The organism is Streptomyces sp. NPDC048650 (assembly GCF_043199095.1).
Lineage (GTDB): Bacteria > Actinomycetota > Actinomycetes > Streptomycetales > Streptomycetaceae > Streptomyces.
Genome location: NZ_JBICVM010000008.1, coordinates 285,759 through 343,245, shown reverse-complemented (window position 1 = coordinate 343,245; position 57,487 = coordinate 285,759). Strand labels below are relative to the sequence as shown.

The following is a 57,487-nucleotide window of genomic DNA, read 5'->3' as shown; positions in this document are numbered from 1 at the left end:
TCGCCCGCCGCCCGATCTGGTCGGAGAGCGATCCGAACAGCACCAGGGCGGACAGCGCGCCGACGGCGAAGGCGGCGAAGACGGCCGAGACTGTCACGGGCGAGAGATCGAGCCGCTGCGCGTACAGCGAGTACATCGGCGTGGGGACGGTGCCGCCGAGCAGCAGGGTGAACACGATGTACGTGACCGTCCAGGCCGCCGCCGCGCGTGGCCCCGGCCCGTCGTGTGCGCGGGGCACCCGGGCGCGCAGGTGGGGTGTCGTCATAGTGGCTTTCCTTAACTGACGCACCGGAGTGACCCGGCGCGAAGAGGTGTCACACCTGCTGGTAGGCATCCCGCATGGTCCGCTTCAGGGCCTTGCCGGTGACGCCGACGTGTTCGTCCGCCGTCTTGCGCACCAGCCGGTCGACGACGGGGAAGCCCGCCCGGGACAGCGCCGCGTTGATCCGGGTGCGCAGCGCGCCCAGGTCGGCGTCCGCGGACGGCAGGTCGACGGTGAGCACGAGGTGCCGTGGCTCCCCGGCGGTGCCCTCGGCGGTGCCCCCGGTGGTGACCAGCGAGCAGTCGAAGACCTCCGGGATCTGCCGGAGGATCAGTTCCTCGAGCTGGCAGCTGTAGATCGTGCCCCGCTCGGTGCTGATGCTGTCCGAGGTGCGGTCGACGTGGTAGAAGCGGCCGTCCTCGTCGCGGTAGGCGAGGTCACCGGTCAGCCAGTAGCCCTGCACCCTGTTCTTCTCGCTCAGCAGCGAGTTGTTCCAGTAACCGGCCGTGACGGTGGGGGACTTGAGTGCCAGCCGGCCCACGGTGCCGTGGGCCGCCGGCTGGTCCGTGTCGTCGAAGACCCGGGCGTCGATCCAGTCGAAGGGCCGGCCTATGCACCGGCCGTAGCGGTTCGTGGCCGCCGAGTGCACCTGCCGGAACATCGCGAAGCCGAACTCCGACGAGCCGAAGTTGTCGATGAACAGCGAGCCCGCGGTCGGCTTTCCGCTCCGGTCGAGGTGGTGGCCCAGCCGGACGAGCCTCCTGATGTGCCGCTCGTGGTTGGCGTCACCGGTGGACATCCAGCGGGAGACCGACCCGAAGTCGTAGCTCTCCAGGTCGAGCCGGCACAGGTCGACGAAGACCTTGGGGAAGGCGGCGACCAGTTCGGGCCGGAACCCCTCGACGGCCTTGGCCAACTGCTCGGGCTCGCGCTCGGTGGCCAGCAGGACCCGGCTGCCGCGGGCCACGCAGGACATCAGCACGGAGATCGCCGAGGCGTGGCTCTGCGGCAGCGCGGAGAGGATGCGCCGGCCGAGGTCCGCGTTGATCTGCTGCCTGATGCCGAAGAAGAAGCCCGCGTGGTTGAACTGGACGGCCTTGGGCACCCCGGTGGTCCCGGAGGTGTGCGCGATCAGCACCGGGTCGTTGTCCGCGTGGGTGAACGCCCGGAAGGGTCCGGTGGCGTACGGGTCGGCGTCGTAGCGGGCGACGTCCAGCGCCTCCTCGACGAGCCGGCCGTCGCAGACCACCGCCACCGCACCGACGTTCGCGATGAACTTGGCCGCGATCTCCGGCGGGAGCGCGCTGTTGAGGAACACCGGAATCGCGCCGATCTTCGTCAGGGCGATGTAGTGGATCAGATAGCGCACGCTCTCGCCGAGGAACAGCGCCACCGGGTCCTTGGGGCCGATGCCGTCGCGGTGGTAACCGGCGGCCACCCGGTCGGTCAGTTCGTCGAGTTCGGAGAGCGTGAACTCCCTGAGCACCCGCCCGTCGGGGTGGTGGTACGCCCTGTCCAGCTCGATGACGCTCGCTTCGGCGGCGCCGCCGGCGGCGGCAGCCGCGGTGCGGAAGAAGTTGCCTGCCCCCACACCGTCGGTGAGCAACGGTTCGTCTGCCATCTCTCGCTCTCGTCCTTCCACTGTCAAGCGGTCGCCGCGTCGGCCGCCGGGGTCAGCCAGCCCTGCATCGCGGAGCGGATGTCGTCAGGGATCGGGATGGGGCGGTGCGACTCGAGTGACATGCACACCAGAACGGCCTTGATCCGCACGCGTACGTCGGCCGGGTCGTCGCCGGTGCAGGAGAACCGCAGGTGGAACGAGCTGGTCCCGACCCGGTCCACCGCGAGGGCGAACCGCACGGTGTCACCCAGTCGGCTCGGCGCCAGGAAGTCGCACTCCAGCCGCACGGTCGGGATGCCGATGCGCCGCTCCTGGAAGAGGCCCGCGTAGTCGGTCCGCAGTCCGGTCTCGAACCACTCCTGGAGTATTTCGTTCATCAGCAGCAGGTACTGCGGATAGAACACGATTCCCGCGGGGTCGCAGTGGTGGAACCAGATGTGCTTGTCCCGCGCGAACATCCGTGTCGCATCGTCGCCAGCTGTGGTCTGCACGGTTTCCGGATCACTTCCGTCGCGTCGGCTGCGGGCTGCCCCTTCGGGGAGCACCTCGTCACGGAGCGTAGGCCGTGCCCGCCGCGTCCTCGCCGTCGAGGCAACAAGCTGCCATGACGGCGTGCGGACGCGGCAGGAAGGTGCCATGGCCCGGGGCACGGCCGCCGTGTCGCGCAGCATGGCTCACCCGTCGGCGCGCACCGACGGGCCCACGGTCGTGGACGACGCGGCGCGGATGCGGGTCAGCTCGGGCACCAGCGGGCGGCCCAGGGCGCCGGGGTGCTGCCGCCGCGACGCACCCGCCGCATCGCGAGGGGGGCGGCGGTGCAGCCCGACGGATCGTCGGCGGCGTCGCCCGGCACCTCGGGGGCCAAGCCCGTGGCGGTACGGGTGCGTTGGCGTGGGACCCCCGGCGTCGCCGCGCGGGCGGGCGGCGCGGGCGGCGCGGACGGCGCGGGCGGCCGGGAGACACCGCCGCGGAGGTCGACGTCGATGAGCCCGAGCGCGGTGGCCTTGACGCCGGCCTCGAAGCGGGACTCCGCGCCCAGGATCTCCATCAGGCCGGCGACGTGCCGGCGGTAGGTGCGGACGGAGATGCCCAGTTGGCGGGCGGCGACCTCGTCCTTGCGCCCCGAGCTGAGCAGCCGCAGGATCTGCGGGGTCTTCTCGTCCAGCATGTTCTGGTGGTGGCGCACGAAGGTCTCCAGGTCGCAGGCGCCCTCCCAGGCGGAGTCGAGCAGCTTGAGCAGTGGCTCGACGATGACGGGGGAGTGCACCAGGAGGCAGCTGCGGCCGTGCTTCGCCCGCCACATGAGGGCGTACCGGCGATCGAAGATCATCATTCCCTGCACGTCCACGGTGCTGATCCGGACCTGCGCGTCGTTCTCCCGGCTGATCCGCGCCAGGAACTCCTGGCGGTCGTGCCCGTCGAGTTCGTCGGGGTGGCAGATCACGGACACCGCGGTCGGCCCGTCACTGAGGGCGGCGACGCTGCCGCGGAACCGGTCGATGTCCTCGCGGGGGAAGCCGTTCATCTGCCCGTTGACGATCAGCACCTCCCTGCGGGCGGTGCGGAACATGCCTTCCGCCAGCTCGAAGTACTCGACGCCGGGGTGGTGGTCCGCCAGGTCTCCCTTGGTGGGCCCGCCGGTGACGCTCGTCAGGCGCGGGCCGATGCGGCGTTCGGCCCTGCGTACCCACTCCTCGACCTGCTGACTGGGGCTGCCTGTCACTGGTTACCTCTCTTCGACGTTGCGCAGATTGACCGTCCGGACCACCCGTCGGGGCCCGCCCTGTCCTTGGTGCGGGCCCCGGCAATCGGGGGAGGTGTCCAGCGGAGGTGGTGGGGGAGCGGGTCGGACCCGCCGGCCATCGCGTCTACGTGCGGGGAGCCAAGGGCCCGGGATCCTCGGGGCTCATCCGGACGGTGCGCCGGTCGGGAAGCGGTCGATGGCGGTCGAACGGCGGTCCCGCAGTCCGGAGTTGCGCTCGGCATGCGTCCACACCTTCCGGTCTGTTGACGGGCGGCTTCGCAGGCTCGCGGGGGGCAAGGACCTGACGACCATGTTTTCTCGGATCCCATCGGGGTCGTGACGTGCGGCAGGGCGAGGAGGAGACAACGGGCTGGGGGCTGCTTCCGGCCGCCTGAGGGCAGGAGGGAGGTATCGGGCACCGTCACGGCGACGGCACGGCAGGAGGCGACGGCAGGCCGCCCACAAGCAACGGAAGGGCACCGCACCGCGGCGTCAACCGTTGTCTGAATTCATTCGAAGTCCCCCGTCGAGTACTGGTGGAAAGCTGCGCCGGAGACCGGCGCCACAATTGCGTCCGCAGAATGGCCGATGGCTGAGAAATCGGGCCGATACGCCGCAGGCCGGCTCTGTGCCGGTCGCTCCCCGTCGGCCGCGAGCTCCACAAGATCATGGGCCTTCGCAACAGCTATGAAGTTATCCGCGGCTCCATAAGGCCGTCAAGATTATTCTGACCAGTCGGATTGTGAGCCGGAACTCCACAGCCCGGGTGTTGCGGCGGCCGACATTCCGCTTTCGGCTCCCGCGGCATCAGCATCGCTGTACAGCCCAGGACGTGCCCCCGTCTCCGTGCGCTCCGCTATCGCCCACGGGGATACCGACGGCGGGCTTCCCCGGGGTGCAGAGAATTGCACGTCGGGGGCATCTGCAAAAAATTGCATACCGGGCCTCGTGGGCAACCATTGCCACTCGGCCCGGTATGCAGAAAATTGCAGGTCAAGCTTCGGGAAACCCCCGATGCGCCCGGCCCGTCGGGTGTGCCGCGTACGCGCCGCACGGCGCCGGACACCAGGGATCCCGCCCGCCCGGGGGTGGGGCGCACCGCGGGCGGGCCAAGGAGAGTAGGACCTTTGTACCTGTTGCGGGGGCCCGTGAGAACGTACGCTTCACGGCGTCATCACGTACTCCGTTCACCACACAAGCGACCGCACTCCGACACCACGCGACGGCCCTGCGAAGCCGCGCTCGACCCTCGGCGAAACGGGCCGTGAAATCTCCGCGGACAATGGACAGATGACGGTCCGAAGGGCCTTCCGTGAATTCCCGCAGAACCGCCGTGTACCCTTTCGCAAAGAATCGGTCGACGTCCACGGCGCATACGAATTCGCCGCGCACCATATCGCCGTCCCGGCGACCCGGGTAAGTCAACGGAACGAAGGAACCGAAGGGGTTGCGGAAAATGAACACCACCGAGGACAACGACCTGTGGGTGCGCCGTTTCCATCCGGCCCCGGAGGCCGTGACCCGGCTGGTCTGCTTACCCCACGCCGGCGGTTCGGCCAGCTACTACTTCCGGGTCGCCGAGGCCCTGGCCCCGGATATCGACGTCCTGGCCGTCCAGTACCCCGGCCGCCAGGACCGCCACAGGGAACCGTGCGTCGAATCCCTCCCCGAGCTGGCCCGACAGGTCGTCCACCGGCTGCTGCCGTGGACCGACCGACCGCTGGCCCTGTTCGGGCACAGCATGGGTGCCTCCCTCGCCTTCGAGGTCGCACGGCTCCTGGAGCACGCGCACGGCGTCACCCCGGCCGCCCTGTTCGCCTCGGGCCGGCGCGCACCCTCCGCACACCGGGACGAGTTCGTCCACCGCACGGGCGACGAACAGCTCATCCGGGAGGTCCAGGAGCTCAGCGGCACCGACGCGCAGCTGCTGGAGAACGCCGAGATGCTGCGCATGGTCCTCCCGGCGATCCGCAGCGACTACAAGGCCGCCGAGACCTACCGCTACGTGCCCGGCCCCGACCTCAGCTGCCCCGTCACCGCACTGATCGGCGACACCGACCCCAGGGTCACCCTCGACGAGGCCCGCTCGTGGGCCGCCCACACCACAGGGACGTTCGACCTCAAGGTCTACGGCGGCGGCCACTTCTATCTCAACCAGCACAGCCGGGCCGTCAACCGGGAGATCTCCGCACAGCTCCTGTCCGTCACCACCGGCGCCTGAGGGCCTACCGCCATGACCCCCTCCCGCACCGGGGACCGCCCGATCCAGGGGACCGGCATGATGGCAGACGTCCTCCCGTCCACCACCATGGCCGTGGAGTGTTTCGAAGACCCGGTCACCGACTTCGAGTTGGCCCCCGAGGAGGAGCGGGTGGTCGGCCGGGCGGTGGGCAGGAGGCGGCGGGAGTTCACCACCGCACGTCTCTGCGCCCGGCGCGCGCTCACCCGCCTCGGACTGCCGCCCACGCCGGTACCGGCCGGCCCGCGCGGAGAGCCGCAGTGGCCGCGCGGCGTGGTCGGCAGCATCACGCACTGCGCGGGCTACCGCGCCGCTGCGGTCGCCCGGCACACGGACCAGGTGGCGATCGGCGTGGACGCCGAGCCCAACGGCCCGCTGCCCGAAGGCGTACTGGAGGTGATCGCCCTCCGCGAGGAGCGCCGACTGCTGACCGAACTGGCGGCCCGCGAGACCCCGGTGCACTGGGACCGAGCGCTGTTCAGCGCCAAGGAGGCCGTCTACAAGGCGTGGTTCCCGCTCGCTCCGCAGCAGCTGGGCTTCAGCGACGCGGCCCTCGCCTTCGACCCGGACCGCGGCACGTTCTCCGCGCGGTTGCTGCGGCCCGGCCCGCTCGTGCACGGCGAGCGGCTCCAGCGGTTGTCCGGACGCTGGCTGGCCCGCGACGGCCTGATCCTCACCGCCGTCACCCTGCACCACCACGCCGCCGCCTCCCCCGGACCGCCCCCACCGGCCGGGGCGTGAGCGGTTCGGGCCGGCCTCATCGACCCGACCCGGACAGGCAACGTGCGAAGACGTGGCCGTGCCCCGTGGTCACAGCCGCCTACGCCGCATGCGTCGCCGCACGCACGGGGTCTTTGGGCTTCGGCCCCGCCGTTGTTCGGCCGAACTCCGACCCCTATCGTCTCCGTATGTGGACGCCGTCCCTGTCCCGAGACGGCGCAGCCACGGTGCGGCCACGGTGCGGCGCGGCAGGCAACGGCACGGCAACGCAACCGGCGTCGTCGGTCGGCACCGAGTGGACGGGCCGTTCGGCCGAGGGGAGGGACCGCGTGGAGGTCGGCTCCGTCCTGCTGCTCGCGGCGGCGGGGGCCGCTTCCGGGCTGGCCGGGTCGATCGCGGGGCTCGCCTCGTTGTTCAGCTACCCGGCGTTGCTGGCCGCCGGTCTCCCGCCGGTGGCCGCCAATGTGACCAACACCGTGGCGCTCTTCGCGAACACGGTGGGCACCGCCGCGGGTTCGCGGGAGGAACTGCGCGGGCAGCGACCTCGGTTGCTGCGTCTCGCGGTGCTCGCGGCGGCAGGCGGCTCGGCCGGGGCGGCGCTGCTGCTGGGAACTCCGTCCGCGGCGTTCGAGAGTGTCGTGCCGTGGCTGGTCGCGCTGGGGTCGGTGCTGATCCTGGTCCGCGAGCCGCTGCGCCGCCTGGTGGCGAAGCGGCGGCCGCGCGCGGCAGGCTCGACCGTTCCGGCCGGACTGCCGCTGGCCTGCTCGGTCCTGCTGGTCGGCCTGTACGGCGGCTACTTCGGGGCCGCCGCGGGTGTGCTGATGCTGGCGGTCCTGTCCGTGTCGGCGAACGAACCACTGCCCGTGACCAACGCCGTGAAGAACATCGCCACGGGCGCGGCCAACATCACCGCGGCCGTCGCCTACGCGTTCCTCGCCCCCGTCGACTGGGCGTCCGCGGTGGCTCTCGGACTCGGCTGCCTGGTCGGGAGCCGGGTGGGGCCGGTCGTGGTGCGCAAGGTCCCCGAGACGCCGTTGCGGATCGCCATCGCCCTGGCGGGCCTAGGGCTCGCCTTCTCCTTGTGGCGCGGGTCCGGCGGCGGCTGAGTCGCCGACACGGGGCGGGCCCGCGCGACGTACCGGGCGGCAGCGCCTCGACGGTCGCCCTGACCTCCCCGCACGCTCGAGGGGGAGTGTCGCCCCGCATCGCCGGCGGGGCCCGGGCAACGCGACGCCCGTACCGACCGCTTCGCCACGGTGGCGCCCCCGCTGCGACATGCCCCGCACGTCATTCCGTCGGTGCAGACCCATTGACCTCGAGTACTCACCTCCTTAGCCTCCGTTCTTGTATATGGATGATGTCTTTATATGAAGACGAGCAGGAGAGAGGTCATGCCGGAGGCCGAGACCGTGCATGTGGCGAGGCGTCTGAGTGAGGGCATGGAGCGGGGCGTGCTGTCCTTCCCGCTGACGAGCTTTCAGGAGCGGGGAAGCCTGGACGTCGGCGCGTATCGCGGGTATCTCGAAGGCCGGATCGCGGCCGGTCCGGGCGCCGTCTTCCCCGTTTGCGGAACGGGCGAGTTCACGGCTCTGGACGAGGACGAGTATCGCGAGGCCGTCACCGCGGCCGTGACGGTGACACGGGGGCGGGTGCCGGTCGTCGCGGGGATCGGCTACGGCTGGGCCCAGGCGCTGCGGTTCGCGCGGATCGCCGAGGACGCGGGCGCCGACGCCGCACTCGTCCTCCCGCACTATCTGATCCAGGCGCCTCAGGACGGCCTGGTGGAGCAGTTGCGCAAGATCGCCGACGGGACGCGGTTGCCGCTGATCGCCTACCAGCGCGACCAGGTCGCCTTCACCGCCGACAGCCTGCGCCGCATCGCCCGCATCCCGACCGTCATCGGCCTGAAGGACGGCCACAGCGACCTCGACCGCCTCCAGCACCTCACCCTCGCCGCACCGGACGACTTCCTCTTCTTCAACGGCGCCGCCACCGCGGAGATCCAGGCCCGCGCCTACGCCGCCGTCGGCGTACCCGCCTACTCGTCAGCCGTGCACGCGTTCGCCCCGGAGATCGCGTGCGCCTTCTTCCACGCCCTCCAACGGGGGGACGCGGACAGGGCGGATGAGCTGCTGCGAGGTTTCTACGTCCCGTTCGTCGAGCTGCGCGACAGGAGGACCGGCTACGCCGTGTCGCTCGTCGAGGCGGCGGCCCGGCTGCGCGGTCTGCCCGTGGGGCCGGTGCGCGCACCGCTCACGCACCCCGCGCCGGACGACCTCGCCGACCTGCAAAAGCTGCTGGACCAGGGTCTGGAACTGGTCGGCGTCGGGCGCTGACCCCCGCCCCGGCGGTGCCCGACGGCCCGCCGCGCGGCACGCCCGTGCACCTGCCCCGTGCTCCGCCGTCATGGGCCGTCCGGCGGCTCGACGGAGCCTGCGGTGGTCCGGCGCACCGTTCATCCGATCGTCCGGCGCACAGTTCGAAGGGGAACCGACTCATGCCACTCGTCGTCGTCGGGATCAGTGTCCTGGCCCTGCTCTTCCTCATGACACGGCTCAAGCTGAACGGCTTCGCCGCCCTCCTGCTCGTCGCCGTCGGTGTCGCCCTGGTGCAGGGCATTCCCCTGGTGAAGATCCCGGACATCCTCGCGGAGGGCATCGGCGGGCAGATCGGCGACACGATGCTCACCATCGGGCTCGGCGCCATGGTCGGCCGGGTGATGGGGGACTCCGGTGCCGCCCAGCGCATAGCCACCAGGCTCCTTGCCCTCTGCGGCCCGGGCGGGGTACAGGTGGCCATGGTGCTGACCGCCATGCTCATCGGCGTCACGATGTTCTACGAGGTGGCCTTCGTCATCATCGTGCCCGTCGCCTTCACCCTGGTCAGGGTCACCCGGAAGAGCCTGCTGTGGGTCGGACTCCCGATGTCCATCGCCCTGTCCACCATGCACAGCTTTCTGCCTCCGCACCCGGGCCCGACCGCGGTCGCCTCGACCTTCCACGCCTCCGCCGGACTGACCCTGTTCTACGGCCTGTTCATCGCCGTCCCCGTCGGTGCGCTCATCGCTCTGGTGTGGCCGCGGCTCCCGTTCATCCGGGCCATGAACCCCTCCGTCCCCAAGGGCCTGGTGAGCGAACGCGTCTTCGAGGACCAGGAGATGCCGGGAACGGCCTGGTCACTGTCGGTCGCTCTGCTGCCCGTGGTGCTCATCGCGGGCGCCGCCGTCACCGACATGGCCACCTCGGCGGACACCCCGCTCGTGCACCTCGTCGAGTTCGTCGGCTCGGCGCCGATCGCGCTGCTGTTGACGCTGGTCGTCGCGATCTGGGCCTTCGGGCCGCGGATCGGCCGGAGCCTGGCGGAGGTCAGCGCCTCGTGCCGGGGAGCGGCGCAGGCGATGGCGATGATCCTGCTGGTGATCGGGGCCGGCGGCGCCTTCAAGCAGGTCCTCGTCGACGGCGGGATCTCGGACTACATCAAGGACGCCACCGACGGCTGGTCCATCTCGCCGATCGTCCTCGCCTGGCTCGTCGCCGTGATCCTCAGGGTGGCGCTGGGCTCGGCGACGGTCGCCGTCGTCACGGCGTCCGGTGTGGTGCTGCCGCTGCTCGCGGGCAGCGGGGTCCACCCCGAGATCATGGTGCTGGCCGTCTCCTGCGGCTCGATCGCCTTCTCGCACGTCAACGACCCGGGTTTCTGGATGTTCAAGGAGTACTTCAATCTGTCGGTCATCGAGGCGATCAAGGCACGTACCACCTATACGACCGTCCTCGCCGTCCTCGGCCTGGGAGGCGTCCTCCTCGTGGAACGCGCCCTGGACGCCCTCAGCCTCTGAGCGGTGCGGGTGCCGCCCACGCACCCACACGTCACCGACACCCACCCGATCACCGATCGTCGAAGGACGCCTCTCATGAGCCAGCCCGTCGTCACCCACTTCTCCGTCTATCCGGTAGCAGGCCGTGACTCCATGGCACTCAACCTCTCCGGCGCACACGCCCCGTACTTCACCCGGAACGTTCTGGTCGTCCAGGACTCCCAGGGCCGGACCGGACTGGGCGAGGTCCCGGGCGGCGAGGGCATCACCCGCACACTGCGCGAAGCGGAATCCCTGGTCGTCGGTGCGCGGGTGGGCGACTACAAGCGTGTCCTGCTCGCCATGGGGGCGCGGTTCGGCGACCGCGACGAGGCAGGGCGCGGCGAGCAGACCTTCGACCTGCGCACCACGGTGCATGCCGTGACGGCCGTCGAATCGGCGCTCCTCGACCTGCTCGGCCAGCACTTGGAGGTGCCCGTGGCCGCCCTGCTCGGGGACGGCAAGCAGCGCGATGCGGTCCGCGTCCTCGGATACCTCTTCTACGTCGGCGACCCCGGCCGGACCGACCTGGAATACGTCCGCGAACCCGACGCCCCCGTGGAGTGGTACCGCATCCGCCGCGAGGAGGCGCTGAGCCCGGAGGCGATCGTCCGACAGGCCGAGGCGACGTACGCGCGTTACGGGTTCCGTGACTTCAAGCTCAAGGGCGGCGTCCTGCCGGGCCCCGAGGAGGTCAAGGCCGTACGGGCCCTGAAGGAGCGCTTCCCGGGAGCGCGGATCACCCTCGACCCGAACGGGGCCTGGTCCCTGCGGGAAGCCGTCGAGCTGTGCCGGCCCCTGGTCGGCACGCTGGCGTACGCCGAGGACCCGTGCGGAGCCGAGGACGGCTACTCGGGCCGGGAGATCCTCGCGGAGTTCCGCCGGGCCACCGGCCTGCCCACCGCCACCAACATGATCGCGACCGACTGGCGCCAGCTCACCCACGCGTTGGCGCTGCAGTCGGTCTCCATCCCGCTCGCGGACCCGCACTTCTGGACCATGCAGGGATCGGTGCGGGTGGCCCAGTTGTGCCATGCGATGGGCCTGACCTGGGGCTGCCACTCCAACAACCACTTCGACATCTCGCTGGCCATGATGGCCCACTGCGGGGCCGCGGCCCCGGGTGACCACAACGCCCTGGACACCCACTGGATCTGGCAGGAGGGCCTGGAGCGGCTGACCGCCGAGCCCCCGCGGATCGCCGGCGGCGAGGTCGCCGTCGACGACACCCCGGGCCTCGGGGTCGAGCTCGACACGGACCGGCTGCTCGCGGCCCACGAGCTCTACCTGGAGAAGAACCTCTCCGGCCGGGACGACGCCGCCGGAATGCGCTACCTGGTGAAGGACTGGGCGTTCGACGGCAAGCGCCCCTGCCTGGTGAGGTGAACGGAGCCGACCGTGGGGCGCCTGCGTCCTCGCGGGCGTGGCGAAGCCCGACGGGCGGCGCCCGACGGGCGCCCCTCCCGTCGAAGGCGTCCTTCCGTGCGCGGTACGCGCGGCACGCGTGGTTCGCCGACACCCGCGGCAGCGCGTCGAGCGCACGCACCCGCGCCGTCGTCGGTCCCTGTCACCCGGAGGTGCCGTCGGGTATCTCCTCCAGGTTGTCCAGGAGCCACGCCTCCGCCGTCAGGAGGCGCCGCTCGACCTGCTCCGTGTCGCTGCCGTGCACGATGACGAAGCACAGGTGCGAGGCGCTGTGGAGCGTCACCGCGTCGGGCGTGAGGGTGGTGTTCACCTCGTAGTGGTGGATCCAGGGGAACGGTGGGCGGGCGGGTGCGCGCACCGGGCGGCCCTGCGGCAGGAGGGAGACCGAACCGTGCAGCCGGGCCGGCGTCGCGGACGGCACCGGGGCGAGGGGGAGGCCGCAGGAGCCGCGCAGTGCGGCGGTGTGCAGGTCCACGCCGTAGGTGGCGCGGGTGAGTGCGGGGATGCGGTCGCCGCCGACGCGTGAGGCGATTTCGCACAGCACCAGTTCGTCGTCGGGGGTGTGGAACACCTCCAGGTGGTAGGCGCCGGCGGCCGGGGTGTCGAAGGCGTCGAGCGTCCGGTCGAGGAATTCCTCGAGGCGGCGGGCGAGCGGGTCCCGGGGGTGCAGCTGGAGGGAGCCGTTGTTGTGGCCGGAGAAGACGCCGAGGCAGCTGCGCAGATAGCGGGAGGAGGCCACGAAGCGGTAGCCGTCCGCCAGCACGGCGTCGACGTGGTACATCGGTCCGTCGATGAACTCTTCGACCATGAGGTCCTCGCGCCAGGGGCGCCGGCTGAAGGCGACCATGTCGTCGTCGTCCCGCAGGACGGTGATGTCGCGGGAACCGCCCTGCTTCACCGGCTTCACCACGACCGGGAAGCCGTGCTCCTGGAGGAAGTCGGTCAGGTCGGTGAACGCCGCGAGGCGGGTGAAGCGCGCGGTGGGAACGGTGCGGCTCGCGACCTCCTTCATGACGGCCTTGTCGCGGAACGAGAGGGCGCTGGCCGGGGACTGGCCGGGGATTCCCAGGTCCTCGCGGATGCGGGCGGCGCGTTCGAGGTCGTATTCGTTGTCGGTGATGACGTGGGCGAACGGCTTCTCGCGGGCGAGCCGGCGGATCATCAGTTCCGCGTACGGTACGGACTCACAGTTCTCGACGTACTCGTAGTGGGCCAGATCCTGGGTGTGGACCAGGTCGTGGTGGCTGAACACGTACAGGTGTCCGGCCAGTTCGGGGAGCATGGCGGCGTAGTCGTGTGCCGGGCCGTAGTTGATCACTGCGACATCGTTCATGGGGTATCGGCCTCGCAATTCGTGGAGGGGCGTTGCCAGGAGGGGACAGGGCGGATGCGGCCGGCGAGGAGGGTGCCGGCCGTGGCGAGGGCGAGCCCGCCGAGGGTGAGCGGTCCGAGCTGCTGTCCGAGCAGCAGGGCGCCGAGCCCCGCCGTGCTCATCGGTACCAGGTGGAACAGGCTGCTGACCTGGCTCGTGCCGTGCCGCTGCAGCAGGCGGTAGAGCAGGCCGACGCCGACGATGGAGTTGATCAGCGCGCTCCACAGCAGCACCGGCCAGTACCCGGCAGTGAAGTGCACGTCCCAGCCCTCGGCGAGGAGTGCGGGGACCAGCGTCACGAGCGAGGCGGTCAGGAGCTGTACGGCACTGCCGCCGATCGGTGACATCGCTCCGCAGAACCGCTTCTGGTAGACGGTGCCGGCCGAGATGCCCAGCAGGCCCAGGACGAGGAAGCCCAGGCCGGGCAGCGAGCCGCCGGCGGGGTGGATCCCCTCGGCCACCGCCAGGGCGACTCCGCCGAGGCCGAGGACGAGGCCGAGGAACTGGCCCGGTGAGACCCGCTCGTGGAGCACCGGCACCGCCAGCAGCGACGCGGTCAGCGGGTAGAGGGCGATGATCAGGGCCGCGAGCCCGGAGGGTACTCCGAGGTCCATGCCCACATAGATGCTGGAGAACTGCACCGCCTGGACGAGCGTTCCGGCGACGGCCACATGTGCCAGCAGGCGCCCTCGGGGCAGCCGCTCGCGGCGGAGCAAGGTGAGGGCCAGCAGGGCCAGCCCGGCGAGGGCGAAGCGCAGGGTGGCGAAGGTGTACGGCGCCGCGTGCCGCAGGCCGAGCGTGCCGGAGAGGAAGCCCGAACTCCAGACCAGGACCAGCGCCGCACGACCGGGCAGGCCGGCGGTGCGGCGGCCTGCCGTGAGCCGTAAGGCGCCTTCGGCGGGTGCGGGGGGACTCTTCATCGTGGCTCCCTGTGCGATGGCGTTCGGTGTCTAGTGTTCAGTAAATTGCACACTAGAACAAAATATCGTCCATGGTGAGATGTGGCAGGGACCGGGGCCGGACGGCGAAAGGCCCCACGGACGCGTGTCCGTGGGGCGGCTGGGGGGAGAAGCGAAGGGGGCGGCGGGCTCAGTAGAGACTGGAGAAGAGGACCACGACCATCTGGGCCGGCTCGTCGGTGTCGTTGCGGAAGCTGTGCGGATGGCCGGCCGACCACTGGATGCAGTCACCGGCGCCCAGCCGGTGGTCCACGCCGTTGTAGCGGGCCACCAAGGAGCCCCGGGTGACGGTGACGAGGTCGGAGCCCTCGTGCTGGAGGTCCTCGGTGAGGCCGCTGTGCGGAGCGAAGTCCCCCGTGACCATCTGGTAGCCGAACTCCGGGGATCGCAGTACCCGGTAGACGACACCCGGGGCGCGGTTCAGGATCTCCTGCTGCTCCCGGGGGAAGACGGAGGGGGTGGCCCGCCCCCGGGAGAATCCCAGGAACGAGCCGACATCGTGGTCGAAGACCTTGGCGAGGCGACCGAGCCGCTCCAGGGCGATATCGGTCTCACCACGCTCCAAAGAGGCCAGGAAGGAAACCGACAGCCCGCACTCGGCGGCCACTTGGCGCAACGACATCCCCTTGTGCGTACGGAGCCGGTGCAGCACCTCGCCGGGCGGCGGGAAACCGAGTTCCGGATCCCGTGGGGCGCGAGGGGAGGGGTCCGGGGCAGCCATGCCTCGATCCTAGAGGAGCGCCGTCCGGCAGGAGCGCCGGCCGACGCCCCGGCCCCCTCGCGCCCGCCGTTGCGCCCCCGCCCCGTGCGGCCGCCTCAGTACCGGCCCTGTGTCAGCGCGACCGAGTCGGGCACTTCGACCTCCTCGGGTGCGCTCAGCGGCATCAGGCCGCGGATCTGCTGGACGACGTACTGCGCCGACATCATGGCGCCCTCCTGCCAGCCGGGCAGTGGGGAGATCTGGTCACCGGTGACGTAGAACGCGTCGGAGCCCTCCGGCGCGAGCAGGCGCTTGTAGGCCGCCTTGTGGGCGTCGACCTTCGGTTTCCACGCCGCCCAGCCGCCCAGCTGATAGGGCACCTTGTGCCAGGCGATGGTGACGCCCTTGTCGTCGGGGACGAGCTTTCGGTCCCCGAACTCGGGGTGCAGCTCGGCGGCGCCCTCGCGGGCCAGCTCCAGGCGTTCGTCGGGTGGCAGGTCCCCGAGGGCGCCCGCTTCGTCCTTGAAGTTGTAGGCGCCGGTCAGGGTTCCCTTGTCGGAGAAGTAGTCGTTCGACGGGTACCACAGCTGGGTGATGTTGTGGCCGGTCCAGCTGATCCCGCCGTAGATCCCCTCGGTCTCGTAGGTGCGGTCGAGGTCGCCCTCCCAGAAGCGGCGATTGGCCTGCCAGCCGACCTTGCAGGTCTTCTCGAAGGGCACGGCGGTGATGGCCTTGTGGAACGCCTCCGAGAAGTTGTTGCGCCGGATGCCGAGGAGCACCGGGAAGGGAATGTTGCTGACGCAGTACCGCGCGTCGGCGTGGAACTCCGCGCCGCCCTTGCGGTAGTCGACACCGACCCCGGTGCCGTCCCCCTCGGCGATCTCGATGCGGAAGACCTCGGCGCCGAGCACGAAGGTCGCGCCGGCCCGCTTGGCCTCCCGGGCCAGCGCCTTGACGATGTGGTCCATGCCGCCGACCGGCTGGAACATCGTGTCCTGCCAGAGGTGGTCGACCGGCTGGTAGAAACGGGCCTTCCAGAAGCCCGAGTTCACCAGGTCCTCGAAGGACAGCGGCGGAGCCGGCACGGGCCACTCCGCGATCTCGGGCAGGCTGAGATAGCCCGAGCGGGTGGAGCCGCGGTACTTGCCGTTCTCGTCCAGGTCGCCGAACGCGCCCAGCAGCTCGCGCAGTTCACCCGTGAAGGCGTCGAGGCCGATGAGGTTCTCGGCGAGCTGTTGCGCCAGGTGGCCCCGGGTGTCGTTCGCCACCCGGCGGTTGGGCCAGGCGGTGGGCGCGTGGGGCGGGCGGACCCGGTTCGCCGTGGTCTCCATGACGTACGGCTCCAGCTCCACGCCGAAGTCCCGGCAGTACTTGAGCACCCTGCGGTGGTGGTACGGGATCCGGCCGGGGCCCAGGTTGAGGTACAGGTCGTCGTCGAAGGCGCAGGTGTGCATGAGCGCGGGGCGGCCGTCGGCGTCCAGCTCGTAGAGCTCGTCGCCCGTGCGCGCGGTGCGGTTGCGGCCGCCGACGCGGTGCTGTGCCTCCAGCACGGTGACCCGGTAGCCGCGCACACTGAGCTCGTACGCGGCGGTCAGGCCCGCGACGCCGGCGCCCAGGATCAGCACCTCGGGTCCACCGCCCGGGCTCTCGCCGGGCTGTTCGGCGGTGCCGGTCCAGCCGTTCGTCTGAGGTCCGGCCAGGCCGCTCATGGCGTGCCGCAGAGCCTTGGCCGAGTCGCCGGCGGGGGCGTGCACCGGCGCCGGACGGGGTCTGTCGGGGGTCATCCCACGTTCCCTTCGGAAGAGGTTCCGGCGGACGGCGGACAGTTCTCGGCGATCTTGTACTTGAGCGCCTCGGGATAGTCGTGCCGCGCGAACTCCACGCGTACGACGAGGGGGCCCTGGTTGACGGCGTGGGTGGGGTCGGCGATCTGCCGGAGCAGGATGGCGAGATCGTCGTGGGTGCCCACGGCAGCGCCGCTCATCGGGTGCTTGGCGGAGCCGAAGACCGCCGCGAGCTCCTCGTACTTCCACGGAAGCAGCTCGTTGTAGAAGTCGGCGCCGTCGTCCTCGGGCTTCCCGTCCTTGTAGTAGCAGGGGTGGACGAGCATCTGCTCGATGCCGTAGAAGCCCTTGTTGTCCAGGACGAACACCACCGGGCGCAGATCGTTCCGCACCTGCGTGGACATCTCCTGGCACGTCTCCTGGAACGACCCGTCACCGACGAAGACCAGGGGGCGTTTGCGGGTGCCGCTGCGGGCCAGCGCCACCCCGGTGGCCGCGCCCACCGAGTAGCCGATGGACAGCCAGCTGTTCTGCGCCACGTACGAGGCGCGCTCGGTCATCCGCAGATTCATCGAGCCGATCAGCGCGAACGCGGCGTCACTGACCACGGTGAAGGGGGTGGTGCGTCCGCCGGGCCCTTCGGTGGCGCACTCCTGGAGGAAGGCGTTGATGTGCCGGAAGAAGCTGTCGTACGTCACGCTCTTCGGGTAGGGGCCGCCCGTCAGCGTCGCCAGATAGGCGGCGGTGTCGGCAGGGACGTCGAGGCCGTCCCGGCGGGCGTCCGCGTAGTAGTCGGCGGCGAAGCGGCCGGCCCCGAACTCCGCGACGAAGGCGTCACGCAGCGCGGGGACGAATCGGTCCAGCCGGACGCCGGGGAAGTAGGCGGCGCCGACGTGCACCCCCTCGTGGGCCGCCACCGCCCAGTCCTCGCCGATCGACCGCATCCCGCCGAGGTTCTTCGAGGTCGCCCAGGAGCCCAGCCCGATGCGGCAGCCGGCGTTCTGGAAGACCTCGGCCACGTCCGGATTGCTGGCCTTGCCGTTGTAGACACCGCAGAAGCCCTTGGTGTCCTCGGAGATGACGGACTTGGCGCCGACGGTGGTGCAGTAGGGGATGCCCGTCGCCCGGACCAGTTCCGCGAACTCGTCGGCCAGGTTGAGGCGGCCGATCTCCTCGCCGGCCCACAGGATCGGGCGCAGGCCGTGATCCTGCACCAGCTGCACGCACGCCGCGACGGCCGCGTCCAGCATGCGCGCGTTCCGTTCGGTGAGCGGCCGCTCGCGGCGCGCGAGACGGCCGCGCGGCGCGGGGCACCGTGCCGTCCACACGTCTTCCATGACCTCCAGATAGACCGGCCGGCGGTGGGTCAGGCAGGCGGTGAGGGCGCCGTCGATCTGGCCGGGGGCGAGAGCGGGGTCGGAGAGGGCCTGGGCGTCGACCGTCACCTGGCGGTAGACCTCGAGATTGCTCTCCGGGCGCTGCGACATGTGCGAGGTGAGCAGGCCGATCGCCCGCTGGTTGAGCCATTCCTCGTAGGTGGGGGCCGCGTTGATCGCGATCAGCGGGATGTACTCGGTGTAGCCGCCGCCGATCGCGTTGAGGAGGTTGAACGCGCCCACGCCGTAGGTGACCGCGACGGCGCCGATGCCCTGCTCGCCGAGCGCGATCTGCGCGTCGGCGACCTTCGCCCGGGTGTAGCCGTCCGCGGCCTGGCCCGCACCGCCCTCGGTCGGGGTGCCCACCCACCGCACCCGGGTCTTGTCGTGCAGGGTCGACAGGAACGGCCCGAGGTGGTTGCCCGGGACGCCGAACAGATGGGTGATGCCGAGCTGTTCCAGCCGGACGGCCAGGTACTCGGCAACCGTGCAGGTCTGTGTGGTGGTCATGTGGCCAACACGCCCTCTCGCGGCTCGTCCGACGGTGCCCCCGCGCCGCGGCGCTCGCGCGGTGCCTCGGCCGGGAGGTCGACGGCGCCCCGACCCGTCAGGGGGGCCTCGTTGACGGCGATGGCGGCGCGTACGGCCGTCTCCACCGCGCCCTCGATCCAGGCGTGCTTGAGGGAGACGTGCTCACCGGCGAAGTGCACCGGCCCTTCCGCCCGGACCACGTCGAGGTGGAAGCTGGTCATCTGGTGCGGGGTGTAGACCGCCGCCTCGCCGCAGGCGTAGGGGTCGCGCAGCCAGCTCTGGGTCCGGCCCGCCCCGGTGTAGAAGACCTCGATCCGGCGGCCGTGCACCGACTGCATGTTGCGCAGCGCGTAGCCGTAGCGCTCGTGGTCCGGCATGGAGTCCCAGCGCGCGGCGTCGTCCGACCAGGAGTAGGCGGCGAGCACCACGCCTCCCGGGCTGCCGGACACGGCGTGCGAGGGGTAGTACATGAAGCGGTTGGGATTGTCGGTGGTGGAGCCGCCGCCGTAGGCGTGGGTGGCCGGCCGCACACCGCCGCACAGCGAGGAGTTGCGGAAGTAGTCCACCTGCTCCTGGCTGATGGCTGTCTCGTCCACGCTCGGGTGGGCGCCGAGCAGCCCGGTGGGCAGGTCGCGCACGCCCTGCGGAACGGCCATGGCGGCCTCGGCCTGGTCCTCTCCCCAGCGCTGGTAGAAGTCGTAGAGGCCGGGGTCGATGGCGTCCAGCTCCTCCTTCCACTGCTTCTCGGTGAACTCCCACCAGCGGCGCGAGAACTCCAGGAGCACCTTCGTCGCCTGGTCGTAGTGCGTCTCGATGACCGCGCGGCGCTTCTTGTACGAGAACGGCGGGGTCACCGCGGTGAAGCGCAGGCTGGAGAAGGGGATGGTGACGATCGCCAGATCGCCGGTCCACGTCCGCGGCTCGCTGTACGGCTCCAGCTCCGGCACGGTCTGGATCGCGACCGCGGGCCCGTGCGGCCCGGTGTCCGTGCCGTGGGCGCCGTCCCGGCCCGGGTCGTAGTACTCCAGCCGGACCATCCGGTGACCCATCACGATCTGGTCGCGCAGCTCCTTGGCCAGGGCCTCCGGAAGCATCCGGCTGCCGCCCTCGATCTCCCAGTACGTGGCCGTCGGATCGATGTCGCTGCGGCCCAGGAAGCTGTGGAAGAACGCAAGGTGCAGCCGCGACGTCATGTTCTCGATCGTCCCGGCCGCCTCGACGGCCTCGTCGCTGAACCCGGCGTACTCGCGCAGGAATCGGCCCATCGAGTAGCCGTCGAAGTCACGGATGACGTCGGCCCAGCCGTCGAGCCACTCCTGGAAGGGCTTGTTGACCCGCTTGCCGTCGTCGAGGAGTTCGGAGTAGTAGTCGCGCACCGGCTCCAGCGCCTGGTTGACCATGTCCGAGACGGTCAGCCGCGACTCGCAGCCGGTGAGGTGGAAGCCCTCGTTGATCCCGGAGGGATCCGCGGCGTAGCGGGCCCGCCGGGTCTGTTCGCGGTTGGTGCGGATCCAGGTCTGGTTGCGCTTGTCCGGCTCCCGGAAATCGGGGCTGGCCTCGCCGTTCTTCCAGACCTTGCCGTCCTTGAACGAGCGGTAGACCACGGGAGGGACGCGGGCTTCCTGGTTGCCGGTCGACGGATCGATGTCGACGTTGAAGAACAGCCGCCGCTTCAGGCCCAGCTTGTCGACCAGCGCCAGCGTCAGGGGGTGGAAGCTGGGCAGCCGCATGGCCCCCGCCTCCGCGTACTGCGCGGGGTCCCGGAACGGCGGCTTCTCGCCCTTCTTGGCGTAGAAGGTCTTGATGCGGCCGCCGACCCGGTTGGTGTTGGCCTCCAGGATCGTCACATCGTGCCCGGCGCGGGTCAGCAGCGTGCCGGCGACCAGGCCGGCGATGCCCGCGCCGACGATCAGCACGCGTTTGCGCTCGGCGGGCGGAGCCAGCCCCTTGTCGATGAGGACGTCCAGATAGCGCAGCCTGAGGTCCTCGTTGGCCGGCTCGGGGCCGATCAGCAGCAGTTCACGCGCCAGCTGCTGATAGGTCTTGGTGTGGGCACGCTCGGCACCGGTGGTGTCCCTGCGGGTGGTGTTGTCCATGGCGCGCTCAGCCCTTCTCGTGCCGGGAGGGGTGTGCGGCCGGCCGCCGCGGGGCGGTGGGCGGGGGGATCACCGCATCCGTCGCGTCGGCCTCGGTGGTGCCGTTGATCTGCTCGACGTCCGGCACCGCGGCCGGACGCACTGAGGTAGTGGTCACTGCTCTCCTTCGCAGGGGCTTCGCGCAGGGGCGCGGGGCGTGCGCGCAGGCGGAATGACGCCTTCCGGTGGGGGGACGGCGTAAGAGGCGCAAGGCACACCGAGGTCGGCCGGTGCACGGCTTGCGGTGTCAGCCGAGCATCGAATCGACCGGCCCGCAGAAGGAGCGGCGCCAACTGGAGCACCGGGCCTACCCGATCCGGTGAGCCGCCCCGGGACGCGGGGGCGGCTCACCGGGCTCGCTGCACCGCGGCGACCACCGCGGTCAGGGCTTCCGCACCGTCAGCCGACGGGCGGGACACGGCCGGTTCGCCGTGTTCCCGGCCCGCTCGTGCCGTGCGGGGCAAGGGACGCACGGCTCCCTTCGTGGCGGCCGGCGATGCCGGGACCGCCCCCGGTTCACGGAATCAGCTGCTCCGTCCACAGGGTCTTGCTGCCCGAGCTGGTGTAGCGGGTGCCCCAGCGGTGGGCCATGGCGCCGACGAGCTGGAGTCCGCGGCCGCTCTCGTCCATCAGGGCCGCATGGCGTACCCGTGGGGCGGACTGGCTGCCGTCGTAGACCTCGCAGGTCAGGGTGGTGCCGCGGATCAGGCGCAGGCCGACGGGGCCGGTGGCGTGCCGGACGGTGTTGCCGATCAGTTCGCTGACGATGAGCTCGGTGGGCATGATCAGGTCCGGCAGCCCCCACGCGGTCAGCTGACCACGGATCAGTTTGCGGGCGGTGCCCGCGGAGGACGGCTCGAAGGGCAGGTCCCAGGAGGCGATGTCGCCGGCGGGCAGCCGGTGGACCCGCGCGGCCAGGATGGCCGCGTCGTCCGAAGGGTGCCCGGCGGGCCGGGGCAGCGCCTGGGTCACCGTGTCGCAGAGGTTCTGCAGCCACTCCGCGTCGTCACCGGGGCCCCGCGCGCCGGCACCGTGCTGCCCCGGGGCGGCGGTCGCGAGGACGCCGGCGAGTCCGGCCAGCCCGCCCCCGGGGTCCGAGCCGGCCAAGCACACCAGGCCGTCGGTGTACAGCACGAGCAGGCTGCCCTCCGGCAACGTGATCTGGGTGCTCCGGTAGGGCATCTGGGCGGTGCCCAGCGGCGGTCCCACCTCGAGGTCGACGAAGTACGGCCGCCCGCCGGGAGGGACGACCGCCGGCGGCGGATGGCCCGCGCTGGCGAGCGTGCATACGCCGGTGGTGGGGTCGTAGACCGCGTACAGGCAGGTCACGTACTGGTCGTCGCCGAGTTCGCCCGCGATGTCGTTGAGGTGGGCGAGCATCTCCTCGGGCGGATGGTCCAGGGTGGAGAGCGTCGAGACGGCGGTGCGCAGGCGGCTCATGGTGATGGCCTCGCGCAGCCCGTGCCCCATCACATCGCCGATCACCAGGGCGACCCGCTCCGCGGACAGCGGGATGGTGTCGTACCAGTCGCCGCCCACCTCGCAGTGGTCACCGGCCGGGCGGTACCGGGCCGCGGCACTCAGCGCCGGCAGCTCGGGCAGCAGGGACGGCAGGAGGTGCTGCTGGAGCTGCCGGGCGCGGTTGTGCTCGCTGTCGTACAGCCGGGCCCGCTCCAGGGCCTGGGCGACCAGGCCGCTCAGCGCGATCAGCAGACCGCCGTTGTCGTTGCTGAAGGGCTGCGGGCGGTCGAAGGCGAGCAGGCAGCTGCCGACGTGCCGGCCGCTGGCGACCAGCGGCAGCATCGCCCAGGTGAGGGCGCCGTCGGCGTCCGCCAGCCCGGCCAGGGCCGGATAGCGGTGGACGAGTTCCGCCGCAGAGGAGAGGAAGCGCGGCGCACGGTCGGCGAGCAGCGCGCCGGCGTCCTGGTGGCGCAGTCGCTCCAGGAGGTCCGGTGGATAACCGACGGCGCCCACCAACCGCAGCCGGTCGTCGGTCATGGCGTGCACCAGTACGCCGTTGGCCCCGAACGGCGGCAGGATCTGCGCCGCCACCGCGTCGACCACGTCCTGGGTCGTCAGCGCCTGCGCCAGCGCGTCCGTCAAGGCGCTGATGCGGCGGGCCCGTTCGGCCGCGGCCCGCTCGGCGTCCACCTCCGCGGTCACGTCCGCCACATAGACCACCAGATAGGGCTCCACCACCACCAGCCGCAGCCGCTGCCAGGTCTCCCCGACCTGGACGACCGCCGTCAGCGGGCGGTCGCTGCGCACCGCCTCCTCGAAGTGCGCCTTGAGCTCCCCCTCCTCGAGGCCGGCCACCGCCTCCCAGGGGGCCCGCCCCACCAGCGCCACCGGTTCCGAACCGAGCAACTGTGCCTGGGAGTTGGCGTACAGCACCCGCCAGTCCGCGGGATCGACGATCAGGAAGGCGTCCGGCATATGGCCGAGGACCCGGGTGACCACCTGCTCGGTCATCCGGGTGGCGGTGGTGTCCCAGCCGGTGCCGGTCATCCGCAGCGGCGTGCCGTCCGGGGCGTACGTGGTGTGGCCGCGGAGTTCGACCCAGCCCACCCGGCCGTCGAGCGCGCGCACCCGGTACTCGACCGAGTACACCTCGTGTGCGGCGATCGCATGCTTGATCGCCGACAACACCCCCGCCAGGTCGTCGGGGTGCACCCGCTGCATCCACGTCTCGACCCGGCTGTCCCACTCGTACAGTCCGGCGACTCCGGCGATGGTCTCCAACGCGGCGTCGTCCAGGAGGAGTTCGCCGGTGACCAGATCCCATTCCCAGGTGGCGACCCGGACTCCCGCCATGGCCTCCCGCAGCCGCGAGCCGGAGCCCGTCCACCACGGGAGCAGCCCGCCGGCGGGGGTGTCCGCCTTCGTGAGGGCCTCCCCGGTCACCTCGGCCAGCCGCGTGAGGAACCGCAGCCGGTCCGCGTCCGGGGCCTCGGCGGTGAGCAGCGCCAGGGTGCCCGCCGGGCCGTTCGCGCCCGGCAGCGGCAGTGCCAGCGCGCCCGCCGCCCCGACCCCCGCGAGCACCTCGGGGGCGCCGTCGGCCGAGGGTGTGTCGTCCGGCCGTCGCGACGCGACCCAGACCGGGCGCCTCTCCCGCGCCGCGCGGGCCGGCGCGGCGGGCCCGTCCAGCTCCAGGGCCTCCCACGGCCGCGCCACGCTCTGCGGCAGACCGCCCAGCGCCGCGAGTTGCAGCTTCCCCGTCGCCGGCCCGCCCAGATGCGCCACGCCGCCCAGCGCCCCGGCCGCTGCCACCGCCTGCTCCAGCGCCAGCCGCAGCAGTTCCACCTCGTCCAGGTCGCCCGCCGTGCAGGCCGAGTCGAGCAGAGTGAGCCGTGCGCCGTCCGTCCCGGAAAAACGCGATTCCTGATGACGGCTCTGATCCATCGCTTCGCCTCTCAGCGGACGGTTCTGCACAGCACGTATCCATCCATCAACCCATACTTCCGCAACTGCACCACTGATCGCCGCGGACCCGCAGGGATTTGAGGAGGATAAACGCGCGCCGGGGGCCGTGGCCAACGCTTGACGAGAGGCGTGTGGCCGCTTCTTGACGTCGTGGCGAGAATTCGTCGGTGGGTGCTGACCAGCCGACTTACTTCCCCTGCCGAGAAGCGGATTCCGGCACTCGGGAACCTCCGGGCGCGAGACGGCGGCGCACGGCTTCCGGAGTGCGCCCGGGCGCACGGCGGACCCCGGGCGGACGGGTCAGGTGCGGGCCGATGTCGATCCACCGCAGGGCCGCGACGAGAGGCCGGTCGCGGTTCTCGGGGAGCCGGCGAGCGCCGCGGTCCACGGCCGCGGATCGGTGACCTCGGCGTAGCGGACACCGGGCCGTGGCGAGTGCGGGCCGGCCGCCTGCGGCGGGAACCGGACGCGGATGCCCTCGCCCGGCGCGACGACGGGCAGGGCGGATTCGTCGTCGGTGACGCGGTGCGAGGTGCAGCGGACGGGGGAGCCGTCCGGGCGCGGGTCGGCGGACCAGAAGTCCCGCCGGACCCTGGGGATTTCGAGGGACCGGCCGATGTGCGGCCGGACAGCGGGATCGGCGAGGGTGAGCGCCCCGATCGGGGAGAACGCCGCCTGCGACAGGGCAACACGCTGCGCGGAACAGCGGAGGTGCAGCTCCTCGGCGAGGGTGCGGAAGGGGTGCAACTGATGTGCGCTCGGGACGCCTTGACGTCCGGCGGCCGATGTCTGTTCCGTCTGGTCGGTCAGGGAAAACCCCACCGAGCGGGCTCCCTGCCGCGCTCCGGCGGCGCTCTGTGCCCGCCTGGCCGGGCGGGGCTCCGGGCCACGTACCTGCCGGTCCATGAGGGCGAGGAGGGCGAGGAGGGCGAGGAGGGCGTGTGCGCGTTCCGCGGGGTGCACCGGCACGCCGGGACGTTCACGCCATCCCGGCCATCCAGCCGTACACCGTCCGCGGCCCGCCCCCGGGCGGCCCGGCACCGGCGTCCGCCATGCCGTGCTCGGCCACCCGCATCAGCTTCGAGCCCAGGTCGTGCATCGCGCGGCCGGCCGCCAGCTCGTCGCCGACCACCGGTACGTCCTCGTCCTGGGGACTGCACCGGGCCGTGCCGTGCCCGGTGAGCGCGATGGTGCCGGTGTCCAGCTCCACCCGCGCCCTGGTCGTGCCGTCCTCTTCGGAGAGGTACAGCCGCACGTCCCACTCCGCCGTCGTCGCCATGGTCCGCCTCCGCGTTCTCCCTGCCGGCCGGTCACTCGTGCGGCACCACCGCCACCGCACACGGTGCGTGGTGGACGACCGCCTGCACCACATGCCCGATCCGCGGTGCCAGCCGGCGCTTGCGCCGCCGACCGACGATCAGCAGTCCGGCGTCGGTGGCGTCCCGCAGCAGTGCCGGTGCCGGGCTCTCCAGCTCCACGCGCGCGTCCACCACCACATCGGGGAACTTCTCGCGCCACGGCCGCAGCGCCTCGGCGAGCTCCTGGCGCGCATCCTGCGCCGCCGTCTTCGCGGCATACGGCTCCACGCCGCCGCCGCGGTTGTACGCATGCGCCGGAAGGTGCTGTCCGTGGACGGCGCGCAGCGTGACGCCGCGGCGTGCGGCACTGTGGAAGGCGAAGGCGAGCAGCGCCTCACAGGGCCCGTGCAGACTCAGCCCGACCACCACATCGTCGGGGCGCTCCGCCCCTTCCTGCCGCGCCCGGACGAGAACGACGGGCGTCTCGGTGTGCGCCACCAGATGCAGACCGGTCTCGCCCAGCACATACCGGGAGAGGGCGCCCAGGGCACGGGAGCCGAGAACCAGCAGGTCCGACTGGGCGGCGGCCTCCTTCAGGGCCTCCAGCGGGTCGTGGTTCACCAGCGTCTCGTCCAGCGGCAGGTCCGGCTCCCGCGCCCGTACGGCCTCCCGCGCCTCGTTCATGAGCCGGTGCGGCCAGTAGTTCTGGTCCCGTTCGTCAGGGGCGGGCGAGGACGGCTCCTGCGCCAGCATCACCCAGGCGTGCAGCAGCCGCAGCCGGGCGGCGCGCAGCCGCGCCTCCCGCGCAGCCCACCGTGCCGCGGACAGTGACTCGGGCGTACCGTCCAGGCCGACGGTGATGACGTCCTTCATGGCTTCGCTCCGTTCCACATCTCCACCTTCCTCCGCGGCCGCGGAGCGGGCCACTCCGCCCTGTCGCCGGCGGCCGGCGGCCGGCGCCGGCGGGTGTCGGGTGTCGGGCACCGGCCGCGCGATCCGCACGGGGCCTCGCACGCGCCCTCCCCGCGCACCGCCGACAAGGGGGCCGCGGCGTGGCGCCGCGGCCCCCTTGTCGGCGTGGTGTGCCCTGCGTCAGGCGCCCGGCGGCACCCGCGACGGACGGCCGGAGCCGCGGGTCAGGGAGTAGCCCCCGATGCCGGCCAGGGCCGCGAGCAGGCCGCCGACCGCCGTCCAGACCCAGCGGTCGGACCACCAGCCGGCGGACCAGCCGCCGTCCGGTTCGGCCAGGGCCGCCGGCCGATCCGGCGACCCGCTCGCGTCGCCCCGTGGTGTCGCGTCGCCCTGTGGTGTGGCGTCGTCCTGCGGTGTGGCGGCGCCCGCGCCCGGCACGAGCGGCGCGGTGAGTGCGCCGTCGACGGCCGCCGCACCACCCGCATCGGCCGTGTCGGCGCGGACCTCGGCGTGCACGGGCAGGCCCAGGTCCGTCTGCGGCAGATCCACGACCGTCAGCCGCACGTAGTAGCTCCCCGGGAGCGGATCGTTCGCCCACGGCTCCGCCCAGCCGCGGACCGTCCGCAGGGCGCAGGACAGCTCGACGGAGTCCGCGTCCTGCGCCGCGGCCCGGGTCTGCGCCCCGTACCGGCAGGACTGGCGGCGCCGCAGCCCGTCGTACACATCGAGCTGCCAGGTCGCCCTCCCGTGCCGGGCGGCCTTGGGCAGCTTCACCGTGGCCTTGACCGTGGCCCGCTGTCCCTGGTCCAGCGGGACCACCCAGTAGAGGTAGTCACCGGTGGACGCGTCGGCCGTCGCCCGCTGACCGGGAGAGAGCGCGGTCGCGGTGCGGAACGACGTACCGGCCTCGGTCGGCGCCTCGGCGCCGCCGTCCGGACCGGAGGCACCGGACGTCGGTGTGGGGCTCTCCGCGGCGGCGACGCCCGCGGCCCCGAGGAGCGCGGCGCCGGCCATCACGAGGGAGGCCAGCACACGCCCGGTGAGCACAGAGCCGTTCGGCACACGGCCGGGCAGCACACGTAGGGCAGTCATCAGTTGGTCCTCCAGACGGCGACGCGCCAGCGCGAGATCCAGCCCCACAGCAGACCGGCGGCCAGGCCGGTCAGTACCAGCACACCGAGCAGCCACCAGCCGCGCCCCAGGCCGAAGGCGGCCGGGTCCGCCGCGTCGTGCGGGGCGTCCACCACGTCGACGGCGAGCTCGACGGGCAGGCCCGGCTCGGTCTTGACCGAGGCCGGCGCCGAGAAGGAGTTGCTGACCTGCAGGCACACCGTCTCCGCCGCGGGCTCGTCGTCCCCGTCGGCGGCGTCGGCCGGCGGCTTGGGGTAGCGCAGCCCGGACGAGATCACATCCGTCCGGCCGCTGCCCGCCTCCGAGCCCCGCACGATTTCCCGGCCGTGGACCGTCGAGGCCCGGAGCAGCACCCCGTAGTCGTTGTTGACCGCGCGGTCCGCGGCGACGCTCACCGACGCCCGCAGCTCCTGCCCCGGCCGGACGTCCACCCGGTACCAGCGGTGCTCGGCGAACTTCTCCCGGTCGTTGTAGAGCCCGGACGTGAGCCTGGGCGCGCCCGCACACTCCTGGCCGCCCTTGGTCGCCACGGGCGTGACGACCGGACGGGCGGCGCGGTCCACCAACTGGTGCACCCGGTCGCGGAGTTCACCGGTGTGCTGCACCGAGGTGTACGTACCGCCGGTGGCCTCGGCGATGCAGCTGAGCTGACGACGGGTCTTGGCGTCGGGCAGCAGGCCGAGCGTGTCGACGGTGAGATGGATCCCCTGGGCCGCGATGTCACGCGCCACCTCGCAGGGGTCGAGCGGGGCGCAGGTGTCCTCGCCGTCCGTGATCAGGACGATCCGGCGGGCCGCGTCGCCGCCCTTGAGGTCGTCGGCCGCTCCCAGCAGGGCCGGCCCGATCGGGGTCCAGCCGGTGGGCGCGAGGGTCGCCACCGCGGTCTTGGCGTCGGTCCGGTCGAGCGGGCCCACCGGGTAGAGCTGCTTGGTGTCCTTGCAGCCGCGCTTGCGGTCCTCGCCCGGGTAGTTGGCGCCGAGGGTGCGGATGCCGAGCTGCACCTCGTGGGGCACCGCGTCCAGCACCTCGTTGAACGCCTGCTTCGCCGCGGACATCCGCGACTGCCCGTCGATGTCACGTGCCCGCATCGAGCCGCTGACGTCGAGCACCAGCTCGACCTTGGGGGAGGGCTTCGCATCGGGCTCGTCCGCGACGGCGGACGCCGCGGGGAGCCCGACGGCCAGGGCGGCGAGCAGGCCGCACACCCCGGCCGCCAGCCGTTTTCTTATGATCATCGCCGGATCGTATTGAGGATTCGCTCCGGCGCCAAAACGTCCTGCCCGCGGGCCTTTTGCCCGTGGTCCCGCTCCCTCCGGTGGGCGGTGCGGGCCGCATCCGCAGAGTCCTCCAGCGCCTTCCGGAAAGGGCGGTGGGCGGCGTCGAAGGCGGGACCCCCGTCGTGCTCGCCGTCGAGATCCGCCCGGACGGCCTCGTGGAACGGCCCGGTCGCCTTCTGCAGGACGTGGGCCGCACCGGCCGCACGGGCCGGTCCTTCCCATTCGACGACGCGTGCGCAGCGGCGGATCCTCGCGTACTCGGCGATCTCACGGTCGTGCAACGCCCGGAGCGCGGTGCCACGGGCCGCGGAGTCGGGCAGGCGGAGCGCCGTCGACATCACCCAGAACAACTCGCCCATGAGGTGGGCATGTTCGATCAGATTTGGAGAGGCCGCACGACGGCTCTCGCGCAGTCGCTCGGCGCGCTGCGCACGCTCGTCACCCGCGGCAGCCGCGCTGTGCCGCGCAGCGGGACCCACCGGGCGCGGGGCGGCGGCTCGTTGACAGCCGCAGATCGGTGATCTGTAATGACCGGCGTGGCGCCCGACGTCGACCACAAAGCAGTGGGCCGGTCGGTGGTGGGGCGACCACCTTCAGCAAGGGGCCGCGCCAGAGTTCATGCTCCGCACCCGGTATCTGAGCATCTGCATCCGCGTACCGGCATCCGCGTACTTGCATCCGACGTGAGCGCGTCCGCGCGCCGTCCCTCTCCCTCCCCGGTGTCCGGCCTCGACCGCTGCGCGGCGCGGCGTCCGTACCCTCGGGCCCCGGGTACACCTCACCGAAAGGCCGTATCGCCTCATGCGAGTCAAAGACTTCGACCACCTGGTGCTCAACGTTCAGGACGTCGAGCGCGCGCTGGAGTTCTACTGCGGGCCGCTCGGCCTCGCGCCCGTCCGGGTGGAGGAGTGGCGGGCCGGCAACGCCCCGTTCCCTTCCGTGCGGATCAGCCCGACCACGATCATCGATCTGGTCGACGGGCCCGGCGGCGGGTCCAATGTGGACCACATCTGCCTGGTCGTGGAGCCGCTGGACTGGCAGGAGGTCATCGACTCCGGCCGCTTCACGGTGCTGGAAGGCCCGGTCGGCCGCTACGGCGCCCGCGGCGAAGCGCAGTCGATCTACGTGGCGGATCCCGACGGCAACACCGTCGAGCTGCGCTGGTACCCGGAGGACGTCTCCCGCGGGCGGTAGACCGCAGCACCCCGCCCGGTGCACGCCTCCGGGCGGACGACGGGAACGCGACGGCACCCCTCAACGTGACGTCCGAATACCGCCGGACCTGCGGTCGGCGGGCGTGCAGACTCGGCTGGGTCATGGACAGATTCACGGGGGACGCGGCCTACACGCTCATCGGGCGTGACGGCCGCCCCTACGTGAGCGCCGCACCCGGCTTCCTGGGCGGCTACCGGCCGGGGAAGCTGTACGGGCGGCTCGACTGCCCCTCCGCGCTGCGCGCCATCGCCCGCGGGCACTACGTACGCCACCGGGTCTTCTTCGCGGACGAAGCCACCGCCGTCGCGGCGGGGTACCGGCCGTGCGCGGTGTGCCTGCCCCGGCGGTACGCCCGATGGAAGGCCGGGGACGGCGCGTCGTGAGGGCGCCCGGTCGGGGCGGCCCCGGAAAGAGAGTGAGCGCGTGACCAGGACAACCGGCAGCGAGACGACCGCACGTCCGGCGGAGGGGGAAGCCCTCGTGGGGGAGGACGGGCTCGGACGGTGCCTGTGGGCCGTGACGCACCCGCTCAACAGGGAGTACCACGACACCGAATGGGGGTTGCCGGTCCGCGGTGAGCAGGCGCTGTTCGAGCGGATCACGCTCGAGGCCTTTCAGTCCGGGCTGAGCTGGCTGACGATTCTCGCCAAACGGCCGGCCTTCCGCGCGGCGTTCGACGGCTTCGCCCCGGAAGCCGTCGCGGCGTTCACCGACGAGGATGTCGAACGGCTCATGGGCGACGCCGGGATCGTCCGCAACCGCATGAAGATCGAGGCGGCGCGCACCAACGCCCGAGCCGTCCTGGGGCTGCGCGAGCACGGTGGGCTCGACCGGCTGATCTGGTCCCACAAGCCCACCCGCACCCCGGTGCCCCGCACGGTGTCCGAGGTGCCCACCCAGACCGCCGGGTCGAAGGCGCTCGCCGCCGAACTGCGTTCGTACGGCTTCCGGTTCGTCGGCCCCACCACGAGTTATGCGCTCATGGAGGCCATCGGGCTGGTCGACACCCACCTGGTCGGGTGCCATCGGCGCGGATCCTCCGGCGAGCACGGCACCTCTGGATGAGGGAGTACGGAGTCCCGCCCGCCCCGCGGCGTCCCGTGGCTTCGGTCATGCCGCAACGTTCTCCCGGGCACGACCGGCTGGCCAGAACCCTGGTCATCCGCCGGACCGGCAGTCCTGGTACTGCCAGGGCCACGCATACTTGAGCGCATGAACGGGGTGGAGCGCATCGAACGTGCCAACGGCGTGGGCAGCCGCGCCGGGAACGGCGGCGAGGGCAGCGACGGGACCGATCGCGCCGACCGGGGCGGCGGCGACACCGCGATCGCAACAACGCCCGATACCTCTTTCTCGACCCTGCCTCCCGGGACGTCCACCCCGAGTGGCAGGACCGGGCCGCAGAGGCCGTGGGGCAGCTTCGGGTCGCCGCGGGACGGTACCCCGACGAGCCGGAACTGACCGCGCTGATCACCGAACTGTCCGCGCGCAGCGCCGAGTTCCGCCGGATCTGGGCCACCGGCGAGGTCGTGATGTGCGCGGCTGGACGCAAGCGGCTGCGGCACCCGACGGCCGGGCTGCTCACCCTGGACTTCGAGACGCTGCACGTGCCGGCCGCGCCCGGTGAGCCGGGCCTGGTGGTGCACGTGTTCAGCGCCGTGGAGGGCAGCCGGGAGGCCGTCACCCTCGCCCGGCTGGCCACGCGGTAACGCCGAGCCGTCCGTGACGGCATCCCCGCGGCCACGCGGTCGACCAGCCGCGTACCGTGTCCGTGCCGTCCGGCGGCCAGGGTCGCACCTGGGGTCGGCCACTGCCGCAGACCAGCAGCGCGACCGGCATGAAGATCGCGATCTTCCACCGGATTGCGCGATGAGCCGGTCGGACGGCCGCCGTCAGGGGTACGAGCCGGAGAGGGAAATTCCGATTCCGCCGGAACGGGCATCGCTTTGCGCCGGTTCTGTCACAACCTCTTGCCGGTTGGCAAACACTGTGTACGGATATCCTTGATTGTCTTGAAATCCTGTGGCTCGCGTCTCATTATCGCGGTGACTCCCTTTTGGGTCCGGTGCATTGAGTTCCCGTGCCCGGCGTGGGGGAGGGAGTCCAGGATCCGGGGGGAGATCTGCTCATTGGCGCTCCACGCGCTTTCTCTGTCGGCGACGCGCCAAGTGGCCGCGACGGTCGCACCTTCGGCCCTGGGGGCGCACGCGCCCATCGTCCGCTGCCGCTTTGTACGCGGCACAGGATTCCCGCCGTACGGGGATCGATGAGGTCCGGGGCAATTCACTCAGGAAGGGCTCGACAACACTCATGACGAACGAACACGAGGGTCAGGTACAGGGCGGGGGGCCCAGGAGGCGTACGCCCGAGAATGCTCCTGCGCCGGAGTTTTCCGCGACGACGGTCAGAGCGGCCGATCCGCGTTACGGAGATCTGGTTCGTGGAATGAACCAGCGCTGGGTGGGACGACCGGAATCGGTGCGGATGGTGGACTCCGCCCAGCAGGTCCAGGCGGTTGTGCAGGAGGCGGTACGGGAAGGCAAGAAGCTGACGGTCCGCGGCGGCGGGCACTGCTACGAGAACTTCGTCTTCAACGCCGAGACCCAGATCGTGATCGACATGTCGGAGATGACCTCGGTCACCTACGACGACCGGTTCTCCGCATTCGCGGTGGAAGCCGGTGCGACGCTGCTCGATGTCTATGAGCGGCTGTACAAGGTGTGGGGCGTCACCATCCCCGGCGGTATGTGCTATTCGGTGGGTGTGGGCGGCCATGTCAGCGGCGGCGGATGGGGCATGCTCGCCCGCCGGAACGGCCTGGTCATCGACCACCTCTATGCGGTCGAGGTCGTCGTGGTCGACGCCCATGGCAAAGCCCGTACGGTGGTTGCCACCCGCGAGGAGTCCGACCCCAACCGGGACCTGTGGTGGGCCCACACCGGTACCGGCGGCGGCAACTTCGGTGTCGTCACCCGCTATTGGTTCCGCTCCCCCCAGGCCACTGGCCACCGGCCCGAGCAGGCGCTCGTCAAGCCGCCCGGCGAGGTGCTGATCAGCGCCCTCGCCTGGTCCTGGGAGGACATGACCAAGGAGGCGTTCACCCGGCTCGTGCGGAATTACACCGCATGGCATGTGGCGGACGAGAACTCCGCGCCCGGTAACGCCTACTGCGGACTGATGAGTTCCCTGCTGCTCAACCACAAGGCCAATGGCCAGATCGGTCTGGTCTCGCAGTTCGACGCCACCACCCCGCATGCGGAGAAGCTGCTCGAGGCATATGTCACCACGGTGACCGAGGGCGTCGATATCGAACACGGCCCCGTCATGAATTCCATGGGCGAGCACAAGCCGATGCCCGAGTACCACCAGCCGCAGCGGTTGCCGTGGCTGCAGGCCACCCGGTACTTCGGTACCACCACCACCATGCTGGTCGATCCGACGCTGCGCGCGGACTACAAATCGGCCTACAACAAGGGGGACGTGACCGACGACCAGATCGACGCGATGTATGAGCACCTGGCGCATACGGACCTCGGAAACCCCCGGGCCATGGTGCAGTTCAGTTCCTTCGGTGGCGCGGTGAACAGCGTGAAGCCGGGGGACACCGCGAGCGTCCACCGCGATTCCCGATTCAAACTGCTCTACCAGACCTACTGGAACAACCCGGCCGAGGACGACGCGAACATCGCGTGGCTGCGGACCTTCTACGAGGACGTGTACCGCAAAACCGGTGGGGTGCCGGTCCTCGACGAAACCACCGACGGCTGCTACATCAACTACGCCGACATCGACCTCAACGATCCGCAGCGCAATACATCCGGAGTACCGTGGCACACCCTGTATTTCGGGGCCAACTATCCCCGCATGCAGCGGGCCAAGGCGAAATGGGACCCGTGCAACCACTTCAACCACGGGCAGTCCGTACGCCTGCCGTAGGCAGATCGTCCGCACCGCGACGATGAGCGGGTGACGCCGTCCCGCCCGGAGCCGGTTGGGCCCCGGGCGGAACGGCAGCCGCACCGTGGTGCGGCGGTCAGGCGCCGAAGCCGCCGTCGATGTCCAGGCTCGCGCCGGTGACGAACGCGGACTCGGGGCCGGCGAGGTAGGAGACCATCGCCGCGATCTCCTCGGACCTGCCGAACCGGTCCAGCGCCATCCAGCCGAGCATGTGGCCGGACATGGGACCGTCCGCCGGGTTGGCGTCCGTGTCGGTCGGGCCGGGCTGGACGTTGTTGACGGTGATGCCCCGCGGGCCCAACTCACGGGCGAGACCGCGGGTCAGACCGGCCACCGCCGCCTTGGTCATGCCGTAGACGGAACCCCCGGGGAAGGGGATGCGGTCGGCGTTGATACTGCCGATCGTGATGATGCGGCCCCCGTCCGGGAGGTGCCGCAGCGCTTCCCGGATCCCGATGACCACGCCTCGGATGTTCACGTCGATCATGGTGTCGATGACGTCCAGAGGCAGATCCTGCACCGGGGCGAAGGTGCCGCCGCCGGCGTTGTTCACAAGGATGTCCAGGCCGCCCAGGACCCGGACTGTCTCGTCGACGGCCGCGGCGATGTCCTCGTCCTTGGCGCTGTCGGCCTGAATGGCATGGGCGCGCCCGCCCGCGGAGCGGATGTCGGCGACGACCTTCTCGGCTCGGTCCTTGGAGTGCGAGTAGGTGAGTGCCACAGCGGCGCCGTCGGCCGCCAGGCGCTGAGCGATCGCCGCCCCGATCCCGCGGGATGCCCCGGTGACCAGTGCTGCTTTGCCATTGAGCGTGTCGTTCACGTGGTGCGTCCTCTCACAGGTGGTGCGCATTACAGGTGGTGCGCATTGCAGGTGGTGCGATTGCGGTGCGACTTTGGTGCGTCTTCGGTGCGTTTTCTTGGGTGATGGCTTGAGGAGCGGGCCGTGACCGGGTGACCGGGTCAGGCGTCCGCAGGGGCGCTCTCGCGCTCGGCACCCGGTAGGAACAGGGCGACGACGGCGCCCGCCACGCAGATGCCCAGCGTCCACCAGAAGGCCGCGCCGAACGCCTCGGTGATCGGACCCGCCAGGTGCGGCGAGGAGGCGACCGAAGCGGCGGCGCCGGACGGGCCCAGACGGTCGGTCAGCTGCTGCTGCACGACGACGGCGAGCAGGGCCGTGCCGACGGAACCGCCGAGCTGGATGGAGGCGATCAGGGCACTGCTGGCCCGGCCGGTGTTCTCCGGGGCGATGCTGGTGAAGCCCGTGGACAGCGCCGGGGCGAGAGTGGTGCCCAGACCGACGCCGCGGATCAGCAGGGCGAAGACGAGCAGGCCGGTGTCGTCGGCCGGATCGAACTGGGTGTAGGCGAGGGTGCTGACCGCCGCGAGGGCCATGCCGGAGAGCACGACGGCACGGGGGCCGAACCGGGCGACGAGACGTCCCACAACCGGCAGGATCAAGACCGTGCCGACGCCCTGCGGGGCGAGCAGCAGGCCGGAGGTCCAGGCATCGAAGCCGCCGCCCTGCTGGAAGAACAGCGGCAGCAGGAACATCACGCCGTAGACCGAGGCGCCGAACAGGAATGAACCCAGGGCGGCGGCGGTGAACCGGCCGGTGGCGAACAGCCGCACATCGATGAGGGGGACACCCCGCATCCGGAGCGCGTGCACCACGTAGGCGATCAGCAGCACGCCACCGACGCCGAAGGAGACCAGGACGACCGGGGCTCCGATGCCGCCGCCGCCGGCCAGCTGGGAGAAGCCGAGCAGCAGTCCGGCCAGGGCGGCGGGCAGCATGGCCAGGCCCTTCACGTCGAGCCGGGAGGCTCCCCGCTCCTCCCGGGGCGGGTCGGCGGGCAGGATGCGCTGGGCCAGCAGCGCACACAGCAGGCCGAGCGGGACGTTGAACCAGAACAGCCAGCGCCAGTCCAGGTTGTCCATGAGCACGCCGCCGACCATCGGGCCGAAGACCGGGGCGAGCGTGATCGGGATCTGGACCATGCTCAGCACGGTGGTGGCACGCTTCGGGCCGGCCGCGCGGGCCAGCATCGTGAGCATGATCGGCTCGAACATCGCCCCACCGATGCCCTGGACGACGCGGGCGCCGATCAGGGTGCCGACGGTCGAGGCGATGGCTGCCAGCACACAGCCGACGAGGTAGACGACGAGGGACGCCTGCCAGAGGGCCTTCTCCCCGAAGCGGTCCATCGCCCAGCCGGCGATCGGGATGGCGACGGCGAGCGCCAGCAGATAGGCGGTGCTCACCCACTGCACGGTGGACAGGGGCACCGAGAACACCTCGGCGAGGCGGCCCATACCCACCGACACGATCGTGGTGCTGAGCAGGGCGATGACCGCGCCCAGGGACAGCGTCGAGCCGATGGGCAGCAGGCGCTTCTCGCCCTGCTGACTTCCCTCGGAGGGCGCCTCGGCGCGCGGGGCGTTGTCGACTTCCGGCGGGACTGCCGCCGCGGTCTCTTCCATCGATACCTTCCGTGCTGTCTTTGCGTCCGTACCGCGCTCCTCGCGAGTGCGCGGCCGGCGGGTGTGGGGATGGGATACGGCCGTGGGGCCAAGGAGGCCGCCGGGTCGGCCGGCAGGTCAGCCGGCGGGTTCCTCTCCCGGCTCCCAGCCGTGGCGGGCACCGATCTCCGCGACATGCGGGAAATGCTCCGCGGGCCAGGGCTGGGGCTGCACCCCGGGCTGGGCGGGGTCGCCGGCTTCGAGGAAGAACCGGTCGAATCCGGCGGGGGTGAACAGGAAGACCATCTTGGCCACGTGCAGGCCGGTGTTCTTGAACCGGTGGGTCACGCCGCGCGGTATGAAGACGAAGTCGCCCTGGCGGGCGGTGAACGTACGACCCGCGTCGAGCACCTCGAGCTCACCTGAGAGCAGGTAGTACGCCTCGTCCTCGCGGCGGTGCACATGGGCGCCGGGGCCGCAGCCGGGAGGCACGGACGCCTCCATGAAGGCCAGGCGGCCGCCGGTGTTCTCATGGCTCGCCTTGACGGTGTAGGTGTCGCCGTCGACCCAGACGGTCGGGCCCTCCCCGGCGGGCACATGGAGTACGCGCTGGGGGCGCTCCGGGTGGTCGTCCTCCTTGCCCTTGGTCATCGTTGCCTCGGTCATGGGGCCTCCAGCTCGGGTGAATACGGAAGGGGAGTCGGTGCGACGCGGAGCGTCCGGTTCAGTGGCACGCACAGGGGAAACACCGCCGGTTCCGGAACGGTTGCATCCCGGGCCGGTGAGCGGCCCGGGATGCGTTTTCGGGTTCAGAGGGCGAGGGAGCCGTCGCGGCCGAGAAGCCTGACGACGGCACGGTCGGCGACCTGGCGTCGGGTCGCGCCGGCGGTGAGGCCGCGCCGGTCGGCCAGCGGATCGAGCCGCCCCAGCAGCCGCAGCGCCCCGCCGGCCGGGTCGACCTCGACGAGGTCACGGGTGCACAGCCAGCCGCCCGGATCGCGCCCGCCGTCCGCGAGGAACCGCGCCGGCGGCTCCTCCGGCGCGAGATACGGCGATCCGGGAAGCCGTACCTGCAACTCCCCGGAGACCAGCCGGACCCGGACGCCCGGCGCCGGTACGCCGACCGTCCCCGGCCCGTGCGCCCCGGCCGCGTCGACCGCGATGATGCCGGTCTCGGTCGTGCCGTAGGCCTGGCCGATCCGCACCCCGAAGCGCTCGGCGAAGCGGGCGGGCACCTGCCGGTCCAGCACGTCACCGGCGGATATCGCCACCCGCAGCCGGGGCGGCGGCGGTACCTCGTCGTGGTCCGCCAGGGCCGCAAAGTGGCCGGGCGCCCCGAGGACGGCGCCGACGTCGTGGGCCCGGCAGGCGTCGAGCACCGCGCGGGGTCCGGTGTCCGGGGCGAAGACCGGGACCGCACCGGCGTTCATCGCGTGCAGGAGTCCGCCGATGAGCCCGAAGGAGTGCTCCGGGGGCGCCAGCAGCAGTGCCCTCTCCCCGCCCCGCGGCATCCCCCCGATCGCGCGGAAGCGCCCGAGTTCCGTGGTGAGGGACTCGGGCGTGCGGCCGATGGCCTTGGCGATTCCGGTGCTGCCGGAGGTGAACTGGACCAGGCAGTGCGGGGTCTCGGCGGGGCGGCCTCCGATCAGACGGCGTACGAGGACCTCGCACTCGTCGTGGAAGGTTCCGGCGGCCCACCCGGGGGCGTCGAAGGAGAGGTGGTACTGGGGCCGGCAGCGGTCCAGGAGCGTGTCCAGCTCGCGGCCGCGCAGTGCGGGCCCCATCAGCATCACCTGGGCGCCGCACGACCACAGCGCGAGCAGCGCCCACATCTGGGTGAAGCTGCGGGCGCCCTGGAGGGCGACGGTGTTGCCCGCCCCGATGCCGTACGACCTGAGCGTATGACGCAGCGCGTCCACCTGGGCGCGCAGTTGGCCGTAGGTGACCGTGTTGTGGGCGATCGCCCACGGGGCGTCGGGCGGCTGTCGCTCCAGCAGCCCGGCGCCCCACCAGCCGGTTTCCCGACGGGAGGTGAGGGACACGGTGGCTCAGCCCTCCCGCTCGCGCCGCAGCTCCAGGCGCTCGTAGCCCTCGTGCCAGGGGCGGCGGCGCTCCACGGCGGCGCATGCGGCGACGACCTGCGGCTCGTGGAAACGCCGGGCGGCGACCTGCAGGCCGATCGGGAGTCCGGCCGGTGTGAAGCCGGCGGGCACCGTGGCGGCGGGGCTGCCGATGAAGTTGTACAGACCCGTCAGGCACCAGCCGACCAGCGGATGGACGCTCTGGCCCGCGACCTCGGAGGGGCCCACGGTGGTGCGGTCGGCGGCGTTGGGTATCCGTGCCACCGACGTCACCGGGCTGACGATGAGGTCGTACTCGTCGAAGACGTCCTCCAGGCAGTCGAGGAGTTCGGTGCGCAGGACGTCCTCGAGGCGGTAGTCGACGGCGCTGGGCTGCGCACCCATCTCCAGCAGCTCCAGGTAGGTGGGCGCTATGCGGTCGCGGTGGGCGAGGACGTCCACCCCGGCCCGCCGCAGCCGGGTGATGAACTCCACCTGGCGGACGGCCTGCATGCGCCGCCACAGTGCCGTGAACTCCTGGTGCGGGCGCGGCAGTTTGATGTCGACCTCGACCACCTCGGCGCCGTCGTCGATGAGCGCCCCGAGCGACTCCCGCACCACCGCCGCCACATCGGGTTCGACCGGGAAGCCGCCCAGGTCGGGGGAGTAGGCGACGCGCAGCCCGGTGAGCGGACGGTGCAGGGCCTCAACGAGGCGCTCGGGCGCGGCGGGCAGCGAGTACGGGTCGCGGGAGTGCGGGCCGGCCATCACCTCGAACATCAGCACCCCGTCCTCGACGGTGCGGGTGACGGGGCCGTAGCACACCATCGGGTTGAGCAGCCCGAACGCGTTGGAGCGCACCACGTTGGGCACCCGGCCGAAGGTGCCCATCAGGGCGAACACCCCGCACAGGGAGCCGGGGACGCGCAGCGAGCCGCCGGCGTCGGACCCCTGGGCGATGGGCACCAGGCCCTCGGCGACGGCGGCGGCGGCGCCACCGGAGGAACCGCCCGCGTTGGCACTCAGGTCGAAGGGCGTACTGGTGGGCCCGAACAGGAAGTTGTCGGTGATGGCCTTGTGGCCGAATTCCGGGGCGTTGGTCTTGCCGATGACGATGGCGCCGGCCCGCTGGAGCCGTTCGGCGCTCACACAGTTCGCCTTGGGCACTGCGTTCTCGAAGGCGAACGACGCCTCGGTGGTGCGGATTCCGGCCACCGGGTCGAGGTCCTTGATGCCCACCGGCAGACCGTGCAGCGGCGGCAGCGGGTTGCCGGTGAGCACCTCCCGCTCCGCGCGCCGGGCGGCGTCCAGCGCCTCGTCGGCGCAGACGGTGACGAAGGCGTTGACGGCCGGGTTCCGGCGCTCGATGCGGTCGAGGCAGGACCGGACCAGTTCGACCGGGGACAGCTCACGACGGCGGATCATCCCGGCGAGGCAGGCGGCCGGCTGATAGGCGAGTTCATCCATGGTGCGACTTCCCTCCACTTCGCGCGCTGCCGGCCCGGGCGCCCCGTACGGGTCCCTGGGAGACGAATCCGTACCGTGGGCGCCCGAGCCGACGCACTGGTCTACTTCTCGACGCAGAACTCGCCGACCGGCCAGCCCACGTGGCGCTGGTCGGTGGCGAGGTAGCCCATGAGCTTCTCGCCCTTCTTGAGCTCGGTGACGTTGCGCACCGCGTCCCCGGGGCCGAGGACCCGCACATGCCAGTCGTCCTGGACGGCGAGGCTCACCAGGGTGCCGTCCTCGGCGCGGGTCTTGATGGTCAGCAGCGGACGCGATTCGAGCTTGACGCGGCCGACCACGACGCGGCGGGTGCGCCCGGTGGTGCTGACGGCCAGGACGGTGTCGCCGGCGCCCAGTTCGCTGAGGTAGTTGGTGCGGTTGTCGGTGCCCAGGACGTACGACTGCAGGGCGCCGGCGTTGACGCGGAACGGCCTGGTCGGCATGTAGGGCAGCGGGTGGGTCTCGCTGGAGCACAGGATGAACCCGTGGGAGTACGAGCCGACCAGGATGCCCTCGTCCTTGTGCAGGTAGCTGCAGGTGTCGACGCACACCCGGTCGCCGAGCCCGCTGTGCTCGATGGACTCCACGGTCAGCTCGGTGAGCTGCAGCGGCGGGGTGTCGGTCTGGAGGAGCTCGGCGAGTTCCAGGACCTCGGCGACGGACGTCGGGGCGAGGAGGATGCCCTCCGACCCCTTCTCCAGCACATCGAGGATGATCTTCGCTTCCTCCAGGGTCTCCGCCCGGCAGATCAACTGCCCCGGGGCCTTGTCGGCCGCGGCGATCACGATCTCCAGCGGGATCTTGGTCGGGTCCTTGAAGGTGACCGCCGTGTAGGGCAGGGCCCGTGCGGCCGAGCACGCCAGGGTGAGCGAGGCGTCGTTGTGGACCGGCACATGGGCCGCCACGGAGTCCTGGCCCGCAAGGGCCCGGCCCTGCAGCGCGGCGAGGCCGTTGTCGTCCGTGACGTCGGTGAGCAGCACGTCGTAGCCGTCCCAGTCCGCGGCGGCCCCGTCGCCGGGACCCTTGGCGACCAGCACCTTGCGGACGGTCGGGGGGAGGGTGGCCAGGATCTCCGGTCCGTCGTCGACGATGCCGTCGATGCGGGCGTGCACGGCCGCTTCTACGAGCGCCTCGCGCTGATCGGCGGAAACGGAACGAATGTCAATCCAGGCGAACTTCACATCGCACCTGCCAGTTCGGGTAGGGAGGTTGGATTCGGGGCGGTTTGCGGTCGTGGTGCGTGGACGGCGGCGGCCAGAGTGCGGACCGCCGCCGCCGGGTCGGGGCTGTGGAACACCCGGCGGCCGACGGCGAGTCCGCGGCAGCCGGCGTCCATCGCGAAGTGCGCGAAGTCGGTGAGATCACGGCTGTCGGCCGCGCCGCCGGCCACCACGACGGGGACCGGCGTCTTGGCGACGATGCCGGCCATGTCCTCCGCCGTGCCCGCCGCGACGGTCTTCACGAGGTCGGCGCCGAGGTCGACGGCGATGCTCACCACATGCGCGAGGAGTGCGGGGTCGCGGGGGTCCTGGATGCGCGGCCCCCGTGCGTACATCATCGCCAGCAGCGGCATGCCCCAGCGTTCGCAGCTCGCCGCGACCGCACCGAGGTCGGCGAGCTGGCGTTTCTCGGTGTCCGAGCCGATGTTGATGTGCACGCTGACGGCGTCCGCCCCGGCACGCACCGCTTCCTCGACGCCGCCGACGAGGACCTTGGCGTCGCTGTCGGGTGCGTGCGGTGTGCTGGCGCTGAGGTGGACGATCAGGGCGGCGCCGTTGAGCAGGTCCGGTTCGATGGTGCGGGCGCGCCCCTTGTGCACGACGACGGCGTCGGCGCCGGCCGTCACCACATCACCGACGATCCGGCTGAATCCGGCGGCGTCGGTGATGGGGCCGTCGGCCACGGAATGGTCCATGGGTACGATCAGGAATTTTCCGTCGCCGGGCCTTGAGAGTCGGGTAAGGCGCAGCGATTTTCCGCTGAGAGGTAGTAGGGGCACAGCACCCTCCGTAAGCACGGGTGATACGGGAACCGTCAGTCGCAACTGCGGATTGATAAATACCCGGAGAATGATGAACTCTTCGGAAACGGGCCGGCGTACGCCGGAGCGAAGAACTTTTCAGGCGCTCCGGCCCCAGCCCGTGTACGTTCCCGCCGGACACAGATTCTTATGGCCCGGCGGCGCCCTGGGCAACATCCTTGGGGCTTCGGCGCCGAATGGAGAAGAAGTTGGCGGCTACAGCGGTACTTCGCCGTCCGGGGGAGGTCGATTTCCTCGGGAACGCAACTGAGTTGGGCACTTCGGTGTTCTGCGGGTGACTGTGTCCGAAGGGGCACCGCGCTTGTGGAGGAGGGGCCGATGAGGAAGGACGCGTCGCCGCGTATCGCTGTGGTCGGAGGAGGACTGGCGGGTCTGACGCTCGCACTCGCACTGCACCGGGCCGGGTCGGAGTGCCAGGTGTACGAGCAGGCGCCCCGGTTGGCGGAGGTGGGCGCGGGGGTGCAACTCTCGCCGAGCGCCACCCGGCTGCTGCACCGGCTCGGCCTGGAGCCCGCGCTGCGGGCGTCGGCCGTGGTGCCCGAGGCCATGGAGTTCCGGCGCTGGGCGGACAGTTCGGTGATCAGCCGCGGGCTGCTGGGGAAGCACAGCGAGGAGCGGTACGGCGCGCCGTATTACGCGTTGCACCGCGCCGACCTGCACCGGCTGCTGGTCGAAGCGCTGCCGCCGGGCGTGGTCCGGCTGGGCGCGCGGTGCACCGGGGCCGAGGAGGGGCCGGACGGGGTGGTGCTGCGATTCGCGGACGGCTCGCACGCCGAGGCACATGCCGTGGTGGGTGCCGACGGAATCCACTCCGTGCTGCGGCGGGCCCTGGTGGCCGACCGGCCGCGGTTCTCCGGCCAGTCCGTGTACCGCGGGCTGGTCGACAGCCGCCGGATACCCGACCTGGTGGCGGAGCCCCGGGTGCAGCTGTGGCTGGGGCCGGGGCGGCACTTCGTCTGCTATCCGGTGTCGGGTGGGCGGCTGGTCAACTTCGTGGCGACGGTGCCCACCAGCGGCTCCGGTGACGAGTCGTGGTCGCGCCGCGGCCGGGTCGAGGACGTGGCCGCGGCCTACGAGGGGTGGTGCGCGGATGTCACCTCGCTCATCGGCGCGGCGGACGACGTGAGCCTGTGGGCACTGCACGACCGGGATCCGATCGAGCGGTGGAGCACCGGCCGGGTCACGCTGCTGGGCGACTCGGCCCATCCCATGCTGCCGTTCCTGGGTCAGGGCGCCAACCAGGCCATCGAGGACGCCGTGGCGCTCGCGGCCTGTCTGCGGGAGGCCGCTGCCGGTCAGCTGCCCGCGGCCCTGGAACGGTACGAATCGCTGCGCCGGCCGCGGACCACGCTGGTGCAGGAGCGCTCCCGGGGCAACAGTACGGCGTTCCACCTGCCGGACGGCGAGGCCCAGCGGGAGCGTGACGCGGCGATGGGCGTCCCCGCACCGGAGCGTCAGGACTGGCTCCACGGCCACGACGTCGAAAGCGCCCTGGCGAGCCATCAGCCGGCCTGAATTCCCGGCCGATCCCCGCCTGATCTTTCGTCCCGCGCTCTCCTGGCGCTCCGCCGGCGCGGTCTCCCGGTGTGAACTCCGGCCCCCTGGAAGGCTCTCGGCCTCCAGGGGGCCATTTTTACCTGTCGTGCGGTCGGTTTCCCCGCGACCCTCTCGGCGGAATCTGGCCGGAATCATCGCGCGTCACCGAGGGGTGTCGCTCTCCCGCGGAAAGCGAGATCAGGGGTGTTTCCTGAGGTGGGATCCGGAGTGCCGCCCCGTCGATCTCTGTCGTCAATTCTCTGCCCTACACCTCTGGAACACCGTGACGCCCCAGAAGGTTGCGGAGGATCCGCCTCAGGAACGGAATTCGAGTCAAACCGACCGGCGCGATCTTTTCCCCGCTACCGGTGGATCTCGGCCCGATGGGCCACTGCCAGTGCCCCTACCAGCGGGTATGTTCCTTCGCCGGCCCCTCGAGGATCTTCCTTCATGACTTACGCTTTAACTTCCATTTGCCTATCTTTTAATTGCCGTGACTTCAAGGTGTGAGGTTCGCTGGGGTTGGTCCGAAAAGGGTGCGGGGGGCACCCTTCGGGCGATCAAGAACAAACTGACCGATTGGTTTGTTTAGGTCGCCGTCCGGGCCGTTCGACGTAGCGGGGGGGTTCACAACGGACCGAGCCGAAGTGGCCGGACTTCGGGTGGCTGTATTTGCATGCCAGTGGATACCGGAAGGCGTCTGTCCGTTTTCTCGCTGCAATCAGAGTGTTATTCACCCCACCTGGAATCAGCACGTACCGCGCCAGAGCAGACGTGCGGCCCCCGTGGCCGTGCGCTCGACGGAGGAGCTCTAGTGATCGTTACCGAGTGCGCCACCAGACCGGCGAATGCAGTGTTACCAACCGTCATACCGACCCCGGAATCCGTCCGAAAAGCCATGCCCGCACAGGCGGCCGCGGTGCCCGCGCCGGACCCGCTGCCCCCAGGCGCCGACCGGGAGGCGCCCGCCGCCGGGCAGCAGGGCCCCCACAGGGACGACAGTCGACTGAACGCGGTCCTCGCCGAGCTGGGGACGCGGATCGGACCGCTCTTCGCCCGCCCCGAACCGCGGGCGCAGGCGATGCAGTACGCCCTGGGCCTGCTCGCCGACGGCCGGCGCAGCAACACCTGGCAGCTCGCACAGCGGGTGGGGGACTCGTCGCCCTGGCGGATGCAGCGCCTGCTCACCCGAGCCCGCTGGGATGCCGAAGCGGTCCAGGGCACCGTCCGCGGCTACCTCTCGGAAAACCTCGGTCATCCGGGGGCGATGCTGGTCCTCGGCCAGACCGACGCCCTGAAGAAGGGCGCCAAGACCGTCGCCGCGGCACGCCAGTACACCGAGCTCACCAGCCGCGTCGAGAACTGCCAGACCGCGGTCATGACCGCCTACATCTCCCCGCACGGGCACGCCCTGATGGACCGTGAGCTGCTGTTGCCGGAGTCCTGGACCGACGACCCGCAGCGCTGCGTCAAGGCCGGGGTTCCCGAAGGGCGCCTCGGGTACCGGACCAAACCCGAGCTGGCGCGGACGATGATCGAGCGCGCCATCGACTCGTCCGTACCCTTCCAATGGGTGTGCGGGGGGCAGGACTACGGCCAGGACGACGCGCTGCGCGGCTGGCTGGAGGAGAACGGCATCGCCTATGTCTTCGCCGTGCCGGCCAGACGGCTCGGCGCCGCCTCGGCCGTCGTCGCCATTCCCCAGCAGCGCTGGTGGCCGTCCCCCACCGGCGAAGGGCCCGGAACCATACCCGGCAGATGGGCCCGGCTGACCGTGCCGAACGCCTCGCACTGGAGCTCCACGGCGCTGCTCTGCGACGGTTTCACGCGTTCGCTGCTGCTGCACCGCCGGCCGGACGCGCCGCGGACCGAGTGCTATCTGGTGCACGCGCCGCGCGGCACCAACGGTCACGCCATGGTGGCCGCGGCCGTCGCCCGCTGCCAGGCGCGGCGCCATCTGGACGCCGCACGCCTGCACACCGGGCTCGACCGGCACGAGATCCGTACCTGGACGGCCTGGTACCGGCACATCACGCTCTCCCTGCTGGCGATGGCCGCCCACACGGTGGCCCTGGGCCGGGCCGGCTGACCGCGGCCGTCCCGTCCCTCCGTACACCGGCGAATTCACCTGCCGGTCATCCCGGTTCGGCGCCCCGTGGCGCCGAACCGGGATGACGCCTGCCCGGGTTCCGGACCGCCCTCAATTCCTTTGTGGCGAACCGGCCGCTGGATTGCCCGTGAGCGGGTGATGAACTGTCAGGGGCGTGTACACAACCTGTGGGAAGTTCCGCAAAAACCCGCTCGCAGCGCTTCATGAAATCTCCAAGTACCGCAGTAGGACCGCACTCCGAAGGGGTTCCTTGCCCGGCCCCCGGGGCGGATGGTGTCCTGAGGATGAGAACGACCCGCTTCGCCCCCATGGGCAATGGACACCCAGCGGCCGTCAATTCGGAAATTCATTCCGGAGGAGTGTGCACACACTGCCATGAGTATTTCCGCCAACTCCCTGACCAACGGGAATACAGAATTCCGGGACGAGGAATTCACCGCGCTCGATCTCGACGCGTCTCCCGGACTGCGTCTCGCGCTCGCCTCGTTGCAGACCCAGGCGCAGGAGCTGAACCGGCTGGTGACCGCCACCGTCGACGCCATGGCCCGGCCCCGCGAGAGCCTGTCCCCGCACTCCGCGGTCTTCGCCGAGATCGCCGCACGGACGATCCCGCGCTGGCACTTCGCGATGCTCAACGACACCGAACGCAACGACGCCCTCATCGTGGCGCTGGAGCGCCGTATCCCGGCCGGCGCCCACGTCCTGGACATCGGCACCGGCACCGGCCTGCTGGCCATGGCCGCCGCCCGAGCGGGCGCCGGACGGGTCGTCACCTGTGAGGAGAACCCGCTGCTCGCCGAGATCGCCCGGCAGATCATCGCCGAGCACGGGATGTCCGATGTCATCACCGTCGTCAACAAGCGCTCCACCCATCTGGACATGGGCAGCGATCTGGAGCGCCCGGTCGACGTCCTCATCTCCGAGATCGTCGACTGCGGACTGATCGGCGAAGGGCTGCTGCCCACGATGCGCCACGCCCGTACCCACCTCCTCGCCCCCGGCGGCGTCCTGATCCCGGGTGCCGCGCGGGTGTACGGCCAGCTCATCCGCAGCGAGGTGGCGAACGGCCTCAACCGGGTCGGCAACGCCGGCGGATTCGACGTGTCACTGATGAACGCGGCATCGACCCGGGGGCACTTCCCCGTACGGCTGCACACCTGGCCGCACGAGGTCCTCTCCGATCCCGTCGAGCTGCTGGACTTCGATCTGCTCACCGACCCGCTGGAGGCCGGCAGCCGGGTCGTCCGGGTGCCCGCCACCGCCGCCGGGCACGCCACCGCGCTGGTCGCCTGGTTCGAACTCGACCTCGGCTCCGGCGTCGTACTGCGCAACTCGCCCGACAACGTCGGGTCCCACTGGATGCAGGCGCTGATCCCGTTCGAGAAGCCGGCCCCGGTCAGCTCCGGAGACCTGCTGGACGTGGAACTGCACTGGACGGACTACAGCCTCTCCGCAACCTGAGCATCCGCACCCACCTCACAGGAAGGCCGACCTGAACCGATGAGCCACACTCCGTTCCCCTACGAACCGTTCGAGCTGCACGGCCAGGAACTGCGCGACGCGGTTGTCCGTTATGCCAGCAACCCCATCTACCTCGACAACGAGGAGTGGCAGAACAGCGACAACCCCTACCGGCGCCAGCTGCGGCCACAGGTGCTCCAGCACCTGGACCTCGACCGGACCCCGGGCCGCGACGAGATACTCGACTACAGCAGCCTGGCCGTGCAGCGCCTGCTCACCAGCATCTACGAGGCCGACCTGGTCTTCCTGCCCAAGGGCGGGCTGGGCGGCGAGGGCAAGTGGGAGGACTTCAAGAGCTTCTACAGCTCGACCAACCGCGTGCTCGGTGAGGTGATCCGGCCCGCGCTGGAGCGGTACGCCTTCGGCTTCCTCGACAAGGAGGTCGAGACGTCCGGAAAGTGGACCGCCGAGAGCCTGGAGACCTACCTCGAATCTCTCAACGCCCATGAGCCGACCGGCCCTTCCCTCTCCGAGAAGGCCATCGCCGACTCCACCGACCGCGAGCGCGCCGCCCGTATGTGGCTCATCCAGTTCGCCCCGGACTTCCTCTCCGAGGCCTCGCCGATGATCCGCAATGTGCTCGGCTACTACGGCGCCGCCCAGTCCGAGTGGTTCAAGATCGTCATCGACGAGTACGGCTACGGCGTCCACGACACCAAGCACAGCCAGCTCTTCGAGCGCACCCTGGAGTCGGTCGGACTCGAGACCGACATCCACCGGTACTGGCAGTACTACCTCAACAGCAGCCTGCTGATGAACAACTACTTCCACTACCTGGGCAAGAACCACGAACTGTTCTTCCGCTACGTGGGCGCGCTCTACTACACCGAGGCCACCCTGGTGGACTTCTGCCGGCGGGCCACCGCTCTGCTCAAGGACGTCTTCGGCGACCGCGCCGACACCCAGTACTTCACCGAGCACGTGCACATCGACCAGCACCACGGCCGGATGGCCCTCGAGAAGCTGATCCGCCCGCTGGTCGCGCAGCACGGCGAGCAGATCATCCCGGAGATCGTCCGCGGCATCGAGGAGTACCGCCGCATCCAGGAGCTCGCCGACGAGGACTTCGCCACCCAGATCGCCTGGATGGACAACGGCCCCGAGTTCAAGAAGCTGCACGCGCCGGTGTGGGACGCCCTCTCCAGCGGCCGTGTCACCGCCCCTGTCGCCGACATCGTCGAGCCGTACGGTGAACTGTCCAACACCCACTGCCACGACGGCGACGAGCTGTGCCACATCGTCTCCGGAACGATGAAGTTCGTCTCCGGCTTCGACTCGCACCAGATCCTCGAAGCCGGCGAGGGCACCGTCATCCAGCGCAACCGGCTGCACGGCGCGATCATCGAGTCCGAGGAGTGCGTCTATCAGATCCACTCGGTGGGGGACTACAAGACGTGCATGTAGTGACGTTCTCCGTGGCCGGCCGGGACAACTGCGCGGTGGTGGCCGGCGAACCGTATGTGTATGCGCGGACCGACGAGGGCTCCTTCGTGATGCGGGCCCGCTGCCCGCATCGCGGCGGCCCGCTGCATCTGGCCGAGCTGGCGCCCGAGGGCAACCGACTGGTGTGCCCGTGGCACGAGCGCAAGACGTCGCTGACCCGGCTGCGGCAGGAGATCCCCGCCGTACGCAGCGGCGACACCGTCACCGCGGTCTTCCCCGGCCTGCCCGAGGCCGGGATCGGCTTCGGGCACCGGCCGCTGTCGGCGGACCTGGCGGGCTGACCGTGCGGTGCGGCCGGGGCCCTCGTGGCCCCGGCCGCGGCCGCCGACCGCCCCGAACCTCGAGCCCTGACCCCACCGAGCGGACAAGGAACAGCAGCTGTGTCTCCGTATCCTTCCGGCAGCCCTGCCGTGATCGTCGATCCGTTCTCCTCCGGCGGCCTGTACGCCCCGGCCTTCCGCGCGGCCGGCGTGCCGTCGGTGGCCGTCGTCTCGTATCCGGAGATCCCGCCGGCCTACGCCGGCTCCTTCCGCTCCGAGGACTTCGACACGATCCTGACCTGGGACGGCGACGAGGACGCGCTCGTGGACCGGCTCTGTGCGCTGCGTCCGCGCTGCGTCCTGCCGGGCGCCGAGATCGGCGTGGAACTCGCCGACCGGCTGGCCGCCCGGGTCGTGCCCGAGGTGGCGAACGTCCCCGGCCTGACAGCGGCACGACGCCATAAGTACGCGATGGCACAGGCGGTCTCCGCCTCCGGACTGCCGGTGCTGCGGCAACTGTGCAGCGACGATCCGGACGAGGTCGCCGCCTGGCTCGACAAGGAGGGCCTGGCCGGCAGTGACCTGGTGGTCAAGCCGCCCAAGAGCGCCAGCACCGACGGCGTCACCCGGATCGTCGGCGGGCACGGCTGGCGTCAGGAGTTCGAGGCCCAGCTCGGACAGCTCAACCAGTGGCAGATCCGCAACGAGCAGATGCTGGTGCAGGAGTACGCGACCGGCACCGAGTACGTCGTGGACGTCTTCAGCCACGCCGGCCACCACACCGTCACGGACGTGTGCCGCTACCGCAAGGTCGACAGCGGCGGGCAGATGGCGGTGTACGAGTCCATGGACTGGGTCCCCGAGGACCGCCCCGAAGTACCGGAACTGATCCGCTACACCCGGGGTGTCCTGGACGCGATCGGCTTCCGGTGGGGCGCCGCGCACGTCGAGGTGATGATGACCGCCGACGGGCCGCGGCTGATCGAGGTCAACGCCCGCCCGCACGGCGGTGGCCACCCCCGCTTCTGCCGCGTCGCGACCGGCGACAGCCAGGTCGACCGAGCGGTGGCGTACTTCACCGGGAGACGCTCCCTGCCCTCCGGATACCGGCTGCACCGTCGGGTGCGTGTGGTGTTCCTGATCAGCCGTTCGTACGGTGTGGTCCGCAACGCCGAAGTCCTGGACGCGGTCAGAAATGTGGCGAGCCATCATGTCTCGGCCGTGCCGGTCCGCAACGGCGACCTGATCGCTCCCACCAAGGACCTGCTGGGCACCCTGTCGCTCGGCTTCGTCGTACTCGCCCACGAGGACCCGGCACAGCTCGACGCCGACCACGGCGAGGTCCGGCGGATCGAATCGCTGCTGACGGTGGATCCGGCGGCGGACGCGGCATGAGCCAGGCGCCCCCGGTGGCCGGCACGCCGGAGCGCCGCGGAGGCCGGCCGTGATCAGCGGGTGGTTCCTGGGCAGCGCCCTGCTGGTGATTCTGACTCCGGGGCCGGACGCGGCGCTCGTCACCCAGCTGGTGCTGCGCACCGGTCGGCGCGCCCCCGCGCTGGCCGCCGCGGCCGGCATGCTGACGGCGGGCGCCGCCCACGCGACGCTCGCCATCAGCGGCGTCTCTCTCGTACTGGCCGGCCGGCCCGAGCTGTTCACCGCAGTCCGCTGGTGCGGGGCCGCCGTCATGCTGCTGTGGGGCCTTCGGGCCCTGCGGTCCGCGCTGCGCCGCCCACCCGCAGCGGACCGGCCGGGCCCCGACGCCGACCGCCCGCCTCCGCCGTCCCTGCGCCGCTGCTGGCTGCAGGGACTGCTGTGCACCGGCGCCAACCCCAAGGTCGGACTGTTCCTGCTGGCGTTTCTGCCGCAGTTCGTGCCGCCCGGGGAGCCCCCGGCGCGCACGATGGCGGTATTGGCGGCCGTCCATCTGTCGCTGGCGGCGCTCTGGCTGGCCGTGCTGAGCGGCGGGGTGTTCCTGCTACGCCGCTGGGCGGCGGCGCGCCGACCGGACGCGGGCGCCGGTGCGGCCCGGGTGGTCGAGGCACTGGTGGGAGCGGTGTTCATCGCGTTCGCCGTACGACTGGGGGTCGGTGGGTGAACTGCCGCATCGCCCGCTCAGCCCCGACATTCCAGGTCGAGCAGGAAGCGCTTGGCCTGGACGCCGCCCGCATATCCCGTCGGCCGGCCTGAGGCACCGACGACCCGATGGCAGGGCAGCACCACACACAACGGATTCGCCCCCAGCGCCTTGCCCACCGCCCGCGCCGAACCGGGCCGGTGCACCGCGGCGGCCAGCTCCCCATAGGTCGCCGTCCCGCCGTACGGCACCTGCGCGGCGACCGCCAGCACGACCTCCTTGCTGAACGGTGTGGCCAGACTCGGATCCAGCGGTACGGAGAACGCGCGCCGCTTGCCCGCGAGGAAGTCGTCCAGCTGTGCACGGGTCTGCCGCAGCACCGCCAGCTGCTCAGGACCGGCTTCCGTCTCGTCCCCGCACTCCCGGGCGCCCACCGTGAGGCGCTGGCGAACCGCATCCACCGGATAGAAGCCGCAGTAGAGCAGGGCCTCATCGGTGGCGGCCAGCGCCAGGCGACCGATCGGTGTGTGGTGCTCCCCGACGACCACGGTGCCCACCACCTCGCTCGCCGCGCTGCGGCTCATGGCATGCATGACGTCTTCCTCCCCGCTGGATGACTTGACTGGCGGTCCCGTACCCCGCGGCGCTCGGCACGCGGCTGTTTCCCGCCCGGCGCGCGGGACCGCACGCCGAGACCGGCCTCACTTCCGCGGCGGACCCCACTCCGCCGCGCGCCTCACGCCGCTATCGGGCGGCAGCTCTTGCAGGCGCGGTAGCCCGCCTCGCGGGCAGCCCGTGCCGAGCGGAACGGCACCTGATGGGGCCGGGTGATCCGGCGTGCGTGGGCGCAGGTGGGATGGCAGTAGATCCGTGTGGTGTCGCTGCCGAGGAACGCCGTCCCCGAACGGGACAGTCCCACCAGTTCGTCGTCGATCCCTTCGGCGTCCCGCAGCGCCGCGCCCACGGTGGGCCCGTACCGCAGATCGCAGGGTCCGCCGTCGTCGAACGTGACCCGGTGGCAGGGGATCAGCAACGGCACCGGATTGACCACCAGTGCCTCGGTGACAGCGGCGGCGCCGGCGAGCGCGGCCTCCCGCGCGACCCAGGCCAGCGGCCGCAACTGCCCGCGTGGAATGGTGCGCACCGCGTCGAGCGCGGCCCGCTCCGCCTCGGTGAGCTCCGGAAGATCGATCCGCAGATTCTTGGTCCGCCCGGTGCGCAGCGCGGTCCGCAACCCCGGCAGGGGCCGTGTCGTGGGAATCGCGCTCCGTCCCGTGCGGACGAGGTGCGCCTCTTCGAATGCCCGGGGGCCGGGCAGTGTTCCGCCCAGCGCGGATCCGGTCACGGCCTGCGCCCCGTATGCGACATACAGCCCGCCGGCGGGCGCGTCGAGGTGCAGGTACGTGTCGTACCGGTCCCTCGGGATTCCCACCCGTTGCAGCACCCGGGCCGCGAAGTCCCCAGGAGCGGGACCCGCGAGCCCCGCCAGTGCGGTCTCCACCCGGCCCTCCGGCTGCGAGGTCCATTCCCCACCTCGGTTCACATCGTCACCTCCCTCAGCAACGCGACTTCTGGTTCCAGTAATTCACGCAGGGTGCCGAGCCCTCTCGACACCTGAGCCTTGACCGTACCGACCGGGCATCCCTGCACCTCGGCCACCTCGGCGTAGCTCATCCCGACCACATGGCGAAGGACCACCGCCACTCTGGCCCGCTCGGGTAATCGAGCGAGCGCCGCGACCAGCAAGGCCCGGTCGGCGGCAGTGTCCGCCCGCTCCTGCGGCCCCGGCGCCGCGGTCGGCCAGCTCTCGCAGGAATCCTCCACGCGGGTGCTGGCGACGGGCCTGCGGACGCAGGTGCGCACATGGTTGCGCCACACGTTCGCGGCGATCGTCATCAGCCACGCACGGGGACGCAGCGCACGGCGCCGGTCCGTGGAGTACCCCTGCAGCGCCGTGTAGGCGCGCAGGAATGCCTCCTGGCCCAGGTCGTCAGCCTCCGCGGCGTTTCCCGTCACCCGGAGCAAGAAGGCATGGACCGCTGAGGCGTGGACCCGGACCAGTTCCGTGAAACCGTCGTCCAGATCCGTCGCCAGGCGTTCGCAGAGTGGCTCGGCTGTCTCGTCCATCACTCACCAAAACACCGACGGGCTTCCGATGGTTGCACGGGTTGTGCGGAGCCGCCGTGCGATGGCGAGAGCCGCCGCGGCGCCGGCCGGGCGCCGCGGCGGCCCCCGACCTCGTCGCAAGAGCGGATGAACGGCCACACAGAAACGCGACGCCCGATCCGCCGAGGGTGTCGGCACAGGTCAGGGGCCATGGTGCAGGATGGGACCGCGAGGCGGTGCCGCGTGTGTCGCGTCCGTCGAACTTTGTATGTTTATCGCTAGAATTCACGCGATGCAGATACCGCAGACAGCCAGCGACCCACTGAGTGAGGTGATTCGGTGACCGGCCCCGATGCCACCGACGAGCAGTGGGAAGGGCTCGCCGAGGTCGTCCCGCTCCGCAGCAGCAGTGAGTGGCCGTCATGGCCCGACCACCGCGCGCTCCCCGACGACGAACCGGCCGAGGAGAAGCGGCGGTTCATGGTCATCCGTGTCCAGACGTTCGCGGACGCGCGTGAGGTCGCCGAGTACCTCATGGCGCAGATCCCGGTCCTGCTGGACCTCAGCAGCGCCGACGCCGACGTCGCCAAGCGCATCCTGGACTTCTCCAGCGGAGTCGTCTTCGGCATCGGCAGCGGGATGCACCGCGTCGACACCAACGTCTTCCTGCTCGCACCGGTCGGTACCGAGGTGGCCGAACCGCGCGCCGGAGCCGTCCCTCATTCGTAGGAAGAGCTGTTGGGCGTAACGGTTCTCCGTCCCGTCCGTTGCATAGCGTCCCCCTATGAATACCGACAGTGTGCGACCGGCGGTCACCGAGTTACGGCTCTCCGCCTTCAGGACCCACCGCGGCGTCACCTTGCCGATCGGCCCGCTGACCCTGCTGACCGGCGAGAGCGGCAGCGGCAAGTCCAGTGCGCTGCAGGCGTACGAAATCCTCTCCCGGCTCGGCAGCGGAGAGCCCCTGGAGCGCGCGGTGGCGGCGGTCGCGGGCGGCGCGGCCGCGTGCGTCCCGGCGGGCGCCCGCCCCGACGACCAGGGGCGGCGCGGCTTCCGTATCGGGTGCACGGTCGACGGCCCGGCCGGCCCGGTCGATCTGGACCTCGCCGTACAGGCCGAACCTGAACTCCGCATCGTCGGTGAGCGCCTGACCGGTGGCGGCGAGACGCTGCTCACCACGGCGCTCACCGACCCGGCCCGCCGTGCCGTGCAGGCGGCATGGCACACGGCCGGCGCGACTCCGGTGACCCGCGCACCGCTGCCCGACGACCGGCTGGGCACGTCCCTGCTGCCGCTGCGGGTGGCGGGCAAGACGGCCGGACAGCGGCTGGTCCTGGCCGCGGCGGAGCAGGTCGTCGTCGCGCTGCGGTCGGCCTTCATGTGTGATCCGAGGCCGGAGAGCATGCGGGAGGCGGGGAGCGGAGTGGTTCCGGCTCCCGTTCCGGCCGGGGCGGCGCCGGGCCTGAGGGGCGGGGTGCCCGGTGCTCGGCGGCGCCCCGGGGGCCGGGCCGGCGCGGCCGGCGGCTGGGGCCGGAGCGGGGACGGTGAGCCGGACGAGGGACGGCTGCGGTCCTCCTGCGAGAACCTCCCGGCGGTGCTGGACCGGACGAGCCGGGAGTGCACGCGCCGGCATGCGCTCCTGGTGGCGGCAGTGCGGGATGCCTGTGCGGGGCCCGTGGACGGGCTGCACGCGGTCCACCGGGAACCGGACGGGGGCGTGCCGGTCGGCGGCGTGGCGGCCGGTGAGCGACCGGGCGGGCGTCCGGCGGCGTCGGGCCCGCACGGCGCGCGTCCGGGCGCCGTGTCGTCGGGGTCCGCGCAGCCCCCTGGCCCGGCGCTGCGGCCCGCGGCAGCCGCCGGGATGCGGGCGCTGGTCGACCGGGGGCCGCTGGGCATGATGCCCGTCGAGCAGCTCAGCGACGGTGAGCTGCGGTTTCTCGCCCTGGCACTGGTGCTGCTCACCGGGCCCGGGGTCCTGGAAATGGATCCCGTGGGGGAGATTCCGTCGGCCCACCAGCAGCTGACGGTGATGGCGGACGGGTTGGACCGCTGCATGGACCGGCGGCAGGCGAGGGAGCTGCTGTCGCTGGCCGTGCGGATGGCCGAGCGCGGACACGTCCGGCTGCTGGGAGCGGTGCGGGACGCCTCCGTCGCCGAGGGGCTGCCCGGCGTGCAGGTGCTACATCTAGGGGCATGAGCGACGATCTTCATACGCTGCAGAGGCGGCTGGCCGAGTTCGCGGCCGCCCGCGACTGGCAGCAGTACCACAACCCCAAGAACCTGGCCGCGGCGCTCAGCGTCGAGGCCGCCGAACTCGTGGAGATCTTCCAGTGGTTGACACCGGAGGAGTCGGCGAACGTGATGGCCGAACCCACGGCGGCGGGTCGCGTCGAGGACGAGGTCGCGGATGTGCTGGCGTATCTTCTGCAGTTCTGTGAGGCGCTGGGGATCGACGCGCTGACGGCGCTCGCCGCGAAGATCGAGCGCAATGAGTCGCGCTTCCCGCCGGTCCGTCCGGCGCGACGGGACGGAATCCGTCCGACGCGTGACGGCGGGGGGCGGGAAGAGGGGGAGTAAGGACGCATTTCTCCTCCCTCCCGCCGCTCGCGCGCCGCGAAGGCATCAGCGAGGATCACGTCGATCGGTGTGAAAGGAGTGTCGTCGAAGTTTCAAGTGCCTCGTGATGGCAGTGTGGTTGGTGGGGGCGGCGAGGCCCTAGGGGGAGGAGCGGGGCCAGGCGCACCCTCCGTCACTCTCCGGAGTCATCGATCTTTCCACAGCGCCTTGGTTGTCCACAGATTTGCGAAATCCTCTGGCGTTTTCGGGTGCGAGACCTCACTCTGGGTAATGGAAAGAGTGCGGGGCGAAGGCGAGCGAGGGTGAAAGGAGGGGACGCGGATGGACGCGGTGCGGATCATCGCGGCCAGTCGGCGCGGCCTGTCGCAGGCGAGCACGGTTCAGGACGTGGTTGTCGAGGCGTGGCAGGCGCAGGCGTTGGCGGAAGCGATAGGCGGCCATCTCGCGATAGTGGGGCCGTACGAGGTGCGTTCCAGAGCCCGGGGGCTGGGTGACGCGGGCGGGCGGTTCAGCGGGGGACTGCTGTGCCCGGCGCCGGCCACCGGCGGGCTGCGGGCGGCCCAGCTGTCCGAAGTGCGTGATGTCAAGGCCGCGTTGACCAGCCTGTGTCTGCTGCTGCAAGAGGTGTGCGAGGCGCTGGTGAGTGTGGTGTGCTCAGCAGACGAGGAGGGGATGTACTGGACCTGCGTCGAGGCCATGGACACGGCCGACGAATCGCGGGATCACGTGTCCGGAATACTCGAGAAGCTGGAGGCGCGTGAGCGGAACCTCGCCTGACCCGGGGCGAGTCCATCGAGATCACGCCGGTGCGGGGCGCCTTACGGTGGCGGCGCACCGACCGCTGCCTCACGTCTGCCCCACCGCCTCGGCGGCCATCGCCCCGCCGCCCATCGCTCCCGCGCCCCGAGGCGGCAGCGCCCACCTCCGCCGGTGCCACCGCGGCCCGGAGGTGGCCGCATCCCGCGGGCGGCCGCTTCCCGCCCCTCGCGCCACCGCAGTCACGGCCCTCGCGTCCTCGGGTCCTCGGGTCCTCGCAGGGCACCGTCATCGTCACCGCAGATGGCCGGCCCACTCCGGCCGGGGGATGACCGACCCAGTGATCAAAACGACCGGACGGTTGGCCTGCCGCCGAACGTGCAGGATGGAGGTATGGATCTACGAATCTTCACGGAGCCCCAGCAGGGCGCTTCCTACGACACTCTTCTCACGGTCGCCAAGGCCACCGAAGCTCTCGGCTTCGACGCCTTCTTCCGGTCCGACCACTATCTGCGGATGGGCAACGCCGACGGGCTGCCCGGCCCGACGGACGCCTGGATCACACTGGCCGGTCTGGCTCGCGAGACCCAGCGCATCCGCCTCGGCACCCTCATGACGGCCGGCACCTTCCGCCTGCCCGGTGTGCTGGCCATCCAGGTGGCGCAGGTGGACCAGATGTCCGGCGGTCGCGTCGAGCTCGGTCTGGGGGCCGGGTGGTTCGAGGAGGAGCACAAGGCCTATGGCATTCCGTTCCCCCAAGCGAAGTTCGCCCGGCTGGAAGAGCAGTTGGCGATCGTCACCGGCCTGTGGGCCACCGAGGAAGGAAAGGAGTTCTCCTACGACGGCAAGCACTACCAGCTGAAGAACTCGCCGGCCCTGCCCAAGCCCGCCCAGCACAAGGTGCCGGTGCTGGTCGGAGGGCACGGCACGACGCGTACACCGCTCCTGGCGGCGCAGTACGCCGACGAGTTCAACATTCCCTTCGCCTCGCTCGACGACACGGAGCGCCAGTTCGCACGGGTGCGGGCGGCCGCCGAGGCCACCGGGCGGAAGGGTGACGACCTGGTGTACTCCAACGCCCTTGTGGCCTGCGTCGGCAA

50 protein-coding genes and 1 pseudogene (2 of these 51 only partly in view) are annotated in these 57,487 nt (G+C 71.2%); 23 read left to right on the top strand and 28 right to left on the bottom strand.

Annotated features, from left to right (window positions below; genetic code table 11):
• The 4 genes from ACGFML_RS24325 to ACGFML_RS24310 all read right to left on the bottom strand — a co-directional run.
• Positions 1-265 carry the start of an MFS transporter gene (locus ACGFML_RS24325; RefSeq protein ID WP_393546936.1) on the bottom strand. The gene continues 956 nt to the left of window position 1, outside the view, so only the first 265 of its 1,221 coding nucleotides appear in the window; its start codon is at positions 263-265; its stop codon lies beyond the left edge, outside the window.
• 49 nt (positions 266-314) lie between these two features.
• Positions 315-1,883, bottom strand: coding sequence for a class I adenylate-forming enzyme family protein (locus ACGFML_RS24320; RefSeq protein WP_393546935.1), 1,569 nt, complete (start codon positions 1,881-1,883; stop codon positions 315-317).
• Positions 1,884-1,906: 23 nt separating this feature from the next.
• A complete protein-coding gene (locus ACGFML_RS24315) occupies positions 1,907-2,374 on the bottom strand; it encodes an acyl-CoA thioesterase (RefSeq protein ID WP_393546933.1) in 468 nt (155 codons plus the stop codon).
• A 242-nt stretch (positions 2,375-2,616) separates the two neighbouring features.
• A complete protein-coding gene (locus ACGFML_RS24310; RefSeq protein WP_393546931.1) occupies positions 2,617-3,606 on the bottom strand; it encodes a hypothetical protein in 990 nt (329 codons plus the stop codon).
• Between the two features lie 1,477 nt (positions 3,607-5,083).
• Between ACGFML_RS24310 and ACGFML_RS24305 the strand changes: the two genes are divergently transcribed.
• From ACGFML_RS24305 to ACGFML_RS24280, 6 genes are all read left to right on the top strand, one after another.
• The gene (locus ACGFML_RS24305) at positions 5,084-5,848 is read left to right on the top strand and encodes a thioesterase II family protein (RefSeq protein WP_393546929.1); all 765 of its coding nucleotides are present in this window, start codon (positions 5,084-5,086) and stop codon (positions 5,846-5,848) included.
• 12 nt (positions 5,849-5,860) lie between these two features.
• Complete coding sequence (locus ACGFML_RS24300) at positions 5,861-6,607, top strand: 4'-phosphopantetheinyl transferase (protein WP_393546927.1); 747 nt, start codon at positions 5,861-5,863, stop codon at positions 6,605-6,607.
• 308 nt (positions 6,608-6,915) lie between these two features.
• Positions 6,916-7,692 carry a sulfite exporter TauE/SafE family protein gene (locus tag ACGFML_RS24295; RefSeq protein WP_393546926.1) on the top strand — a complete coding sequence of 259 codons (777 nt, stop codon included), beginning with the start codon at positions 6,916-6,918 and terminating at the stop codon, positions 7,690-7,692.
• A gap of 285 nt (positions 7,693-7,977) precedes the next feature.
• On the top strand, positions 7,978-8,922 hold the full coding sequence (locus ACGFML_RS24290; RefSeq protein ID WP_393546924.1) for a 5-dehydro-4-deoxyglucarate dehydratase: 945 nt from the start codon (positions 7,978-7,980) through the stop codon (positions 8,920-8,922).
• A gap of 161 nt (positions 8,923-9,083) precedes the next feature.
• Entirely contained in the window at positions 9,084-10,421 is a 1,338-nt protein-coding gene (locus ACGFML_RS24285; protein WP_393546922.1) for a gluconate:H+ symporter, read from the top strand.
• Positions 10,422-10,496: 75 nt separating this feature from the next.
• Positions 10,497-11,825 (top strand): enolase C-terminal domain-like protein, encoded by a 1,329-nt coding sequence (locus ACGFML_RS24280; RefSeq protein WP_393546921.1) that lies wholly within the window; start codon positions 10,497-10,499, stop codon positions 11,823-11,825.
• 181 nt (positions 11,826-12,006) lie between these two features.
• On the opposite strand, the gene ACGFML_RS24275 is transcribed toward ACGFML_RS24280, so the two are convergent.
• The 14 genes from ACGFML_RS24275 to ACGFML_RS24210 all read right to left on the bottom strand — a co-directional run bounded on the left by ACGFML_RS24275 (position 12,007) and on the right by ACGFML_RS24210 (position 29,121).
• Entirely contained in the window at positions 12,007-13,197 is a 1,191-nt protein-coding gene (locus tag ACGFML_RS24275) for an acetyl-CoA carboxylase biotin carboxylase subunit family protein (protein ID WP_393546919.1), read from the bottom strand.
• Positions 13,194-14,156 (bottom strand): DMT family transporter, encoded by a 963-nt coding sequence (locus ACGFML_RS24270; RefSeq protein ID WP_393546917.1) that lies wholly within the window; start codon positions 14,154-14,156, stop codon positions 13,194-13,196. The genes ACGFML_RS24275 and ACGFML_RS24270 overlap by 4 nt, the downstream gene beginning before the upstream one ends.
• Positions 14,157-14,325: 169 nt before the next feature.
• Positions 14,326-14,916 (bottom strand): cupin domain-containing protein, encoded by a 591-nt coding sequence (locus ACGFML_RS24265; protein WP_393546915.1) that lies wholly within the window; start codon positions 14,914-14,916, stop codon positions 14,326-14,328.
• A gap of 95 nt (positions 14,917-15,011) precedes the next feature.
• The gene (locus ACGFML_RS24260) at positions 15,012-16,679 is read right to left on the bottom strand and encodes a flavin monoamine oxidase family protein (RefSeq protein WP_393546913.1); all 1,668 of its coding nucleotides are present in this window, start codon (positions 16,677-16,679) and stop codon (positions 15,012-15,014) included.
• On the bottom strand, positions 16,676-18,565 hold the full coding sequence (locus tag ACGFML_RS24255) for an alpha-keto acid decarboxylase family protein (protein WP_393546911.1): 1,890 nt from the start codon (positions 18,563-18,565) through the stop codon (positions 16,676-16,678). Before ACGFML_RS24255 ends, ACGFML_RS24260 begins: the two co-directional genes overlap by 4 nt.
• Positions 18,562-20,682 carry a flavin monoamine oxidase family protein gene (locus ACGFML_RS24250; protein WP_393546909.1) on the bottom strand — a complete coding sequence of 707 codons (2,121 nt, stop codon included), beginning with the start codon at positions 20,680-20,682 and terminating at the stop codon, positions 18,562-18,564. Before ACGFML_RS24250 ends, ACGFML_RS24255 begins: the two co-directional genes overlap by 4 nt.
• A 7-nt stretch (positions 20,683-20,689) precedes the next feature.
• A complete protein-coding gene (locus tag ACGFML_RS24245; protein ID WP_393546907.1) occupies positions 20,690-20,839 on the bottom strand; it encodes a hypothetical protein in 150 nt (49 codons plus the stop codon).
• Positions 20,840-21,237: 398 nt separating this feature from the next.
• Complete coding sequence (locus ACGFML_RS24240) at positions 21,238-24,123, bottom strand: SpoIIE family protein phosphatase (protein ID WP_393546905.1); 2,886 nt, start codon at positions 24,121-24,123, stop codon at positions 21,238-21,240.
• A 321-nt stretch (positions 24,124-24,444) separates the two neighbouring features.
• Positions 24,445-25,113, bottom strand: coding sequence for a hypothetical protein (locus ACGFML_RS24235; RefSeq protein ID WP_393546903.1), 669 nt, complete (start codon positions 25,111-25,113; stop codon positions 24,445-24,447).
• 10 nt (positions 25,114-25,123) lie between these two features.
• A complete protein-coding gene (locus tag ACGFML_RS24230; protein WP_393546901.1) occupies positions 25,124-25,423 on the bottom strand; it encodes a dsRBD fold-containing protein in 300 nt (99 codons plus the stop codon).
• A gap of 31 nt (positions 25,424-25,454) precedes the next feature.
• A complete protein-coding gene (locus tag ACGFML_RS24225) occupies positions 25,455-26,333 on the bottom strand; it encodes a universal stress protein (protein ID WP_393546899.1) in 879 nt (292 codons plus the stop codon).
• Between the two features lie 201 nt (positions 26,334-26,534).
• On the bottom strand, positions 26,535-27,446 hold the full coding sequence (locus ACGFML_RS24220; protein WP_393546897.1) for a hypothetical protein: 912 nt from the start codon (positions 27,444-27,446) through the stop codon (positions 26,535-26,537).
• Positions 27,446-28,720 carry a VWA domain-containing protein gene (locus tag ACGFML_RS24215; RefSeq protein ID WP_393546895.1) on the bottom strand — a complete coding sequence of 425 codons (1,275 nt, stop codon included), beginning with the start codon at positions 28,718-28,720 and terminating at the stop codon, positions 27,446-27,448. The genes ACGFML_RS24220 and ACGFML_RS24215 overlap by 1 nt, the downstream gene beginning before the upstream one ends.
• Entirely contained in the window at positions 28,717-29,121 is a 405-nt protein-coding gene (locus tag ACGFML_RS24210; RefSeq protein ID WP_393546893.1) for a hypothetical protein, read from the bottom strand. Before ACGFML_RS24210 ends, ACGFML_RS24215 begins: the two co-directional genes overlap by 4 nt.
• 442 nt (positions 29,122-29,563) lie before the next feature.
• On the opposite strand from ACGFML_RS24210, the gene ACGFML_RS24205 reads away from it, so the two are divergent.
• From ACGFML_RS24205 to ACGFML_RS24185, 5 genes and pseudogenes are all read left to right on the top strand, one after another.
• Positions 29,564-29,956 carry a VOC family protein gene (locus tag ACGFML_RS24205; protein WP_393546891.1) on the top strand — a complete coding sequence of 131 codons (393 nt, stop codon included), beginning with the start codon at positions 29,564-29,566 and terminating at the stop codon, positions 29,954-29,956.
• Positions 29,957-30,078: 122 nt separating this feature from the next.
• Complete coding sequence (locus ACGFML_RS24200) at positions 30,079-30,360, top strand: Ada metal-binding domain-containing protein (RefSeq protein WP_393546890.1); 282 nt, start codon at positions 30,079-30,081, stop codon at positions 30,358-30,360.
• A 40-nt stretch (positions 30,361-30,400) separates the two neighbouring features.
• On the top strand, positions 30,401-31,042 hold the full coding sequence (locus ACGFML_RS24195) for a DNA-3-methyladenine glycosylase I (RefSeq protein WP_393546889.1): 642 nt from the start codon (positions 30,401-30,403) through the stop codon (positions 31,040-31,042).
• A 257-nt stretch (positions 31,043-31,299) separates the two neighbouring features.
• Positions 31,300-31,686: pseudogene (locus ACGFML_RS24190) on the top strand (XRE family transcriptional regulator); the annotation flags it as partial.
• Positions 31,687-32,422: 736 nt separating this feature from the next.
• The gene (locus ACGFML_RS24185) at positions 32,423-33,913 is read left to right on the top strand and encodes an FAD-binding oxidoreductase (protein ID WP_393546887.1); all 1,491 of its coding nucleotides are present in this window, start codon (positions 32,423-32,425) and stop codon (positions 33,911-33,913) included.
• 97 nt (positions 33,914-34,010) lie between these two features.
• Here the strand turns inward: ACGFML_RS24185 and ACGFML_RS24180 are convergent, their stop codons facing one another.
• The 7 genes from ACGFML_RS24180 to ACGFML_RS24150 form a co-directional block, all read right to left on the bottom strand.
• Positions 34,011-34,754, bottom strand: a complete 744-nt coding sequence (locus ACGFML_RS24180; protein WP_393546885.1) for an SDR family oxidoreductase — start codon at positions 34,752-34,754, stop codon at positions 34,011-34,013.
• A gap of 140 nt (positions 34,755-34,894) precedes the next feature.
• The gene (locus tag ACGFML_RS24175; protein ID WP_393546883.1) at positions 34,895-36,418 is read right to left on the bottom strand and encodes an MDR family MFS transporter; all 1,524 of its coding nucleotides are present in this window, start codon (positions 36,416-36,418) and stop codon (positions 34,895-34,897) included.
• A gap of 117 nt (positions 36,419-36,535) precedes the next feature.
• Entirely contained in the window at positions 36,536-37,063 is a 528-nt protein-coding gene (locus ACGFML_RS24170; RefSeq protein ID WP_393546881.1) for a cupin domain-containing protein, read from the bottom strand.
• A gap of 143 nt (positions 37,064-37,206) precedes the next feature.
• Entirely contained in the window at positions 37,207-38,439 is a 1,233-nt protein-coding gene (locus ACGFML_RS24165; RefSeq protein ID WP_393546879.1) for a class I adenylate-forming enzyme family protein, read from the bottom strand.
• A gap of 6 nt (positions 38,440-38,445) precedes the next feature.
• The gene (locus ACGFML_RS24160) at positions 38,446-39,924 is read right to left on the bottom strand and encodes an amidase (protein WP_393546876.1); all 1,479 of its coding nucleotides are present in this window, start codon (positions 39,922-39,924) and stop codon (positions 38,446-38,448) included.
• Positions 39,925-40,025: 101 nt separating this feature from the next.
• On the bottom strand, positions 40,026-41,144 hold the full coding sequence (locus ACGFML_RS24155; RefSeq protein ID WP_393546874.1) for a 3-dehydroquinate synthase II family protein: 1,119 nt from the start codon (positions 41,142-41,144) through the stop codon (positions 40,026-40,028).
• Positions 41,141-41,932 carry a 2-amino-3,7-dideoxy-D-threo-hept-6-ulosonate synthase gene (locus ACGFML_RS24150; protein ID WP_393547025.1) on the bottom strand — a complete coding sequence of 264 codons (792 nt, stop codon included), beginning with the start codon at positions 41,930-41,932 and terminating at the stop codon, positions 41,141-41,143. Before ACGFML_RS24150 ends, ACGFML_RS24155 begins: the two co-directional genes overlap by 4 nt.
• A gap of 390 nt (positions 41,933-42,322) precedes the next feature.
• On the opposite strand from ACGFML_RS24150, the gene ACGFML_RS24145 reads away from it, so the two are divergent.
• The 7 genes from ACGFML_RS24145 to ACGFML_RS24115 all read left to right on the top strand — a co-directional run bounded on the left by ACGFML_RS24145 (position 42,323) and on the right by ACGFML_RS24115 (position 50,969).
• On the top strand, positions 42,323-43,519 hold the full coding sequence (locus ACGFML_RS24145) for an FAD-dependent monooxygenase (protein ID WP_393546872.1): 1,197 nt from the start codon (positions 42,323-42,325) through the stop codon (positions 43,517-43,519).
• Positions 43,520-44,438: 919 nt separating this feature from the next.
• Positions 44,439-45,629, top strand: coding sequence for an IS701 family transposase (locus ACGFML_RS24140; protein WP_393546870.1), 1,191 nt, complete (start codon positions 44,439-44,441; stop codon positions 45,627-45,629).
• 396 nt (positions 45,630-46,025) lie between these two features.
• Positions 46,026-47,111: a 50S ribosomal protein L11 methyltransferase gene (locus ACGFML_RS24135; protein ID WP_393546868.1), complete on the top strand. Its 1,086-nt coding sequence runs from the start codon at positions 46,026-46,028 to the stop codon at positions 47,109-47,111.
• A gap of 39 nt (positions 47,112-47,150) precedes the next feature.
• Entirely contained in the window at positions 47,151-48,575 is a 1,425-nt protein-coding gene (locus ACGFML_RS24130) for an iron-containing redox enzyme family protein (protein ID WP_393546867.1), read from the top strand.
• Entirely contained in the window at positions 48,566-48,895 is a 330-nt protein-coding gene (locus ACGFML_RS24125; RefSeq protein ID WP_393546865.1) for a Rieske 2Fe-2S domain-containing protein, read from the top strand. Before ACGFML_RS24130 ends, ACGFML_RS24125 begins: the two co-directional genes overlap by 10 nt.
• A gap of 99 nt (positions 48,896-48,994) precedes the next feature.
• Complete coding sequence (locus tag ACGFML_RS24120) at positions 48,995-50,269, top strand: ATP-grasp domain-containing protein (protein ID WP_393546863.1); 1,275 nt, start codon at positions 48,995-48,997, stop codon at positions 50,267-50,269.
• 49 nt (positions 50,270-50,318) lie between these two features.
• On the top strand, positions 50,319-50,969 hold the full coding sequence (locus ACGFML_RS24115; protein ID WP_393546861.1) for a LysE family translocator: 651 nt from the start codon (positions 50,319-50,321) through the stop codon (positions 50,967-50,969).
• Between the two features lie 17 nt (positions 50,970-50,986).
• Here ACGFML_RS24115 and ACGFML_RS24110 read toward each other — a convergent pair whose 3' ends face one another.
• From ACGFML_RS24110 to ACGFML_RS24100, 3 genes are all read right to left on the bottom strand, one after another.
• On the bottom strand, positions 50,987-51,541 hold the full coding sequence (locus tag ACGFML_RS24110; protein WP_393546859.1) for a methylated-DNA--[protein]-cysteine S-methyltransferase: 555 nt from the start codon (positions 51,539-51,541) through the stop codon (positions 50,987-50,989).
• A 143-nt stretch (positions 51,542-51,684) separates the two neighbouring features.
• Positions 51,685-52,491, bottom strand: coding sequence for an MGMT family protein (locus tag ACGFML_RS24105; protein ID WP_393546857.1), 807 nt, complete (start codon positions 52,489-52,491; stop codon positions 51,685-51,687).
• Complete coding sequence (locus ACGFML_RS24100; RefSeq protein WP_393546855.1) at positions 52,488-53,075, bottom strand: RNA polymerase sigma factor; 588 nt, start codon at positions 53,073-53,075, stop codon at positions 52,488-52,490. The genes ACGFML_RS24105 and ACGFML_RS24100 overlap by 4 nt, the downstream gene beginning before the upstream one ends.
• A 318-nt stretch (positions 53,076-53,393) precedes the next feature.
• Between ACGFML_RS24100 and ACGFML_RS24095 the strand changes: the two genes are divergently transcribed.
• The 5 genes from ACGFML_RS24095 to ACGFML_RS24075 form a co-directional block, all read left to right on the top strand.
• Positions 53,394-53,783 (top strand): cell division protein SepF, encoded by a 390-nt coding sequence (locus tag ACGFML_RS24095; protein ID WP_393546854.1) that lies wholly within the window; start codon positions 53,394-53,396, stop codon positions 53,781-53,783.
• Between the two features lie 55 nt (positions 53,784-53,838).
• A complete protein-coding gene (locus ACGFML_RS24090; RefSeq protein ID WP_393546852.1) occupies positions 53,839-55,251 on the top strand; it encodes a biotin transporter BioY in 1,413 nt (470 codons plus the stop codon).
• Entirely contained in the window at positions 55,248-55,631 is a 384-nt protein-coding gene (locus ACGFML_RS24085; RefSeq protein ID WP_393546850.1) for a nucleotide pyrophosphohydrolase, read from the top strand. Before ACGFML_RS24090 ends, ACGFML_RS24085 begins: the two co-directional genes overlap by 4 nt.
• A gap of 321 nt (positions 55,632-55,952) precedes the next feature.
• Positions 55,953-56,408, top strand: a complete 456-nt coding sequence (locus ACGFML_RS24080) for a DUF6099 family protein (RefSeq protein WP_393546848.1) — start codon at positions 55,953-55,955, stop codon at positions 56,406-56,408.
• A 372-nt stretch (positions 56,409-56,780) separates the two neighbouring features.
• On the top strand, positions 56,781-57,487 hold the 5' portion of the coding sequence (locus ACGFML_RS24075; protein WP_393546847.1) for an LLM class F420-dependent oxidoreductase. Its footprint extends 217 nt past the window's final position; the window shows 707 of its 924 coding nt (coding positions 1-707); it begins with the start codon at positions 56,781-56,783; the stop codon falls past the right edge of the window.

What these genes read in the sequence shown, in the direction of transcription:
- ACGFML_RS24320 (WP_393546935.1), bottom strand. Translation starts at nt 1,883, where the DNA reads ATGGCAGACGAACCGTTGCTCACCGACGGTGTGGGGGCAGGCAACTTC.
- ACGFML_RS24305 (WP_393546929.1), top strand. Translation starts at nt 5,084, where the DNA reads ATGAACACCACCGAGGACAACGACCTGTGGGTGCGCCGTTTCCATCCG.
- ACGFML_RS24300 (WP_393546927.1), top strand. Translation starts at nt 5,861, where the DNA reads ATGACCCCCTCCCGCACCGGGGACCGCCCGATCCAGGGGACCGGCATG.
- ACGFML_RS24290 (WP_393546924.1), top strand. Translation starts at nt 7,978, where the DNA reads ATGCCGGAGGCCGAGACCGTGCATGTGGCGAGGCGTCTGAGTGAGGGC.
- ACGFML_RS24285 (WP_393546922.1), top strand. Translation starts at nt 9,084, where the DNA reads ATGCCACTCGTCGTCGTCGGGATCAGTGTCCTGGCCCTGCTCTTCCTC.
- ACGFML_RS24280 (WP_393546921.1), top strand. Translation starts at nt 10,497, where the DNA reads ATGAGCCAGCCCGTCGTCACCCACTTCTCCGTCTATCCGGTAGCAGGC.
- ACGFML_RS24275 (WP_393546919.1), bottom strand. Translation starts at nt 13,197, where the DNA reads ATGAACGATGTCGCAGTGATCAACTACGGCCCGGCACACGACTACGCC.
- ACGFML_RS24270 (WP_393546917.1), bottom strand. Translation starts at nt 14,156, where the DNA reads ATGAAGAGTCCCCCCGCACCCGCCGAAGGCGCCTTACGGCTCACGGCA.
- ACGFML_RS24265 (WP_393546915.1), bottom strand. Translation starts at nt 14,916, where the DNA reads ATGGCTGCCCCGGACCCCTCCCCTCGCGCCCCACGGGATCCGGAACTC.
- ACGFML_RS24260 (WP_393546913.1), bottom strand. Translation starts at nt 16,679, where the DNA reads ATGACCCCCGACAGACCCCGTCCGGCGCCGGTGCACGCCCCCGCCGGC.
- ACGFML_RS24255 (WP_393546911.1), bottom strand. Translation starts at nt 18,565, where the DNA reads ATGACCACCACACAGACCTGCACGGTTGCCGAGTACCTGGCCGTCCGG.
- ACGFML_RS24250 (WP_393546909.1), bottom strand. Translation starts at nt 20,682, where the DNA reads ATGGACAACACCACCCGCAGGGACACCACCGGTGCCGAGCGTGCCCAC.
- ACGFML_RS24240 (WP_393546905.1), bottom strand. Translation starts at nt 24,123, where the DNA reads ATGGATCAGAGCCGTCATCAGGAATCGCGTTTTTCCGGGACGGACGGC.
- ACGFML_RS24230 (WP_393546901.1), bottom strand. Translation starts at nt 25,423, where the DNA reads ATGGCGACGACGGCGGAGTGGGACGTGCGGCTGTACCTCTCCGAAGAG.
- ACGFML_RS24220 (WP_393546897.1), bottom strand. Translation starts at nt 27,446, where the DNA reads ATGACTGCCCTACGTGTGCTGCCCGGCCGTGTGCCGAACGGCTCTGTG.
- ACGFML_RS24215 (WP_393546895.1), bottom strand. Translation starts at nt 28,720, where the DNA reads ATGATCATAAGAAAACGGCTGGCGGCCGGGGTGTGCGGCCTGCTCGCC.
- ACGFML_RS24210 (WP_393546893.1), bottom strand. Translation starts at nt 29,121, where the DNA reads ATGGGCGAGTTGTTCTGGGTGATGTCGACGGCGCTCCGCCTGCCCGAC.
- ACGFML_RS24205 (WP_393546891.1), top strand. Translation starts at nt 29,564, where the DNA reads ATGCGAGTCAAAGACTTCGACCACCTGGTGCTCAACGTTCAGGACGTC.
- ACGFML_RS24200 (WP_393546890.1), top strand. Translation starts at nt 30,079, where the DNA reads ATGGACAGATTCACGGGGGACGCGGCCTACACGCTCATCGGGCGTGAC.
- ACGFML_RS24185 (WP_393546887.1), top strand. Translation starts at nt 32,423, where the DNA reads ATGAACCAGCGCTGGGTGGGACGACCGGAATCGGTGCGGATGGTGGAC.
- ACGFML_RS24175 (WP_393546883.1), bottom strand. Translation starts at nt 36,418, where the DNA reads ATGGAAGAGACCGCGGCGGCAGTCCCGCCGGAAGTCGACAACGCCCCG.
- ACGFML_RS24170 (WP_393546881.1), bottom strand. Translation starts at nt 37,063, where the DNA reads ATGACCGAGGCAACGATGACCAAGGGCAAGGAGGACGACCACCCGGAG.
- ACGFML_RS24160 (WP_393546876.1), bottom strand. Translation starts at nt 39,924, where the DNA reads ATGGATGAACTCGCCTATCAGCCGGCCGCCTGCCTCGCCGGGATGATC.
- ACGFML_RS24145 (WP_393546872.1), top strand. Translation starts at nt 42,323, where the DNA reads ATGAGGAAGGACGCGTCGCCGCGTATCGCTGTGGTCGGAGGAGGACTG.
- ACGFML_RS24140 (WP_393546870.1), top strand. Translation starts at nt 44,439, where the DNA reads ATGCCCGCACAGGCGGCCGCGGTGCCCGCGCCGGACCCGCTGCCCCCA.
- ACGFML_RS24135 (WP_393546868.1), top strand. Translation starts at nt 46,026, where the DNA reads ATGAGTATTTCCGCCAACTCCCTGACCAACGGGAATACAGAATTCCGG.
- ACGFML_RS24130 (WP_393546867.1), top strand. Translation starts at nt 47,151, where the DNA reads ATGAGCCACACTCCGTTCCCCTACGAACCGTTCGAGCTGCACGGCCAG.
- ACGFML_RS24110 (WP_393546859.1), bottom strand. Translation starts at nt 51,541, where the DNA reads ATGCATGCCATGAGCCGCAGCGCGGCGAGCGAGGTGGTGGGCACCGTG.
- ACGFML_RS24100 (WP_393546855.1), bottom strand. Translation starts at nt 53,075, where the DNA reads ATGGACGAGACAGCCGAGCCACTCTGCGAACGCCTGGCGACGGATCTG.
- ACGFML_RS24090 (WP_393546852.1), top strand. Translation starts at nt 53,839, where the DNA reads ATGAATACCGACAGTGTGCGACCGGCGGTCACCGAGTTACGGCTCTCC.
- ACGFML_RS24085 (WP_393546850.1), top strand. Translation starts at nt 55,248, where the DNA reads ATGAGCGACGATCTTCATACGCTGCAGAGGCGGCTGGCCGAGTTCGCG.
- ACGFML_RS24080 (WP_393546848.1), top strand. Translation starts at nt 55,953, where the DNA reads ATGGACGCGGTGCGGATCATCGCGGCCAGTCGGCGCGGCCTGTCGCAG.